Genomic DNA, 57671 nt, shown 5'->3' on the forward strand with positions numbered 1-57671 from the left:
TGTTAAAAGAAATCAATCAAAATCTGTAATATGCTAACCAAAGACGATAAAATAAATAATTCTAGCTCAGTTCCACCTTTAGGGGCGGAGGGGGCTCGAAATAATTTATATCCCATTTTTTTAAAAGCTAAAAACTTAAATGTTCTTATTGTTGGCGGTGGTTTTGTGGCTGAAGAAAAGTTGACCTTTCTTTTAAAATCTAGTCCAGATGCTTGTGTAACAATAGTGTCTCCAATGTTTAGAGAAGGAACTAAAGAACTTGCAAAAAAAGGATGTGTTTCTTTAGTAGAAGATAAATACAAAAAACGTTATTTAAAAGGAAAGCATATTGTGATAGCAACGACAAACGTTCCTGAAGTTAACGTGAAAGTTCATAAGCATTGCAGAAAAAGAAGCATTCTAGTAAATGTTGCTGATAACCCTCCATATTGCGATTTTTATATGGGTGGCATCGTAACAAAAGGAAATGTAAAAGTTGCAATTTCAACAAACGGTAAATCGCCAACAACAGCTAAACGTTTACGTCAGTTTTTTGAGGATGTGATTCCTGAAAATGTAGATGATTTAGTTAAGAATTTAAACGAATACAGAAAAACAATAAAAGGTGATTTCGAAGAAAAAGTGGAAACACTAAATGAATTCACAAAAGGATTAGTTGAAAAAAGAAAATTATAAAAAAGACCTGTCAGGTTTTTAAAACCTGACAGGTCTAAATTAAAAGTAAAATGATAAAAACAGATATACTCATTATTGGCGCAGGACCAACAGGTTTATTTACTGTATTTGAGGCAGGCTTATTAAAACTAAAATGTCATTTAATTGATGCATTACCGCAACCAGGTGGGCAATGTTCGGAGATTTATCCTAAAAAACCGATTTATGATATTCCTGGTTTTCCAGAAATTTTAGCTGGTGATTTAACAAAAAATTTATTAGAGCAAGGAAAACAATTTGAACCTGGATTTACTTTAGGAGAGCGTGCTGAAACCATAGAAAAACAAGACGATGGATCTTTTATAGTTACAACAAATAAAGGCACACAACATCATGCACAAATAGTAGCCATTGCAGGTGGTTTAGGGTCTTTCGAACCTAGAAAACCAGCTATTGAAGGTGTTACAGGTTATGAAGATAATGGTGTGGAATATATTATTAAAGACCCTGAGTTTTATAGAAATAAACGTGTTGTTATTTCTGGTGGTGGAGATTCGGCTCTTGACTGGAGTATCTTCTTAACTGATGTAGCTTCAGAAGTAACCTTGATTCATAGAAGAAACGAATTTAGAGGTGCTTTAGATTCTGTTGCAAAAGTAGGCGAGTTAACTAAAGCGGGTAAGATTAATTTAATTACACCGGCAGAGGTTAATGAATTACATGGAGATGGAAAGATTGAAGCGATTACTTATGTTAGAGATGGAGAATCAACTAAACTAGAAACAGATCATTTTATACCATTATTTGGTTTGTCTCCAAAATTAGGTCCAATTGGAAACTGGGGATTAGACATTGAAAAAAATGCTATAAAAGTGGATAATTCATTAAATTACCAAACAAATATTCCTGGAATATTTGCTATTGGAGATGTAAACACCTATCCAGAGAAATTAAAATTAATTCTTTGTGGTTTCCATGAGGCAACATTAATGACTCAAGCGGCTTATAGAATTATCAATCCAGGTAAAAGACTAGTATTGAAATACACAACGGTTAGTGGTATTGATGGTTTTGATGGGACTCGTAAAGAAGCACCAAAAGCAGTGGTTCAAGCGATTAACTAAGGTCTAAAAAACATGAACAAAAAAAGGATTAATTAGGTTCCGGTTAGTTTGATTTTTCCTAAGATATTAATTAAACTTGTTCCTCCCTTTGTTTTAAAGGGAGGACAATTTCGATTAAATCGAAATTAGGAGGGTTAAGGTAAAAACCTGATAGGTCTTAATAAAATGCAAATAGTCGTGTAAGCTTAAGATTGATAAACTACTTTGGCGGATAGGTGCATTAGGGATTGAAACGACATCCTTTTGTTGTGCGAATATAAAACTTGATGAGATACTGAAACAAGTTCAGCACAAGAAAAGATATAGTGGAAAGCCCGACCCGATAGGGGAATGCCAAAAAATAAAAAGTATTAAAAAAATATAATCCAGCAAGGTTTCAATCCCGATAGCTATCGGAGCCTGCAGGTATTTTTATTTAAAAGAAAGGATGATAAGTTATAACGTTTGCTTAAAAGATACCGCAAAAACATTCACTAAAAGATTGTTTTATTCCTTGTTTGATTGTGACCAAGAAGAAGTTCATAGTGATTATTTAGAAAAAACATTTCTTAAAATAGTTTCTAAATTAGAGATTGAAAATGGAGAAGACATTTGGGCAACTTTTAAAACTGAACTTCCAGAGATTAGAAGGAGACTTGATCTTGATGCCAGTGCATTTGAAAAGAATGATCCTGCTTCGCATTCTTTAGCAGAAATTTATATGGCGTATCCTGGTTTTTATGCGATTTCAATCTACAGATTAAGTCACGCGCTTTATAACCTTGGTGTGTACATTTTACCAAGAATGATGAGTGAGTATATTCACGGTATTACAGGTATAGATATTCATCCAGGAGCAACTATTGGCGAGTCGTTTTATATTGACCATGGAACTGGAATTGTAATTGGCGAAACGGCTATTATTGGAAAAGACGTTAAGATTTATCAAGGTGTAACTTTGGGCGGTATTTCGGTATCTAAAAGGATGGCATCCACAAAACGGCATCCTACTATTGAGGATAATGTGTGCATTTATGCTAATGCCACTATTTTAGGTGGCGATATAGTCATTGGAGCAAATAGTATAATTGGAGCCAACGTTTGGATTACAGAATCAGTTCCAGAAGACTCATTAGTAACCTATCAAACAGAAATTAAAATAAGACCAAGAAAAAATGGCATTCGAAAATAGTATTATTGGTCAAATAGGCAATACGCCATTAGTTGAAGCAACACATCTTATTTCGAAAAAAGGTGTAAGGTTGTTTTTAAAATTAGAAGGTAATAACCCTGGCGGAAGTGTTAAAGATAGGCCAGCTTTTAACATGATAAATGAAGCCTTAAAACGAGGCGATATTAAAAAAGGAGGAACCTTAGTTGAAGCCACAAGTGGAAATACAGGAATTGCTTTGGCTTTTATTTCAAAGCTATTAGGATTGAATATGGTTCTAATTATGCCTGAGAATTCTACTGAAGAACGTGTAAAAACTATGCGTGCTTATGGTGCAGAGGTGATTTTGACATCTGCTGATATTGGTATTGAAGGTTCAAGAGATTTGGCTTTTAAACTTAGAGATGAAAAAGGGTATACGTTATTGAATCAGTTTGAAAATGATGATAATTGGAAGGCACATTACAAAACTACTGGTCCAGAAATTTGGAATGCTACTGAAGGTAAAGTAACCCATTTTGTATCAGCTATGGGAACTACAGGAACCATTACAGGAGTGTCCACCTTTTTAAAAGAAAAGAATAAGAATATCGCAATTGTTGGCGCCCAACCTGCCGATGGTGCAAGAATTCCAGGAATTAGAAAATGGTCGCCTGATTACGAGCCAAAGTTTTTCAATCCTAAAAGAGTAGATATCGTGTTAGATGTTACCGCAGAAGAAGCAAAAGAGACAACTAAAAGATTAGCTAAGGAAGAAGGTGTTTTTGCAGGAATGAGTAGTGGCGGATCTGTCCATTGTGCGTTAAAAATAGCTGAGTCAATTGATGAAGGTTTAATTGTAGCTGTGGTTTGCGATAGAGGAGATAGGTATTTGTCGTCTCCACTTTTTGAATAATATTTGTTGAAGACCTGTCAGGTTTTTAAAAACCTGACAGGTCTATAGATAATAATCCTGCAAGGGTTCAAAAACCTTTTAGGTATTTAGTGTTTGGAGGGAAACACAGCAAAATTAAATTTGTTTCTTTTTGCGCCCTTTCAGTTTATTTTTAATCGCTTGATACTAAGGCATCAACTCATAAAAACTAAACAAAAATGACATCAAAAATAATTCAAATTATAAAAATCGTCTGTTTCCGTCCAGACACTATTTAATAAAAAATGAATTATACCTACAAGGCAAAAAAGACCTTGAAGGATAAGGAAAACAAAAATATAGTTAGTACTTTTGTTCGCGAGTTCATTAACGTACTAGTGTTATCAAGAAAGGTAGAGGGATTAGACCCGTTGAAGCCTTGGCAACCCTTTAGCTTTTAAAGAAGGTGCTAAATTCTACTAATAATTTTAATGATTATTGGAAAGATAACGAAAAGTGTTTTTTACTTTTCTTGATGACATTTAAATTAATAGACCTATCAGGTTTTTAAAACCTGATAGGTCTGGAAATATAAAAAATATGTCAAACATACATAAAGCTTTAAAGGAGCGAATTTTAGTCCTAGATGGTGCCATGGGCACCATGTTGCAAGCTTACAAATTTACAGAAGACCATTTTAGAGGCGAGCGATTTAAAGATTACCCAACACCACTTCAGGGTAATAACGATTTGTTGTCTATTACTCAGCCAGAAGCCATTAAAACCATTCACGGAAAATATTTTGAAGTAGGTGCAGATATTGTTGAAACCAACACATTTTCTGGAACTACTATCGCCATGGCAGATTACCAAATGGAAGACTTGGTGTATGAACTGAATTATCAGTCGGCTAAAATAGCAAAAGAAGTTGCAGATGCATATACAGCGAAAGAACCTCATAAACCACGTTTTGTAGCAGGGTCGATTGGTCCTACAAATAGAACAGCGAGTATGTCGCCAGACGTAAATGATCCTGGTTTTAGAGCGGTAACTTTTGATGAATTAAGAATAGCATACAAACAACAAGTAGAAGCTTTAGTTGATGGCGGTGTAGATTTATTATTAGTTGAAACGGTTTTTGATACGTTGAATGCTAAGGCTGCATTATTTGCGATTGAAGAAGTAAAAGATGAACGAAACATCGATATCCCAATTATGTTAAGCGGAACGATTACAGATGCTTCTGGAAGAACTTTATCAGGTCAAACAGCTGAGGCGTTTTTAATATCAGTATCTCATATTCCGTTATTGTCGGTTGGATTTAATTGTGCTTTAGGAGCCAATTTGTTACAGCCACATTTAGAGGCTATTGCTAATAAAACCGATTTTGCTATTTCAGCGCATCCAAATGCAGGCTTACCCAATGCTTTTGGTGAGTATGATGAAACTCCAGAGGAAATGGGTGAGCAAATTGAAGAATATTTAAAAAAGGATTTAATAAATATTATTGGTGGTTGTTGTGGTACATCGCCAGAGCATATTCGTGTAATCGCTGATATTGCAGCTAAATACAAACCACGTCGTCATGCTGAACTTGTTTCAGCATCACACTAGGATATAAAATAGACCTGTCAGGTTTTAAAAACCTGACAGGTCTGATAAAAACAAGTATGATTTTAGAAGTAGCAAAATTAAATATAAAGAAAGGGCTTTCTGCTGAATTTGAAACCAATTTCAAAAAAGCAGAAAAGATTATTTCATCAATGAAAGGTTACATCTCACATCAATTAAAAAAGTGTATCGAGCAAAACGATAAATATATTTTATTAGTGAAATGGGAAACGATTGAAGATCATGAAATTGGATTTCGTAAATCTGAAGAATATCAAGAATGGAAAGCATTATTGCATCATTTTTATAAACCGTTTCCAGAAGTAGAACATTACAAATAAAATAGACCTGACAGGTTTTAAAAACCTGACAGGTCTATGTAAATAACAAGAATAGGATTTTAGAGAGCATATTCCCCCTTCGGGGCCCTAGGATGCTAACCATTTCCAATAGTAGAACATTATAAGTAATGAAAAATAATAAAGAAGACATTCCGAATAAAAAAGCCTCTACCCTTTGGGGAGAGGTTGGAGTGGGGAGAAAATACATGAAATTGTCTGGTTTAGAACCTTTGGTTTTAAACGAAAACAGCAATTTTATAAATGTAGGAGAACGTACTAATGTTGCAGGTTCTCGTAAATTTCTTCGGTTAATAAAAGAAGAGAAGTTCGATGAAGCTTTAGATATTGCGCGTCATCAAGTAGATGGTGGTGCTCAAATTATTGATATTAACTTTGATGATGGTTTGATTGATGGTAAAGAAGCGATGATTCGTTTTTTAAATTTAATAGCTGCTGAACCAGATATTTGTCGCGTGCCAATAATGATTGACAGTTCAAAATGGGAAATTATTGAGGCTGGACTTCAAGTGGTGCAAGGAAAGTGTGTCGTAAATTCTATTTCACTAAAAGAAGGCGAAGAAAAATTTATTTGGGAGGCAAAACAAATAAAAAGATACGGCGCTGCAGTAATTGTAATGGCTTTTGATGAAGATGGACAAGCCGATAATTATAAAAGACGTATTGAAATTGCTAAACGCTCCTATGATGTTTTGCTAAATAAAGTTGGTTTTCCCTCTGAAGATATTATTTTCGATTTAAACATCTTTCCCGTGGCAACAGGAATGGAAGAGCATCGAAAAAATGCGATTGATTTTATTGAAGCGACGCGTTGGGTTCGCCAAAATCTAGAAAATGTTAGTGTAAGTGGTGGTGTGAGTAATGTGTCGTTTTCTTTTAGAGGAAATGACGGCGTTCGTGAGGCGATGCATTCTGTATTTTTATATCATGCTATTCAAGCTGGTATGAATATGGGCATTGTAAACCCAGCATTGTTAGAGATTTATGATGATATTCCTAAGGATTTATTAGAACATGTTGAAGATGTTATTTTAGATAGAAGAGAGGATGCAACGGAGCGTCTATTAGATTTTGCAGAAACTGTAAAGGGCTCGAAAGTCGAAAAAGGATTGGATTTATCATGGAGAGAAAATCCCGTTCAAGAACGTATTACACATGCTTTAGTAAAAGGTATTGATGCCTTTATTATTGAAGATATTGAACAAGCAAGACAAGAAGCAGATAAGCCCATTGAAGTGATTGAAGGTCATTTGATGATTGGAATGAATGTGGTTGGTGATTTATTTGGCGCTGGAAAAATGTTTTTGCCGCAAGTAGTAAAATCTGCTCGTGTCATGAAAAAAGCAGTAGGCTATCTAAATCCGTTTATTGAAGCGGAGAAAGGAGATAAACAAGAGGCTGTTGGTAAAATATTAATGGCGACGGTAAAGGGTGATGTGCATGATATTGGTAAAAATATTGTGAGTGTAGTTTTGGCATGTAACAATTATGAAATAGTTGATTTAGGGGTTATGGTACCACCTGAAAAAATTATTGAAACCGCCATTAAAGAACGTGTTGATGCTATTGGATTATCTGGATTAATTACACCATCACTTGATGAAATGGTGTATTTAGCTAAAGAAATGCAACGTCAGAATTTTGAATTACCATTGCTTATTGGAGGTGCAACAACATCAAAAGCGCACACTGCTGTTAAGATTGATACACAGTATAAAAATGCGGTGGTTCATGTAAATGATGCCTCAAGAGCGGTAACGGTTGTTGGTGATTTATTGAATAAGAAAACATCACATGATTACGTTGCTAAAATGAAAGCTGATTATGATGAATTCCGAATCAAGTTTTTAAAACGAGGCAAAGAGAAATCATATATTTCTATTAGTGAAGCCAGAAACAGAAAGTATAAAATTGATTGGGAAACTTCAGAAATTGTAAAACCTGCAGCATTAGGAGTTCAGATTTTAAAACAATTAAGTTTAAAAGAATTAGTGCCATTTATAGATTGGAGTCCGTTTTTTAGAAGCTGGGATTTACATGGTAAATTTCCAGATATTTTGACTGATATGGTTGTTGGAGAGCAAGCGACAACTATGTATGAAGAAGCTCAAGAAATGATTAATGAGATTATAGCAAAACAACTCTTAAAACCTAAAGCGGTTTTTGGTTTGTTTGAAGCGAACTCAATTCATGAAGATGATATTTCTGTTCGGAAAAAGGGTAAGGAAATTGCTGTTTTTAGAACGTTGCGTCAGCAATTAAAAAAGCGCGAAGGTATTCCTAATCATGCTTTAGCAGATTTTATTGCACCAAAAGAATCTGGTAAAACAGATTATATGGGAGCGTTTTGTGTTGGTATTTTTGGAGCGCAAGAATTAGCTGATAATTATAGAGATAAAGAGGATGATTATAATGCTATAATGGCGCAAGCTATTGCGGATCGTTTTGCAGAAGCTTTCGCTGAATATTTACACAAACAAGTGAGAACTAAACATTGGGGTTATGCTGCAAATGAAGATTTATCTAACAATGATTTAATTAAAGAAAGTTATAAAGGCATTAGGCCAGCGCCAGGTTATCCTGCTTGTCCAGACCATTTAGAAAAGGAAACGATTTGGGCCTTGTTAGAGGTTGAAAAATTAATAGGTGTAAAATTAACCGAAAGTTTAGCGATGTGGCCAGCAGCGGCAGTATCGGGTTATTATTTTGGAAACCCAGAAGCTAAATATTTTGGTTTAGGTAAAATTACAGATGACCAAGTAACGGATTATGCTACTAGAAAAGGAATTACGAAAGAGAAGGCTAGAAAGTGGTTGCATCAAACTTTAGCAGAAGAGTAATCCCCTCCTAGCCTCCCCGAAGGGGAGGAATGGATTGCGGATAGAAAAACCTGAAAGGTCTAGAAGAAAGATTTGAGTAAGAGTTCCCCTCCTTCGGAGGGGCTAGGGGAGGAATTTAGGGGTGGGTTTTCCGCGTTAGCGATTGCAGTGGAAAGCCCACAGCGAGGCACGAGCGAGGACTTGTAACGTAAAGCGCGACCGTGAGTGCTCCTGCAAGGTTTTGAAAACCTTGTAGGTATTAAGCGAGGGGTAACGCCCAAAAAAGAAAAATAGCTTAAAGAAATCATTCGTGAATTCGTTGCTAAGAAAACTAAAATATTAACTAATTAAAGTCCCCTTGTGGGATTTAGGGGAATGAAAGTAACAGACCATATAAAACAGGCAAACGGAAACACCTTGTTTTCCTTTGAAATTATACCGCCACAAAAGGGTAGAAATATTCAGGAATTGTATAATAATATTGACCCTTTGATGGAGTTTAAACCACCATTTATTGATGTAACTACCTCTCGTGAAGAATATATTTATATTGATAAAGGCGAAGGGCTTTTGGATAGAAAAGTGACGCGGATGCGCCCAGGAACGGTTGGTATTTGTGCTGCAATTAAGCATAAATATAATGTGGATACTGTGCCACATGTGTTATGTGGTGGGTTTACAAGAGAAGAAACAGAATACTTGTTGGTTGATTGTCATTACCTTGGTATTGAGAATGTTATGGCGTTGCGTGGTGATGCTATGAGCCATGAGAAATACTTTGAAGCATCAAAAGGCGGACATAAATTTGCTACAGACTTGGTTTCGCAAATTCAGAATTTAAATGCTGGTAAATATTTGCATGAGGTTATTGAAACGGAACATAAATCTGATTTCTGTATTGGTGTTGCTGGTTATCCTGAAAAACACATGGAAGCACCTTCTTTACAAACCGATTTGAGACGACTTAAAGAGAAGGTTGATGCTGGTGCGGATTATGTAGTAACACAAATGTTTTTTGATAATCAGAAATATTTTAAGTTTGTTGAGGCTGCTAAAGCTGTGGGCATTAATGTGCCTATTATTCCTGGAATTAAACCCATAGCTGTAAAGCGTCATTTACAATTATTACCTCAGGTTTTTAAAATTGATTTACCAGAAGAATTAATTGTTGAAGTTGAAAAATGCAAAGATAATAAGGCGGTAAGGCAAGTTGGTGTTGAATGGGCTATAAAACAATCTGAAGAACTTAGAGCAGCAGGTGTTCCCGTATTACACTATTACTCAATGGGCAAAAGTGACAATATAAAAGCTATTGCATCAGCATTGTTTTAATTATTAAGTTAGGTTTAAATTTAAGTTTCAATGTCAGGTTGAGCGCAGTCGAAACCTTTGAAATTCATTAGTTAATATGACCTTTCGACTGCGCTCAAGGTGACAAATGGAAAATTATTAGCTTTATTTGTAAAATGTAAACCTTCTTAAGTCGAACTCATTATAATTACGTTATTTTTACGGCATAGTACCTATTTATGCGTCAAATATTTTTATGTGTTTTTTGTTTAGCTTTTAGCTTTTCTTTTTCTCAAGACAAGACGCATACATCGTATGTTGATGTTAACTACTTTCGAGGAAATATTGCGCTTCACAATAACGAAATTCTTCATTTGATCAAAGGTCATCCAGAAGGTGTTATTTTAGGTTGGAGTAAAAAAACCTATGGTTTTGAAGACTGGGAACAGCGTTTTAACTACCCAGATTATGGATTTTCTTTGGCATATCAAAACCTTAAGAATGATGTTTTAGGAAATACTATTTCACTTTATGCGCACTACAATTTTTACTTTTTAAAGCGAAACATAATGTTTCGAATTGGTCAAGGGTTGGCTTATAATACCAATCCGTACGATAGAGAAACCAACTTTAAAAACGTAGCATTTGGGTCTAAATTTGGGAGTAGTACTTATGTGATGTTGAATTATAAAAAGGAACGTATTTTTGATAGGTTTGGTTTGCAAAGTGGATTTTCGTTGATTCATTATTCTAATGCAAATGTGAAATCGCCAAATAATGGAACTAATTCTATCACGTTTAATGTAGGCGTAACTTACAGTTTAGATGATGAAGGTTTAGAATATCAACACACTATTGATAAAAAACAAGACCAAGCTTTTTCTGAACCCATTAAGTACAATTTTGCTTTTAGAACAGGTATAAATGAAAGTGATATTGTTGGCAGTGGGCAGTTTGCGATGTATGTAGTTTCTGCTTATGCGGATAAACGGATTAATAAAAAAAGTGCGTTTCAATTAGGAGCAGATGTCTTCTTCTCAAACTTCTTGAAAGAGCTTATTTATTACAGAAGTGTTGCGTTTCCAAACCAAGGTGTTTCTGGAAATGAAGATTATAAACGTATTGGTGTTTTTGCTGGTCATGAATTATTTGTTAATAAAACGTCGTTATTAACACAACTTGGGTATTATGTATATTACCCTTTTGATTTTGAAGGCAGAACTTACGTTAGGATAGGTTTGAAACGCTATTTTTTCAAAAAATGGTTTGGAGCTATAACGCTCAAAGCGCACGGTGCTAAAGCAGAAGGTGTTGAATTTGGAGTGGGTGTAAGATTATAATTTGATATAATTATGGAACAAAGATTAACATTAGTAACTCTAGGAGTTAAAAATTTAAAAATGTCTTCTGAGTTTTATGAAGATAAATTTGGTTGGAAAAAGCTTAAGTCAAGTAATGAGTATATTACCTTTTTTCAATTAAACGGAATATTGTTGTCGCTTTATCCAAAGGAGAAATTAGCTAAAGATGCAGGGGTTAGTTGCGAAGGAAATGGTTTTAAAGCATTCACAATAGCATTTAACACAAGAACTAAAGAAGAAGTTGACGAGTTGATTGAAAAGTTAGAAGCTAAAGATGTTAAGATTGTTAAACGACCTGAAGATGTTTCTTGGGGTGGATATAGTAGTTATGTAGCAGATCCTGACGAAAATTTATGGGAAATAGCATTCAACCCATACCTGCCTTTAGATGAAAATGGAAATACAATAGGAAATAAGTAAATTAAATGAGAATAGTAAAATACATTATAGTTCTTTTTTTAATTATCGCTTGCGATAGTGAAGATGCTGGTGATTGTTTTCAAAAGGCTGGACCTATTATGCAACAGGAGGTAACCCTTCCTAGTTTTGATAAAATTTTAGTGAATCGAGATATTGAGTTAATTATTAAAGAAGGAGGTCCCCAAAGTGTGATTATTAAAACAGGCAAGAATTTGATTAATGATGTTATTGCTGATGTTGTTGATGGCAGATTGACTTTAACTGATAATAATACTTGTAATTATGTTAGAGATTATGGTATTACTAAAATATATATAACATCGCCTAATATTACTGAAATAAGAAGTTCAACACAATATGACATAAGTTCTGATGGTGTTTTAAGCTATCCTAGTTTAACAGTTTTATCTGAAGATTTTGGTATTCCTGGAGCTTTTAACGTGGGTGATTTTAAATTGCAAATTGACAATGCTAGTTTTAGATTGGTATTTAATAATCTATCTGTCTGTTACATTTCTGGGCAAACAGACAATTTGAATATAGTATTTGCAGCAGGCACCTCCCGATTTGAAGGACGAAATTTAGTTGCTCAAAGGGTAACTGTATCCAACAGAGGCTCAAACGACATGATTGTAAATCCGCAACAAGAAATTAAGGGTATAATTTCTGGAATAGGAAATGTTATTTCAGTAAATGTACCACCAATTATTGATGTTGAAGAAGTTTATAGAGGGCGATTAATTTTCGAATAAATCTACCGACTGTTTTGCAATTTCTAACTCCTCATTTGTTGGGATTACTATTACTTTTACTTTTGATGTATCAGTGCTAACAACGGTTAATTTATCTGGTCTTACTTGATTTTTGTTGATATCAAGAGTAATGCCTAAGTAGTTCATGTCTTCACACACACGTTGTCTCATTTCGGGCGAATTCTCACCAATACCAGCAGTAAAAACAATAGCATCTAATCCGTTCATTATTGCAGCATAACTGCCAATGTACTTTTTTATGCGATATGCATTCATTTGTAAAGCAAGCTGACAATCTTTATTTCCTTTTTCGGCTTCAGCTTGAATATCTCTTAAATCACTAAACCCAGTTAAGCCCAACATACCACTTTTCTTTTGAAGAATATTGTTGATTTCATTTAAACTATAATTAAACTTTTTAGCTAAATAAAATATAATTGATTGGTCAATATCTCCAGAACGTGTACCCATGATGAGTCCGTTTACTGGAGAAAAACCTAGCGTATGGTCAATGCTTTTTCCATTTTTAATAGCAGTCATACTACAACCGTTGCCTAAGTGAATGGTGATGATTTTTGAATTTTTTATACCTAAATAGTCAATAGCTTTTTCTGAAACATATTTATGACTGGTTCCATGAAAACCATACAAACGAATATTGTGTTTTTCTAAAAATTCATTTGGAATGGCATACTTATAAGCATGCTCAGGGATAGATTGATGAAAAGCTGTATCAAAAACGGCTACTTGCTTAGCTTTTGGAAATATGGTTTCAGCAACTTCAATCCCTTCTAAATTAGCAGGATTATGTAAAGGTGCTAACGAAGACAGTGCTTTAATTTTTTCTTTAACAGCCTCGGTTATTTCAGTGGTATTACTAAAATGCTTTCCACCATGAACCACACGATGTCCCACAATATCAATCGCGTCTGCGGATTTAATAATACCTGTATCTTTATCCAATAATTGTTTAGATAATAATTCTAAACCAACTTTATGGTTAGGAATAGCTTCAACAACTTCAATAGTATCTTTATCAGTTTTGAATATAAATTTGGCGTCATCGAACCCGATACGCTCAATTAAACCAGAACAAAGAATCTTTTTTTCTGGCATTGAAAACAATTGAAATTTTAAGGAAGAACTTCCTGAATTTAAAACAAGTACTTGCATATATTAGAGGTCTTGAGCTTGAATTGCCGTTATAATTACAGTGCTATAAATATCATCAGCAGTACATCCTCTACTTAAATCGTTTACTGGTTTGTTTAAACCTTGAAGCATTGGGCCAATAGCTAAAGCTCCAGTTTCACGCTGTACTGCTTTATAGGTATTATTTCCTGTGTTTAAATCAGGAAAAATTAATACACTCGCTTGTCCTGCAACTTCAGAATCTGGTAATTTACTTTTGCCAATGCGCATATCAACCGCAGCATCATATTGAATTGGCCCTTCAATTTTTAAATCGGGGTTTATTGCTTTTGCAATTTCAGTTGCTTTTCTAACACGCTCAACATCTTCACCTTTACCAGAGGCTCCGGAAGAATAAGATAACATAGCTACTTTAGGTTCAACACCAAAATCTTGGGCAGTTTTTGCTGATGAAATAGCAATTTCAGCTAATTGTTCTGCATTAGGGTTTGGATTAATAGCGCAATCTCCAAAAATGGAAACGCGATCTTCTAAACACATAAAGAATACTGACGATACAATGTTAACGCCAGGTTTGGTCTTTATAAATTGTAGAGCAGGACGCAAAGTGTGCGCTGTAGTATGTACAGCACCTGAAACCATACCATCTGCATGCCCTTTGTGAATCATCATGGTGCCAAAATACGATACGTCTGTCATCGTGTCTTTAGCCATATCTAAGTTTACACCTTTATGCTTTCTTAATTCATAAAATGTATTTACGTAATCCTCAAAGTGAGGCGATTCAATTGGGTTAACGATATTAACGTCATTAATATCTAAAGAAATGTCATAGCGTTCTATGCGCTCTTTAATTTTTTCTTTTTCACCAATTAAAGTTAAATCAACTACATGTGCATCAATTAATCTTGCGGCAGCTTTTAAAACTCTTTCATCATCACCTTCAGGCAGCACAATATGTTTTTTATCCTTTAAGGCACGTTGTAACAAATTGTATTGAAACATTCTTGGAGTAAATATATCTGACTTAAACGTGATTAAATCGTTGGCTAGTTTATCTGTATCAACATGCTTTTCAAAGGTTGCAATTGAGGTCTCGATTTTTTCGATATTTTCAGCATAGATTCTAGACTTAATTTTACCTATTTCATTGGCGACTGAGAAGGTCCCTCCTTTAACGCTAATAATTGGAACTATACTTGATAGTCCTTCTATAAGCTTTAAAATGGATTCCTCAGGCATTAATCCTCCAGTTAAAACTATTCCAGAAATTTTTGGATAGTTTTTGGATATATTGGCTTGAAGTGAGCCTAAAATAATGTCGGCCCTGTCTCCTGCTGATATTACCAAACAATCGTCTTTTAATTGGTTAAGATAATTACGGAGTTGCATGGTAGCCACATTAAAATTATCAACTTGGTTATTTAGCATGTCATGGCCAAAAAGAATATTTCCCTTCAATTTTTTTAAAATTTCCTTAACGGTAGGGCTTGCTAAACTATTAATTTTCGGAATTACAGTAATATCTGTACCACTATTTATACGTGCTGTTAATAGCGATTTTAAAGTTGATACTTCAGCAGGATTGATTTTGTTGGTCATTATAGACAGCACATCTACTTCTTCTTTAAAAGTATCGTGCGCCAACTGAACATTATCAACTACTTCAGATAGTGATTTTCCATCACCTTGAGAAACAATTATGGATGGCAACCCTAAATTTTTAGAAATTAACAGATTAATATCCAATTCTAAGCTGGAATTTTCATGTGAAAAATCGGTTCCTTCTACTAAAATAAAATCAAATTTTTCTTCTAATTTTTTATATTTCTTGATGATATGGTCTATAACATCACCAGATTTTCCTTTGTTATATAAATCTAGAACCTGGCTTCTTGTAAAAGCATAGGTTTTTTTATAATTAATGTCAATTTCAAAATAAGATACCACGGTGTTAATATGGTTATCCATTTCACCAACTTTGATGTCTTCAATAATAGGTCTAAAGTATCCTACTTTGGCAGTTTTACCTAATAGCATGCGCATTAGCCCAAGTACAACAACAGATTTACCACTATTAGGTTCTATTGTCGCTACATAAATTCCTTTACTCATTTTAGTGTTTTTGTAGAGTTACAAAGATAGCTATTGCTCATTTTTATTACAAGTTTACTATGCTTATTTACTTTTTAACAATGCAAAATTAATGTCTTATAGGTTTGAGTATGATGATATTTGTCATAATTCAATATAAAATTGAAAAACTTAGAAAATGATAATGATATGGTTCTTGTTATTTAGTGTCTGGACGGAAACAGACGATTTTTATAATTTGAATTATTTTTGATGTCATTTTTGTTTAGTTTTTATGAGTTGATACCTTAGTATCAAGCGATTAAAAATAAACTGATAGGGCGCAAAAAGAAACAAATTTAATTTTGCTGTGTTTCCGTCCAGACACTATTTAGAAGTCAATTCTCTGAACAAAGTTTCTAAGCTTGCATTCTTCTGATTAAGTTGAAGAATCTTCAATTGATTATCATGTGCAAAATCAAAAACATAAGAGCGCATATCATCAGAAGTTTTAAAAGTGATTTCATAAACAAAATCATAACTATTCACTACTTTTTTTACCTTGGGAAGTTTGAGTAAAAAAGCATCTTCTACACGGTAATCGAACTCAACAATCACCACTTGTTCTTTTTCGTCTCTAAGGTCTTTTAATTTTTTGTCTGCAACTATTTTACCATTACTTATAATGATGACACGGTCGCACATGGCTTCAACTTCTTGCATAATATGAGTTGATAGAAATACCGTTTTTGTTTTCCCAACAGATTTAATTAAGTTGCGAATATCAATAAGTTGATTTGGGTCTAAACCCGTGGTAGGTTCATCTAAAATTAAAACCTCAGGATCGTGTAACAAAGCATTTGCTAAACCCACACGCTGGCGATATCCTTTTGAGAGTTGACCAATTTTTTTATGAGATTCAGGCCTTAGTCCAGTCAATTCAATAACTTCATTTATGCGTTGTTTACTTACTCCGTAAATGTTTGCGTTAAATGCTAAATACTCTTTAACGTATTGCTCTAAATATAAAGGATTGTGTTCTGGAAGGTAGCCTACACTTTGTTGCACTTCTTTTGAATTGGTGTCCACATGATAACCATTTACTTTAGCTTGCCCTTCATTAGCCTTTAAGTAAGTGGTTAATATTTTCATCATGGTTGATTTTCCTGCGCCATTTGGACCTAAGAAACCAACAATTTCTGACGTATCAATTTTAAAAGACACATTGTTTAACGCTTTTTGATTGCCGTAAATTTTTGATACTCCTTCAACTTCAATAGACATATGTAAAATAGTTTGCTCAAAAATAATGATTATCCAATGTAATATGTGATTTACTATAAAATCTTTAAAACTTTTCAGAAAAATAAAAAAAAGGTTTTATAGTATTTTGATTTCTTAAATAATTAATTACTTTAGCCACTCAATTATTACGATGACAGTACATTATACATATTTTAACAATTGGTTTTATTTCTTTTTTAGCAAAAGGAGCGAGGCGTTGTGTGTATAATTTAAAACATAAATTAACATTATAAGTCTCGATGAAAATCGAGACTTTTTTTTGTTTAGCCGTTAATACATTGAATAGGAACAAAAATATTTTTAAATTTTAAACTAAATTTTGATAAAAACAGTAGCCATACAAGGAGCAAAAGGGTCATTCCACCACATAGTATCTCAAGAGTTTTTTAGTAAACCAGTTGATGTTATTGAGTGTATGACGTTTGATAAGGTTGTGGATTCCTTAATTACTAAGGCATGCGACGCTGCAATTATGGCTTTAGAAAATTCTATTGCAGGTTCTATAATTCCAAATTATGCGTTGATTGATAAGTATGGTTTGCATATAGTTGGCGAGCATTATTTAGATATTCAGCATAATTTAATGGCTTTGTCAAATCAAAGTATTGCTGATATTAAGGAAGTGTATTCGCATCCAATGGCGTTATTACAATGTAAAGAGTTTTTTAAATTACATCCGCATATCAAATTAGTTGAAGATAAAGATACTGCTGAAGTAGCCCAACGTATTCAAGAAAAAAAACTAACTGGTATTGGTGCTGTTGCGAGTGTTACGGCTGCTGAAATTTTTGAGTTAGATATTTTGGCACATAGTATACAAACGATTAAGCATAACGAAACTCGTTTTGTAATTGTTAAACGGACCAATTCTGAAGTGCCAGAAAACGAAATTAATAAAGCATCAATTAAGTTTGAAGCCAACCATAAACGCGGAAGTCTAGCCACTATTTTAAATGTGATGAGCGATTGTAAACTGAATTTAACAAAAATCCAATCCTTACCAATTGTTGAAACACCTTGGAAGTATGCCTTTTTTGTTGATGTTACTTTTGAAAATTACTTAGATTTCAACAAAGCAAAGTCTATTATAGATATTATGGGTGAAGAATTTAAAGTGTTAGGAGAATATAAAAATGCGAAGCTATGATTGAGGCAGCTAAGAGATTGCAAACTGTTGAGGAATATTACTTTTCAAAGAAATTAAGAGAAGTAAATTTGCTTTTGGCAAGTGGCAAGCCTATTATTAATTTGGGTATTGGTAGCCCAGATTTGCAACCACCAAAAAAGGTATTGTCTGCTATTACTGCAAGTTTTGAAAATCCTATTGCTCATAAATACCAAAGCTATCAAGGACTTCCAGAACTTAGAGATGCGATATCAAAGTTTTACAAAGAACATTTTTCGGTAAACTTAAGTTCAGGTACAGAAATTTTACCATTAATGGGAAGTAAGGAAGGGATTATGCATATTTCCATGGCCTATTTAAATGAAGGCGATGAAGCACTTATTCCAAATCCAGGATACCCAACGTATCAATCCGTAACAAAATTGGTTGGTGGAAAAGGGGTGCTTTATGAACTTGATGCCGCGAACAATTGGATGCCAGATTTTAAAGCCTTAGACCGCTTAGATTTAAGTAAGGTGAAGTTGATGTGGGTTAACTATCCGCACATGCCAACAGGTGCAAAAGCAAGTAAAATTGTTTTTGAAGAATTAGTAGCCTTTGGAAAGCGTCACAATATTTTAATTGTAAATGACAACCCATATAGTTTTATATTAAACGATTCGCCTAAAAGTATTTTAAGTGTTGCGGGCGCAAAAGATGTGTGTTTAGAGTTGAATTCTTTAAGCAAAACCTTTAATATGGCAGGCTGGCGTGTAGGTATGGTAATGGGCGCTAGCGAGCATCTTAATAATATTTTGAAAGTAAAAAGCAATATGGATTCTGGTATGTTTTACGGCATTCAAAAAGGAGCTATTGAAGCTATGAAATGTTCAAATATGTGGTTTGCTACATTGAATAATGTGTATCAAGAACGTAGAAAATTAGTTTGGCAATTAGCCGATGCGCTAAATTGTACTTATGATAAGGATGCATCCGGGCTTTTTGTTTGGGCAAAATTACCAGCATATTTAAAGTCTGAAGAATTTATCGATTTGGTGTTAAAGGAGAATCATATTTTTATAACACCAGGAACCATTTTTGGAACTCAAGGAGAAGGTTATATCAGGTTTTCCTTGTGTGCATCAACTGAAGTTTTAGAAGAAGCGATTGCGCGGGTGAAATAAAGTTGGCAGTCGCAGTCGCAGTTTACAGTTGTTGTGAATAAAAAAGTAAAATGAGTAATACTATAGTAGTTAAGTAATTTAATCGTAAAAGTCCCCTCTCTTTTGGAGAGGGTTAGGGAGAGGAATGAAAAATATATACGCCATAGGAGTCGGTTTAATAGGAGGTAGTCTTACTATTGATATCAAAAAGAATAATCCAGATGTGATTATTCATGGTATTAGCAGAAAAGATTCTACCCTTGATAAGGCTTTGGAGTTAAAGATCATTGATAAAAAGGCGACTTTAGATGATATTGGAAATGCTGATTTGGTAATTGTTTCAATTCCTGTTGATGCTACAGTAAAATTATTGCCAATAATTTTAGATAAAATATCTGATACAGGTTTAGTTGTTGATGCAGGTTCTACCAAAGAAGATATTTGTAAGGCAGTTGAAAATCATCCGAAGCGAAGAAATTTTTTAGCGATGCATCCTATTGCAGGTACAGAACATTCGGGACCAACAGCGGCTATTGATGGCTTGTTTCGAGGAAAAACAAATATTGTTTGTGAAGTTGAAAAAACAACGTTTAAGCTTCAAGAAAAAGCATTAAAGTTGTTTACGGATATTGGAATGCGCATTCGTTATATGAATCCTGTTGATCATGATAAGCACATCGCTTACATGTCACACTTATCACATATTAGTGCTTTTATGTTAGGAAAAACAGTTATTGAGAAAGAAAGAAACGAGCGTGATATTTTTGATATGGCTGGCAGTGGATTTGCTTCTACGGTGCGTTTAGCGAAAAGTTCGCCTGAAATGTGGACGCCTATTTTTAAGCAAAACAAGACTAATGTTATTGAAACGTTAGAAGAGTATATAAGCAATCTCAACCATTTTAAAGAGTTGATGAAAGACGATAATTTTGAAGCGATTTATGATGAGATGAAAAACACCAATCATATTAAAGATATATTGAACGGTATAGGAAGCCCCACCTAACCTCCCCAAAGAGGAGGAACGCTCACTCTTATTAAAAGTTTGAGTAAGTGTTCCCCTCCCTTGGAGGGGCTAGGGGAGGCTTTTTAAGATAATAAAACAGTAAAAAATAAATAGTAAAAGGAATGGCTTAAGCGGCTAAATATTAAGGAAAAATGGAAAACAAGAAAGAAATGAGAACCTGGTTAGATGATTTAAAATTAGATCACCCTCTTGTAATTGCAGGTCCATGTAGTGCAGAAACTGAAGAGCAAGTATTAAAAATTGCTCACGAATTGAAAGATACCGATGTAAGCTATTTTAGAGCGGGTATTTGGAAACCAAGAACGCGTCCGGGTATGTTTGAGGGTGTAGGCGCATTAGGTTTAAAATGGTTGCAAAAAGTGAAGGCTGAAACAGGTATGAAAACCTGTACTGAAGTTGCAAATGCAGCACATGTAAAATTAGCTTTAGAGCATGATGTAGATTTACTTTGGATTGGAGCACGTTCTACCGTTAGTCCTTTTATTATGCAAGATATAGCAGATGCATTACAAGGTACTGATAAGCCTGTGCTAATAAAAAACCCTGTAAATCCAGATTTAGCATTATGGCTAGGAGGGATTGAAAGAATTTACAAGGCTGGTGTTAAAAATATTGGAGCTATACACAGAGGGTTTTCAACTTACGAAAAAACAAAATACAGAAATACTCCAGAGTGGCAATTGGCTATAGAGTTTCAAAATAAATTTCCAGATATTCCTTTAATTAACGATCCGTCGCATATTACAGGAAAAAGAGATATGATTTTTGATGTATCTCAAATTGCTTTAGATTTAAATTTTGATGGTTTAATGATTGAAACACATTATGATCCTGAAAATGCTTGGAGTGATGCCGCGCAACAGGTAACGCCATCAACTTTAGTACAAATTATGAGGGATTTAAAAATAAGAAAAGAATCTAACGCTGAAGCGGAATATACCAGTGCGTTAGACAATTTAAGAGCGCAAATTGATGTGGTTGATAATCAAATTATCGACTTATTAGGAAAACGTATGAAAACTTCTGATGGCATAGGGGCACTTAAAAAGCAAAAAAACGTGGCAGTTTTACAATCTAAACGTTGGAATGAGATTTTAGGTAAAATGGTTTTAGAAGGCGAGCAGCACGGATTAAGTGAAGAGTTTATTTTAAAGATGTTTAAGGCGGTTCATCAAGAATCAATTAATCATCAAGAGAAAGTTATTAATGGGTAATCTATTCAATATATTAAATAAAAAATGCCTCGCTTTAGTGAGGCATTTTCTTATTAAATATACTTTTTTATTTGGTATAAGGTATGCGTCTAGAAACTTTTCTCATTAAAACATTAATTAAATCTTGCGCATCAGAACCTAGAGATCCTTTAATTTTTTTCAAATAATTAACCACTAATTCATCATCAGTTGTACTCATAAAGTCCATGTTCATAGTAGCTGTATTTGTTGCGAACATTCCTCCTGTTAATACAGCAAGTCCTATAGCAGCACCATTTGACATGGGTTTAGATGTCTCGTAACTGCCAGTTATGATAGTTTCAACTCCTAGAATTTCGCCTAACTCACTAGGTAAATATTCATCATAGGAATGAATGTCTATCCCATTTTTTTTCAATAGAGCATTTGTTCTTGATGGATTTTGTACATCCACTAGTAGAGACCCTCTTTTCTTTCTAGTTAAAAACCATGTATGCATACCTTTTTGAATGTCTAATGATTCATTTTTACCCATATCAATTATTTGTTCTGGAGTAAAATCTTTAAGTTCTTTTGGTCTTAATTTCACTTGAACCTTCATAGGTAATATTGCAATTGTTTTAGTTTTAGCAACATAGTCGTCAGCATCAGGATGTACATATAATTTTGTTTGTGCAGTTAAGCTAAAAATAATTGAAAAGATGAAGACTAATGTTAATAATTTTTTCATGTTGTTGAGGTTTTAAAATTTGACAACGAATATATGTCTATTCGTACGTTTAAAATAATTATTTTAAGCTATTTTTGAAGAAATCTTATGACTGGACACGTTTATAAATCTACAGGAAGTTGGTACACGGTAAAAACCGATTTAGGTTATACTTATGAATGCCGTATCAAAGGGAAATTCCGTATGCAAGGTATAAAAAGTACCAATCCAATATCTGTTGGCGATGTTGTAGATTTTGAATTAGAAACGGATAACGATGCCGAAACTGGAGTTATTCATAAGATACATGATAGAAAAAACTACATTGTTAGAAAGTCTGTAAACTTATCTAAGCAAACTCATATTATTGCGGCTAATTTAGATCAGGTTTTTTTGATGATTACTATTAATAATCCACCAACGTTAACCAGTTTTATTGACCGATTTTTAGTAACCGCGGAAGCCTATTCTATAAAAACCGTTTTGTTATTTAATAAGATTGATACTTATGATGAAGATACTTTAAATGAAGTTAGGTTTTTAGCGCATATATATAGGAAAATAGGATATGAATGTATTGGTGTTTCAGCAACAACGGGTAAAAACGTAGATAAAGTTAAGGCTTTGATGCTTCATAAAACAAGTATGTTTTCTGGTCATTCAGGGGTTGGTAAATCTACACTTGTAAATACTATTGAGCCTTCTTTAAACATTAAAACCAAAGAAATTTCCACGCAACATAGTCAAGGTCAACATACCACTACTTTTGCAGAAATGTTCGATTTAAGTTTCGATGCAAAAATTATAGATACACCAGGAATAAAAGGGTTTGGTATTGTTGATATGGAAAGAGAAGAAATAGGTGATTATTTTCCTGAAATTTTCAAGCTAAAACAAGATTGTAAATTTAATAATTGTTTGCACGTGAAAGAGCCTAAATGTGCTGTAAAAGATGCATTAGAAAATGATGAGATTGCATATTCGCGTTACAGAAGTTATTTGCAAATGTTAGAAGGCGAAGATGAGCATTACCGAACAGATATTTGGGAGTAAAAAGCCCCATTGTCCTATGGGCATTTCCCCGAAGGGGAAAAACGCATCCTGCAAGGTTTCAAAAACTCAGTAGGTTTAAAAATAAGAATATAATTATATACCGAATCAAAAAGTCCCCTTTGGGGATTTAGGGGCTTATGAAAGTAGTTATTCAAAGAGTGTTTAAAGCAAGTGTAACCATTGCAGATAAAAAAGTAGCTTCTATTAAAAGTGGGCTTTTAATTTTTCTAGGTATTATAGATGATGATACTCAAAAGGATATTAATTGGCTTTCAAACAAAATAGTGAATTTAAGAATATTTGGAGATGAAAACGGAGTCATGAATCATTCATTAAAAGATGTAAATGGTGATGCTATTGTGGTAAGCCAATTTACACTTCACGCTTCAACAAAAAAAGGAAATCGTCCAAGTTATATTAAAGCGGCAAAGCCTGATGTGTCTATTCCGCTTTACGAAAATTTTGTAAATCAAATGGAAAAAGACTTAGACAAAAAAGTACAAACAGGGCAGTTTGGTGCAGACATGAAAGTAGATTTACTAAATGATGGACCAGTAACAATAATTATAGATACTAAAAGCAAAATATAGTGGCATCCATATTTGGTCATGGTGTTGTGGGGTTTACCATAACAAAACTCATTGATAATAAACAGACGAAATGGTTATTATTAGCAGCTATATTTTCTGCAATTTTACCCGATTTTGATGTTATTGCTTTTAAATTAGGAATAGCTTATCAACATCCTTTAGGACATCGCGGATTTACACATTCCATTCTTTTTGCTCTTCTTTGGGCATTAGTTTTAATGTTTACTATGGGTAAAAAGAATAAATTAATCTGGTTTTCGGTTATTTTTCTATCAACCCTATCACACGGAATTTTTGATGCTATGACCTCTGGAGGTCTAGGTGTCGGGTTTTTTATACCATTCAATAATGATAGATTTTTCTTTTCCTTTAGAGAAATATTGGTGTCACCATTAGGAATAAAAAAGTTTTTTTCCGCTTGGGGAATGCAAGTTATTTTAAGTGAAATAAAGTATATTGTTTTTCCATCCTTACTTATTTTATTAATTTTAGGTACTTTAAAAAAATTTAAATGAACATTCAAAACGCACAAAAAGAAGTAGATAATTGGATAAAAGAACACGGTGTACGTTACTTTAACGAACTCACCAATATGGCACAACTTACAGAAGAAGTAGGTGAAGTAGCTAGAATTATTTCCAGACGTTACGGCGAGCAAAGTGAAAAAGAAAGCGATAAAGATAAAGACCTAGGTGAAGAATTAGCCGATGTGCTGTTTGTACTATTATGTTTAGCAAACCAAACAGATGTAGACCTACAAAAAGCTTTTGATAAAAGAATGGATAAGAAAGCAAAACGCGACCACGATAGGCATCATAATAACGAAAAATTAAAGTAAATTTGCTAGCTTTAAGAAGCAAGACATTTTTACAATGAGTAGTATTACACTTCATAAATCAGAAATAGTAAATCGTAAATCTGAAATTACAATAACAGGTTCAAAAAGTGAATCTAATCGCTTATTATTATTACAAGCATTATATCCAGAATTTAAACTAGAAAATGTTTCAAATTCTGATGATAGTAATTTAATGACTAATGCATTAAGTTCACAATCAGAGGCTGTAAATATCCATCACGCAGGAACTGCTATGCGTTTCTTAACCGCCTATTTTTCAATTCAAGAAGGTAGAGAAACAATGCTTACAGGATCCAAAAGAATGAAAGAACGCCCCATTAAAATTTTGGTTGAAGCGTTACAAGAATTAGGAGCAGAAATAAGCTATGAAGAAAATGAAGGCTTTCCTCCAATAAAAATAAAGGGAAAAAAGCTTACCAAAAACAAAGTGTCTTTAAAAGCTAATGTAAGTAGTCAGTATATTTCTGCATTATTACTTATAGCTTCAAAACTCGAAAACGGATTAGAATTAACTCTTGAAGGCGAAATCACATCCATTCCATATATAAACATGTCATTAAGTTTATTGGATGAGATTGGTGTAGAATCATCGTTTATAGACCACGTTATTGCAGTAAAACCAAATACAACACCTTTAAAACCAAAAACTTTAACAGTAGAGTCTGATTGGTCTTCAGCTTCCTATTATTTTAGTATTGTAGCTTTAAGTGAAGTTGGGACAGTAATTACTTTGTCATCTTACAAGGAACATTCACTTCAAGGCGATTCTGCTTTAGTGGATATTTACAAACATTTTGGCGTTTCTACTAGTTTTAGTGAAAACAAATTGACCCTAAAAAAGGAAAAATCAAGTTTAGAACCTCTAAATCTAGATTTAAAAAACGCTCCAGACATTGCACAAACCATTGCAGTAACTTGTTTTGCTTTAGGAATGCCATGCGATTTAACAGGCTTACACACACTTAAAATTAAAGAAACCGACAGACTTGTAGCTTTAAAAACAGAAATTGAAAAGTTAGGAGGCGAGGTCGAAATCACAGATAAATCTTTGCATTTAAAACCAAATGAACTTTTTTCAGGAGGAATGAGTTCCCCTCCTTCGGAGGGGCTAGGGGAGGCCATCTCAACGTATAACGACCATAGAATGGCAATGGCATTTGCGCCTTTAGCGTTAAAAACTTCAATTGTTATTGAAGATGCTATGGTGGTTTCAAAGTCTTATCCAACCTTTTGGAACGATTTAGAGTCCATTGGTTTTGAAATAACTGAATAATAATCACGTATTTACTTGACAACCCCTATGCGCAGATTGTATATTTGCAACTTTTCTAATTAAAATCAACGAATGACACGTATGAAATTATCACACTTCGGTTTCGAATTACCGGAAGAATTATTAGCAGAATATCCTGCAGAACATAGAGATGAATCACGTTTAATGGTTTTGAACAGAAAAGAGCAAACCATTGAACATAAAATGTTTAAGGATATCATCGATTATTTTAACGAGGATGACGTTTTAGTTTTAAATAACACTAAAGTATTTCCTGCAAGACTCTATGGTAACAAAGAAAAAACTGGCGCTAGAATAGAGGTGTTTTTATTAAGAGAACTAAACGAAGAACAACGTCTTTGGGATGTCTTGGTAGATCCTGCTCGTAAAATAAGAATTGGAAACAAACTTTATTTTGGTGATGATGATACCTTAGTAGCAGAAGTTATAGATAATACAACTTCTAGAGGGCGTACACTACGTTTTTTGTATGATGGATCATACAGAGAATTTCGTATAAAATTGAGCGAATTAGGACAAACACCATTACCTAAATACATAAAAAGAGATGTAGAGCCATCAGATGAAGCGCGCTACCAAACTATTTTTGCTAAAAATGAAGGCGCTGTTGCGGCACCAACTGCTGGACTGCACTTTTCAAAACACCTATTAAAGCGTTTAGAAATTAAAGGTGTTAATTTCGCTGAGGTAACATTACACGTTGGTTTAGGAACATTTAACCCGGTTGAGGTTGAAGATTTATCTAAACATAAAATGGATAGCGAAGAACTCACAATTGAAGCAAAAGCAGTTGAAATTGTTAACACAGCCCTTAAAGAAAAGCGACGTATTTGTGCTGTAGGAACCACTGCGGTTCGTGCCATAGAAAGTGCGGTGTCCACAGGCGGGCAGCTAAATGAATATGATGGATGGACTAATAAATTCATTTTTCCTCCTTACGAATTTACTATTCCAAACGCTATGATAACTAATTTTCACACACCAAAATCAACGTTATTGATGATGGTTGCAGCATTTGCAGGTCACGATTTTATTAAGCGTGCTTATGATGAAGCTATCAAAGAAGGTTACAAATTCTATAGCTATGGTGATGCTATGTTAATCATATAATCACAAAATATTCCAAATAATAATGAGTCCCGTTTTAACGGGACTTTTTTATAAATTTTTAGTGCATTACCTAAAGGTCGGGCTTTCACTACTCGCTTCCTCCTACGTCGGCGAGCTCAAACATACCGTTCAATCCCTAATGCGAGTTACGTGTGCCAATCATAATTATCAATTCATAATTCATAATTAGAAAATCCTTTCCTTATTTTTGCAAAATACCAGTTGTTGTTTGGAAGTATTATATTAAGAAAATGGTGATTTTTTTCTTTATATGAATCATAGAAATCAAGCATAGCTGAAACTACGGTTTCTTTTTATGATGAAATAGAAAGGGAAAAAGGGCATTTTATTGTGATACATCTAAATAATAAATGGGATTAATAATGGAAATCAAGAAAAAAGACATACGCGCATTAACCAAAGAACAGCTGAGAGATTTCTTTGTAAAAGAAGGCGATAAAGCATTTCGAGGTAATCAAGTGTATGAGTGGTTGTGGCAAAAATCAGCACACACTTTTTCGGACATGACGAGTATCTCAAAAGAAACCCGCCAAATGCTGGAAGATAACTTTGTTATCAATCATATCAAGGTTGATCAAATGCAGCGTAGTTCAGATGGTACCATAAAAAATGCCGTACGCTTACATGACGATTTAATTGTTGAATCCGTTTTAATACCAACCAAAACCAGAACCACAGCTTGTGTATCTAGTCAAGTAGGGTGTAGTTTAGATTGTAAGTTTTGTGCAACATCACGATTAAAGCGCATGCGTAATCTAAACCCTGACGAAATATACGACCAAGTTGTAGCTATCGATAATGAAAGCCGTTTATACCATAATAGACCATTAAGCAATATCGTGTTCATGGGCATGGGCGAACCACTCATGAACTATAATAACGTTATTAAAGCCATCGATAAAATAACATCACCAGAAGGATTAGGAATGTCTCCTAAACGTATTGTAGTTTCAACATCAGGCGTGCCTAAGATCATTAAAAAAATGGCAGACGACGATGTTAAGTTTAAACTCGCCGTGTCATTACATTCTGCTATTGATGAGATACGAACTTCTATTATGCCGTTCAACGCTACCTTTCCACTTAATGATTTAAGAGAAGCGTTGGAATATTGGTATGCAAAAACCAAAAACAGAATTACCTATGAGTATGTCGTTTGGGATGGTATAAATGATAAACTAAAAGATGTAGAGGCGTTGGTTGAATTCTGCAAATTCGCACCTAGTAAAGTAAATATTATTGAGTATAACCCTATTGATGATGGCGAGTTCCAACAAGCCCATTCTAGTGCTATAGATATGTATGTAAAAGTCCTTGAAGAAAATAATATAACGGTTACCGTAAGACTAAGCAGAGGTAAAGATATTGATGCGGCATGCGGACAATTAGCTAATAAAAGTTAATTTTATTGTCATTCCCGCGAACCTGCCTGCCGTCAGGCAGGGGCAGGAATCCATTATTAAATATTACTGCTTTCCGGTTAAAATATTTTTTATTAGCCTAAGGCACTGATTTTGTTGGGTTTATAGAGGTTTAAAATTAGGATTTCTAGTTTTTAGAAATCATGATGTAAAAAAAAGGATAATAAGTTTTATACTGTTTTTCAATTAGTTAGAATCAAGTCTTTGTTCTTGATTCTAGCAGCGTAGCGGTCTTTTATCTTTAATCGGACAATATGATTAAATAGAGATAAGTTTTAATACATTGTACTTGAAATAGTATATTTGAACTTCCTTAAACCAATCAATTGAAAGTAGTAGAACAAATAAAGAAACCTATAGGCTATGAAATGGACCTTTTCGAGCAAAAGTTCCTGCTTTCTATGTCTAGTAAAGTCGCTTTATTAAACAGAATTACGCATTACATTGTTAACCGAAAAGGGAAACAAATGCGACCTATGTTTGTTTTTCTAGTCGCTAAAATGGTTTCTAATGGCGAGGTGAGCGAACGTACTTATAGAGGGGCATCAGTAATAGAATTGATTCATACGGCAACATTAGTGCATGACGATGTCGTTGATGACAGTAATCGCAGAAGAGGATTTTTCTCAGTAAATGCCCTATGGAAAAATAAAATAGCGGTTTTAATTGGCGATTTTCTGCTCTCAAAAGGCTTGCTGCTATCTATTGATAATAACGATTTTGATTTACTTAAAATCATTTCAATAGCCGTACGCGAAATGAGCGAAGGCGAATTACTTCAAATTGAAAAAGCACGCAAATTAGATATTACTGAAGCTATTTACTATGAAATTATCCGTCAAAAAACAGCAACCTTAATAGCAGCTTGTTGTAGTTTGGGTGCCGCTTCAGTAAAACCAGAATCACTGCATGTAGAGTCTATGCGTAAGTTTGGAGAGTTAATTGGTATGGCATTTCAAATAAAAGATGATTTGTTTGATTACGGCAATACACAAATTGGTAAGCCAACGGGTATAGATATTAAAGAGCAGAAAATGACCTTACCTTTAATTCACGTTTTAAATCAAGCGTCGAAAAAAGATAAGAAGTGGCTTATTAATTCTGTTAAAAATCATAACAAAGACACTAAACGTGTTAAAGAAGTTATTGCTTTTGTTAAAGATAATGGCGGTTTAGATTATGCCGTAAATAAAATGAAAGCCTTTCAAGAAGAAGCCCTACAGTTGCTCAAAACATATCCTGATTCTGATTATAAAAATTCACTTGAACTTATGGTGAATTACGTGATTGATAGAAAAAAATAATACGCTCAGGCAACCCTTTGCATGAAATTTGCGTCTTTATAAATAGAAGGCTAAGTGAAACATTCATATATAAATTTTCAATGTAGAGAGAATAATTAAATGAATGTTAAATCTGACCGATGAAAAACAATAGAAATCACCAGATAAATCCATTTTTGAAAGTTATTCAGTTGCATAAAAACGAATCCGTTTTGATAAAAAAAGCGATTAAAAATAATCGTGAAGCTCAACACGTTTTATTTGAAATGCATGCTCCAAAAATGTTGAGTATTTGCAGGTATTATATTAAAGATATTCATAAGGCGGAAGAAGCCATGCTTAATGGGTTTTTTAAAGTCTTCACAAACTTAAAAAGCTTTAAAAATGAAGGAAGTTTTGAAGGTTGGATAAGGCGAATAATGGTTAGAGAATCTATTTCTTTTTTAAGACAGGAAAAACATATTGAGTTCCCGGTTGAGGTGATAGAATATAAAAATGACTATTCTAATAATATAAAAACAGATATTGAAGTTGCCGAAATTCAACAATTAATAGATGCATTGCCAGAAGGTTATAGAATGGTATTTGTAATGTATGCCATTGAAGGTTATAAGCACCATGAAATTGCAGAGTTGCTTAAAATTACTGAAGGCACATCAAAGTCTCAGCTATTTAAAGCACGTAAAATGCTTCAGGAAAAGATTAAAAAATTAAATAAATTAAGTTATGGCACCAATTAATTTTGAAAACAATATAAAGAATAAGCTTGATGAAAGGAGGTTAAAGCCATCAACTGATGCTTGGGATAAATTGTCTGAGCGTTTAGATAATCAAGATAAAAAGAATAATAAAAAGCCATATTGGTGGCTTGGTTTAGCAGCTAGTATAGTTGGTGTTTTATTTATTGTGTCACAATTTTTAAATAATGAAACTCAAGTAAAAGATGCTCCAAAAATAGTAGATACACAAGAAATTATTCAGGAAAAAGAAACAAATATAATAGCTACTGAAAATGAAATATTTGTAGATGTTAAGGACGCTAATGTAAAAGTTGGAAAAGAAACGACTAAAAAAATTGAAACCCTTAAACTAGTTAGCCCCAAAGAAAAGAAAGCATTTGTTGCATCAGTGAATGAACGTAAAATTATTTCAAAAGAAAAAACTAACGCAATAGCAGCTACTGCTGAATTACCTAAAAAGCCTGTAACTTTTGAAGAGCAAAAAATACAAGATGTTGTTGCTCAAGTTCAGTACCTGAAAAATGAAAACAAAGTAATTACCGATGCAGATATTGAAGCATTGCTAGAAGAAGCTCAGAAAGAAATTATGCTGAATAGATTATATAATGGAACTACTGGTGTGGTTGACGCTATTGCCTTACTTCAAGACGTTGAAGCAGAGTTAGATCAATCGTTCAGAAGTAAGGTTTTTGAAGCCTTAAAATCAAGTTATAAATCGGTAAAAACTGCAGTTGCCCAACGTAATGATTAAATCCTCGTGAAGATGAGGATCTCATTAAGAGCATTCAATTGATTATTAACACGTACTGAATAAAATCATCAAATCATTCATTAATGCCCATTATGGGTCAAAAAACGAACAGTTATGCAAACTATTACAAAGTATTTAGCGCTAGTGGTGCTGTGTTTAATTGTGCAGTTAATCAATGCGCAAGACACGATTCAAAATGAGAATAACAAACATAAAATCGAAGAATTAAAGACAATTAAAGAGCGTATAAAGGAAGAAGAAAAGTCTTTTTTAAAAACAGAAGTAGAGGCCATTAATCTCCGTTTGGAAAATGGAGATATTACTAATGTAGAAGCAGAGAAACTTAAGAAAGAAGCGGCTCAAAAAAGAGCCTTAAACATTGAAAATAGAATCACTATTGTTAATAATAAAATTGAACTTTTAGAACGAAACGAAGATGGTTATACTATTGCTAATGAAGAAGAAACAGATAAAGTTGGTTTTAGTATTGGAGAAGAAGGTAGTTTTGCAGGCTTTAACATTAATGGTAAAAAAAACAAACCTAAAAAATACGATGTACGTACCACTACCGATTTGGTTTTAGCCTTTGGTTTAAATAATGCTATTGTAGAAGGAGATAATTTAGATAATTCGCCATATAAGTTTGGAGGTTCTCGTTTTTTTGAAATAGGTTGGGCGTGGAAAACAAGAGTGTTTAAAAACTCAAATTTTTTAAGATTAAAATATGGGTATTCGGTTCAAATTAATGGCTTAAAGCCTAAAGATAATATGTACTTTGTTAAACAAGGCGACCAAACCGTGTTAGAAGAATTTCCTGAAAACCTAAAAAAATCTAAATTGTCTATAACAAATTTGGTGTTTCCTTTACATTTTGAACTTGGGCCATCAAAAAGAATAGATAAGGACTCCTATTTTAGATACTCAACCGATAATAAATTCAAAATTGGATTAGGGGGTTATGCTGGTTTTAATATTGGCACACGTCAAAAATTGAAATATGAATTGGATGGTGAGCGTATTAAAGACAAACAAAAACGTGGATTTAACACCACAAATTTGGTTTACGGTTTAAGCGGGTATATTGCTATTGATGATATTGCATTATATGTTAAATACGATTTATCACCCATTTTTAAAGACCAGGTAATAGACCAAAATAATATTTCTGTAGGCGTTAGATTTGATGTGGATTAAAGAAAGTTTAAAACTAATTAGTGTCTAGACGGAAACAGACGATTTTTATAATTTGAATTATTTTTGATGTCATTTTTGTTTAGTTTTTATGAGTTGACACCTTAGTATCAAGCGATTAAAAATAAACTGATAGGGCGCAAAAAGAAACAAATTTAATTTTGCTGTGTTTCCGTCCAGACACTAATTAAACAAAAAACTATACTTAATGTACTAAAAAAACCGAAAAATCATTTTCGGCTTTTTAATGTTTTAATATTTTTTTGATGTTTTGGTTCATTCTATAATTTCGTAGTCAATATTTAGTTTTCGTAACACTCTTAAAGCAGAACCAGAGTTTTTATCTTCCACTTCAATATCTACAGCGTCTCCTTCTAAGAGCATATCTGTAAGTTCATTAGACAATGATGCATCAATGTTAGATGAAATCTCTGCAATACAATTGGCGATTGCTCTTCTATCTGGCCTCTGAGCATCACAAGACAATAAATTTAATTTCATAATAATAATAATAATAATTTATTAATGTAATATACTACAATTGAGATTAGATAATCAAAAGATTTCATTTAATAAACTACAAGAGTTTTATATATTGAAGAATGTATTATTTTATCTTACTTTTACATTCCACAAAATCATTCTGTTTTGATATCACCATCATCCATCGATCAAGTATTTGAAACCGCCCGAGTAGAGGAGGTAATTGGTGATTTTGTTCAGCTTAAAAAAGCAGGTAGTAACTTTAAAGGCTTAAGCCCGTTTAGTGATGAGCGCTCACCAAGTTTTATGGTATCGCCAGTAAAACAAATCTGGAAAGATTTCTCTACAGGGAAAGGTGGCACTGCGGTGTCTTTTTTAATGGAGCATGAACATTTTACGTATCCTGAAGCTATAAGATATCTGGCTAAAAAGTACAATATTGAAATAGAGGAAACCGAACAATCTTCTGAACAAAAGGAAAAAGCAAACGAACGTGAGAGTTTATATTTGGTTAGCGAATTTGCTAGCACTTATTTTCAAAAGGTATTGCATAAAACCGACCAAGGAAAATCAATAGGATTAAGCTATTTTAAAGAACGTGGTTTTACTGAAGAAACTATTAAAAAGTTCGATTTAGGATATTCCTTAAACCAATGGCAAGCGTTTACAGATGAGGCTTTAAAACAAGGCTATAATATTGATTTTTTGCAAAAAACCGGGCTTACCATTGTAAAGGAAGATAAACGCTTTGACAGGTTTAAGGGGCGCGTTATGTTCCCTATAAAAAGTATGAGTGGGCGCGTTTTGGGTTATGGCGGACGTATTCTTATAGCCGATAAAAAAGCTGCTAAATATGTAAACTCACCAGAGAGTAATATTTACCATAAAAGTAAAGTATTGTATGGCATTTATAATGCAAAACAAAGTATAGCTAAAGAAGATAATTGTTATTTGGTTGAAGGTTATACGGATGTCATTCAGTTTCATCAAACAGGAATACATAATGTCGTGTCTTCTTCAGGAACGGCTTTAACTTCTGAACAGATAAGACTTATAAACCGACTTACAAAAAACATCACCGTACTTTTTGATGGAGATGCTGCTGGTATGCGCGCATCGCTTCGTGGTATAGATTTAATTTTGGAACAAGGCATGAATGTTAAAGTCTGCACTTTTCCAGAAGGTGAAGATCCTGATAGTTTTGCCAAACAAAATACTTTAGAGGAGTTAGCTATATATTTAAACGACAATGCCAAAGACTTTATTCAGTTTAAGGCTTCTATATTGTTTGAAGACTCTAAAAATGACCCGATAAAGAAAGCCGAAACAGTTAGAGATATTGTTAACAGTATTTCAAAAATTCCTGACCGTATTAAAAAAGAAATTTATATTCAGGAATGTGCCAGAATCATGGATATAAGTGAGGAAGTACTGTTTAGTACTTTGGCTCAAATAATTAAAAAAGAATCTCAAGAAGAAAACAAACAATATCAAAAAAAACAAAAGGCTTTTGAAGTTATTAAGCATCAACAACCTGTTGAAAAAGTTGATAGACAGGATGTTTTAGAGCGTCAAATCATTGAGATACTTTTACTTTATGGTAATATAGAAGAGGATTTTGAAGATTTAGTTTTAAAAGAGAATGATAAAGGAGAACTAGCTTTGGAACCCGTAATTCAGCAAGCTAAGGTGTTTGAAAAAGTATTCTTAGATTTGCAGGATGATGAAATGGAGTTTTCTAATGAGCGATTTAAAGTATTGTATTATACGATTATAGATAAATTAAATCAAAACCCTAACTTTAAACTTAAAAGTCTGGTTAATACGGTTGATGTTGAATTGGCTTCTAGCATGACTTCTTTCTTAATGAACGATGAGCAGCATAATTTAGATGACTGGGAAAGGAAAAATATTTTTACAAAAGGTAAGTTAGAAGGGTTAACTCAATTGGTGTCACAAACAATTTTAAGCCTGCGCTGTTTTTTAATTGATCAGAAAGTTAATGTTTTTATGCATGAAACACAGTCGGATAAGAGTAAACAAAATAAAGAGGTGCTTATTGAAGTTAAAGAATATTTAAATTTAAAAACTCTTTTAGCCAGAAAATTGGATAGAGTTTTATAACTATTGTTAGTTCTTGGGTAACTAATAAATATTTTTCCTAAAAAAAAGCAAAGACTATAGATCAACTTGTAAGCGAAACCATTTTAAGTTTATGTTGCTTTTTAATAGACCAAAAGGTAAAAGAATTTCAGCAAGAAACGCTACAAAATAAAATAGACCCGAATAGAAATATACTTGAAGAAGTAAAAGACTATTCGGGTCTAAAAATGTTGTTAACTAGAAAACTAAACAGAGTATTGTAATTACTATACTTGTTGGCTTAGTTTAGCTTGATTAACTAAATCAACTAAATTAGTAACCTTAAGCTTTCGCATGAGTCTAGCTTTATAAGTACTAACTGTTTTTTCATTAATATCTAATTCCTTAGAAATTTCTTTGTTTTTCCTACCAATAGTAAGAAGCTTTAATACTTCGGCTTCTCTAGTAGAAAGTTTCTTGTAAAAAGTACCGCCTTTATTTACTCTAGTGCCAAAGGCAAGTTGCTGAGTTAAGTCATTGCTTAAATGAATACCACCATCATGTACTTTTAAAATGGCTTCATTAATAGTAATCACATTAACAGATTTGTTTATGTAACCAGCAGCGCCAGCTTTAATGGCGTTAATGGCATAAACTTCTTCAGGTTGTGCGCTTAAAATAATGGTTTTAATGTCTGGAAAATCATTTTTCAAATAACGTAAAACAGTTAACCCATTTAATTTTGGGAAATCGGCTTCAGTTAAAATAATGTCTACAGGATTTTTCTTTACAAAATCCAAGATGGCTTCGCCATCATCTACACTTCCAACAACTTTTATGTTGGACGATGCTGAAAAAAGAACTTCAAGTCCTTTTCTCGTAATTGGGTGGTTGTCTGCTATTAATAATTTTATCATAATAAAAAGCTTTTTTTTAAATAACTAATTGAGAGATAGTTAAGGTGAGAGGTAAGCTTGACGTAAATGTAAGACTTTTTTAAATAATCTGCAATAGTTATACTAAATTAGTGGGGATTTCGCAAATTGGAATGGGAATCATCTTATGCTTGTTAGAATTGTTATAGCGTTTGTATATTTTAAACACCTCTTGTTCTCTTCCTGAAAAGGCATCTGCAGTTTTTCCTTCGTCATCCATTTTCATAGCCCATTCAAGTTCTGGGTATGAAGCCCCAATTTGGTCTTCATCACTTCTTGTATCTCCAAATAAACCATCACTTGGTGCTGCTTTCATTATAGATTTAGGCACTTTTAAAAATTCACCTATTTTATAAACCTCCGATTTTAACAAGTCTGCAATCGGGCTTAAATCAACACCGCCATCACCATATTTGGTATAAAAACCAACACCAAAATCCTCAACTTTATTTCCTGTTCCTGCAACTAATAATCCATAAAGGCCAGCATAGTAGTAAAGGGTAGTCATTCTTAATCTGGCACGAGTGTTGGCTAAAGCCATATCTACTGTAGCTTGGTCACCATCCATAAAAATTTCGGTTTTAAACTCCTCAAAAACGGGTGTTAAGTCGGTACGAGTATCATCAACATTATCAAAACGGTCTTTAAGTTGTGCAATATGCTCTTGAGCTCTGGTAACATGGCTTTCGGCTTGATGGATAGGCATTTCTACACATAAAACGCTAAGGCCAGTTTTGGCACATAATGTAGAAGTTACTGCAGAGTCAATTCCTCCAGAAACCCCAACTACAAAACCATTTACACCAGCATTTGTAGCATAATCTTTAAGCCAATTTACGATATGATTTACAACTTTTTCTGTTTTCATTTTAAATGAATTTATATTTAATACTATTTGTTCTTTTACAATAATTTTAAAGAACAAATAGTATAAGAATAGTACCTTTGCAAACAAAAATAAACCTTACGTTCAATTTATAAAAATTTATGTCGTTTAAGTTTTCTATGAAACCCATATTATTGTTTTTATTAGTTGTGATGATTGCTGTATCTTGTAAAAAAGATAAGGCTTTAGAACATGAAATAGCTAAGCTTAAAAGCGATGTGCAAATAGAACGTTTTGACAGGTTATTTGCTCAAGTTACCGCAAACAAACTGCCTGATATAAAAAGGGCGTATCCATTTATGTTTTCTGAAAAATATCCAGATTCATTTTGGTTAGCGAAGACAAAAGACACCTTACAAATTCAATTATTTAATGAAGTTGATAAAGTGTTTGCAAATATTGAAGACACTGAAATTGAAATAGAATCGTTATTCAACCATATAAAATATTATTTCCCAGAGTTTAGTCCGCCAAGAATAATTACCACCACAAATGATGTAGATCATAGAAATAGAATAATCGTTACAGATACTATTACAGTAATAGCTTTAGATTCTTATTTAGGGAGCACACACGAATTTTACGGAGGTATTGCAAACTTTTTAAAAGCGAACTTAAACAAAGCACAAATTGTAGTGGACCTCGCCAACGAATACGCAAAAAAATACACCTATCATCCAGAGCGTAAAACCTTGCTAGATGAAATGATTTATTTTGGGAAGCTATTATATTTTAAGGATGTTATGGTGCCTTTTAAAACGGAAGCAGAACGCATAGGTTATACTGAAGCCCAACTAAATTGGGCCATTACCAACGAAAGCTATATATGGCGTTTTTTAGTAAGCCGCGAATTGTTGTTTAGTACAGATTCAAAATTACCACGCAGATTTATAAACCCTGCTCCTTTTTCTAAGTTTTATTTAGAAGGTGTTGATGCAGATTCTCCCGGGCGATTGGGGCAATATATAGGTTGGCAAATAGTACGAGCTTATATGGAGCAGAATGACGCATCTTTAAAAGACATGCTAATAAAAAACACTGAAGATATTTTCAATAATTCAAAGTTTAAACCACGTAAATAATGGCAGCAGATACGATTACTTCTAAAATAGAGCTTAATATAGAATTGGATGACAACCGAGTGCCAGAAAAAATACATTGGACAGCTCAGGATGGTGGTATAACTAATGAAGAAGCCAAGGCGATGATGCTTGCAGTTTGGGATGCTAAAACACAAGAAACATTGCGTATAGACTTATGGACAAAAGATATGCCAGTGGATGAAATGAAAGTGTTTTTTCATCAAACCTTAGTAGCTATGAGTGATACCTTTTATAGAGCCACTCAAGACGATAAAATGAGTGCTACAATGAAAGATTTTTGTGATTATTTTGCTGAGAAACTTGAGTTGAAAAAGTAATGCATGAATCTCTTAAATGGGTATTAAAAATTCATTGATAATCCAACACCGTTTGCATTTGCAATAATCATAAATTCAGGTTTTAATTTTTGGTTTGCAGTTGAATTTAAAGACGCATTATAAAGTTCTACAGCTTGGTTAATCTTTTTATTAGCACGTGATGAAATTGGAATTCCAATAATTAATAGTCCAGCACCAATACCTGCTAAAGTCCAATTGGCGTCACCGCCACCTATTGAAGTGCTTATTGGCCATCCAATTAAACCTCCGCCAGCAAAACCTAAAATAGCTCCAAAACTACGGTTTGCTCTTCCTTTTTTAATTAACTCGAAAGCCTTAGTATTAGATTCTATAACAGATGCTAAATCACCAATAGACATAAGGGCATCATTTTGGGTGTATTTGTAACCTCCAAATACTTTTTCAATGTCAATTTTTTGTGCGTTACAAAATGTTAGAGTTGTTATAACAAGAGCGAGTGTTAACGTTATTCTTTTCATTTTTATTTAGAATTTGAGTTAGATTGTCTAATGTATTAAAAATTTGATTTTCTTTTTAGTTAATTGCATATTTCAAATACTCTCCTGTCTTACCTTCTAGCTTAAGATTACGTTGTATTATTCTAAAGAATCTTATCATTGCTTGTTGGTTTATTATAAGCACAACGTGTTCACTTAAGGTTAGTTACTTTGGCTAGAAACTAAATTAGTAAAAGAAAACCAACCAGAGGAAAATCTTTAGTATTTTCAAGGGAATCATTGGGCAAGCAGAACTTTTTAATCGTTATTAGGAAACCTTAAAATTCAAGGTCTTCATAAACAACTAAATCTGAAATTGTTTTTACATTTCCTGCGTATTCTTTTCCGCGTAATTTGCTCACTGTATGTGCTTTCAATTTGTCTTCTGGATAACTTTGTATCAAATCTTGGATTTGCTGTTTGTCTAAATCATCATCAATAGACATCAGCCATTGATCTTCTAGTTCTTCTGGTAAAATTAATGGCATTCTTGGGTCTTTAATTTTTGGGTTATTATGGATTTTGGTCATCATAGAATTCGCTTCTACTGTGACAATTGTAAAAGTATTCATTCTGCCATTCGTCTCTGGGTTAATCCACTCGCTCCACAATCCAGCTAAAGCGATAGGGTTTTCATCTTTGCGCTGAATGAAAAATGGATATATTTTTTTATTGAAATGATGATGCTCATAAAATCCATCGATATAGATTATACATCTGTGAGTTTTGGCAGCTTGTCTAAAAGAAGGTTTTTCAAAAATTGTTTCTCCTCGCGCATTAAGCGTACTATTCCAAAACTTTTTCTGTTGTTCTTCGTCTTTTACCCAAGGAGGCACAAGCCCCCAAGTTGCTACATAAGGGAATTCAGGTGATTCACCAGTGTATATGAGTAATTCAGGATGACTAAATCCAGAAGCATGATGTATTGGCAAATCTGTAAAAGGAATAAGTTTTTCCAAAATCTCCTCAACTGCAGCTAAGTCGCCTCTTCTTTTGGCTCTCTTAAGTTGAGCTTCATAACTTGCTTTAATATCGTAGCACATGTTTAAATAATGTTACCTGACTTATTTGTTTAATATTAATTGCTTTGTTTGTTATATTTTTTTCTGAATCGCAAATCATCTAGTTGTCAGACCAAACAGCAAGTTCGTTTCCTGCTGGGTCAATGAAATGAAATCTCCGGCCTCCCGGAAAAGAAAAAATATCTTTTGAAATTTTACCGCCTGATTCGTTGATTTTATTTTTTATCAAGTCAAGATTTTTATGATACAAAACAACTAATGCACCGTTTACAATTTCATTTTCCGTTTTTTCAAATCCGCCTTGAAGTCCACTTTCTGAAAAAGCGATATATGTTGCCCCATAATCAGTAAAAACCCAATCAAAAGATGTGGTGTAAAATTTTTTTATTTTTTCAAGATTTTTAGCTTTGAATTCAACGTAATTGATGTGATTGTCTATTATATCCATTTCTATTAATTTAATTTTTTCAAATTGACGATAACTAAAAGGTGTATATCAATAAATACATTGAATAACTAGGGAGGGTTGCCCGTTAGCATTATGGTTTAATATCTCGCATATCTTTCTTCAAATGATCCAGATATAAAATACCATTTAGGTGGTCTATTTCGTGTTGAAAAACAACGGATGTAAAACTATTTACAATTTCAGATTTATGTTCGGCATTCATAGTGTCATATTCAATGGTGATAGCAAAAGATCGACTACTAAGTGTTTCTGTTCTATCTGGAATAGACAAACAGCCTTCTTTCATTGTTTGTTTGTTTTCAGAATAAGACACAATTTTCGGGTTTAAGTACACTTCAAAAGGAAAGTTTTCTTTATCAAAGCGTTGCACCCAAATAATATTTTTTAAAACACCAACTTGAGGTGCCGCAATACCAACACCCATAGACATACTATCTCTTACTGTAGCATAAAGGCGTTTTATAAAATTTTGTAAAATGGGATCTTTTGGGTTTGGTTTTATGTAGCTGCTTTTTGCTCTTAACAGTAAAGAATCTTTTTTGTTATTAATTTTATAGACCCGCATAGGTTTTAAACTATCAGCATTCATAATTAATGTTACTTCTTCCGCAGAAAAAGATTTTTTTATAACATTTTTAGTGCTAGAACACCCAACAATTAAGCTCAGAATAAAAATAAAGAAGACGTGATTTTTCATCAGAGTGAAATAATTAAAAGCCGATTATCGGCTACCATTCGTTTATTCGGTTGGAATCTAATTTAATAAAAATAAAAATTAGAATAGTAAATGCCCAAAGGCCAGAGCCACCATAACTAAACATAGGTAGCGGAATACCAATAGTTGGAATTAATCCCATAACCATACCTATATTAATGAAAAAATGGATGAAAATAATAGAGGCAACGCCATAACCATAAACTCTACTAAATTGTGATTTTTGTAGTTCAGCTAAATGCAGGATACGTATTAATAGCAACACGAAAATAATCACAACAAAGGCGCTGCCTAAAAACCCCCATTCTTCGCCAACGGTACTAAAAATATAATCAGTGTGTTGTTCTGGGACAAATTTCCCTGTTGTTCTGGTGCCTTCCATAAAACCTTTACCCGTAAAACCGCCAGAGCTAATGGCTTTTTCAGATTCATTTAAGTTATAAGCAAAAGTGCGTTTCATTTGCTCAAGTTTTTGTGGGTCTTTTTCTAAACGCAACCAAAGGCTAATTCTATCTTGCTGATGCGATTTTAATATACTCTGATAAAAGAATTTTACTCCAAACGAAAGCGCAATAGCTATTAGAAGAAAAAAGAAGGATTGAAATATTTTTAGTTTTTTTTTGCTTAAAAAATGAAAACCAATTAGAAACAATAAAGCAAGAATAGACGTTTTGGTGGCTCCAAATTTTAATGAGAGTACAGATAATATAATAAAAGAAACACCAATCGTTAAATAATATTTTGGTAATCCTTCACGATACAAAACGAAGAAGAAAGCACCGTAAACAATAGTGCTGCCCGTATCATTTTGAAGCAAAACCAAAATGGCTGGAATGATGATGATAGCGAAGGTTCGTATTTGGTCTTTAAACGAATTGATGTTTGTGTTTAAATCACTAATATATTTAGCAACTGCTAGTGCTGTAGCTATTTTGGCAAATTCACTGGGTTGTAAAGTCATCCCTCCAATATCATACCATGAAGTAGCACCGTTTACGGTTTTCCCGAAAAGGAAAAGGCCAACCAATGACAACATGGAAACTATGTAAATAACACCTGAAAATCGTTCGTAAAATTTAGCATCTATGCTTAGTAAGAGGATAATTAAAATGAACGTTAAAAAAATAAATGTAAGTTGTTTACCGAAAGGTTGCGAGAGATCAAAATAATTTATGGTGGCTCCTGCATGTGATGCCGATAATATATTTAACCAGCCAAACCCAACTAATAGAAAGAAAAGAATAATAGTAATCCAATCGAATTTAAAATGTCTGTTAGTATTCCTAACCATCATTTATTAGGTTTATTAATTGTGTTTAAGAGTTTTTTAAGTCTACGGTATTCCTTTTCTTCAACTATTTGTAACGACGTCTGGCCATTTATTTTAAAAGGTTCACCAGAATAGGGTTTAGCATATTCTTCTTCTAAACTATGTTTTAAAAGCCATTCTTCTAAATCTGTTCGTGTGATAGAGCCTTTAATATACTTTTCAATCATTAAACTGGCCACTTTACCTGCAAAACGACTTCCCCAATATCCGTTTTCAACAAAAACAGCTATAGCTATTTTAGGATTGTCTTTTGGGGCGAATGCTACAAAAATGGAATGGTCAGTCAATTGGGTTTTTTCACCATCAATCTTTATGAAATTTTCCGCAGTTCCTGTTTTACCGCATATCTCAATATCTTTTACCCGTAATGATGCCGCAGTACCTTTGTTGAAAACATCAAACATACCCTGTACTATAGGTTCAAAATGCTGTTTATCAATAGTTGTATGTTTGGGGGTTGTATAATTTTCGTCAATGGTTTTACCCTCAATAGCTTTTATAATGTGAGGTGTGTAAAAATAGCCTCTATTCCCTATGGCTGCCACCATATTTGCTAATTGAATTGGCGTGGCTTCCACTTCACCCTGCCCAATAGCGTTGGAGATGTTATAGGTTGAAGCCCATCTATTTTTGCCATACCATTTGTCGTAAAAATCACCATCTGGAATACGACCTTTGTTGCCAATTTTTAAATCGTAACCTAAATAATTACCTAAACCAAAACTTTTTACATGATTGCTCCAAACATCCATTCCGTCATGGGCATTCTCATATTTTTCAATTATACGTCTGTAAACATTAGCAAAATAAGCATTACATGATTGTGCAATACCATCTGTCATACTTAGGGGTGTCCTATGGTGATGACAACCTGTAAGCTTTCTGCTACCTAAATAATACCCCATTCTGCACCCAAACTTTTCATCGGTTGTTACAACATTTTCTTGTAATCCAATTAGGGCATTTAATACTTTAAAAGGTGAGCCAGGGGGATATTGAGCTTTTAAACTTCTGTCAAATAAGGGCTTTGCAATGGTGTCATAATAAAGTTTTGTGAAATTTTTAGAGCGTTCTCTTCCTACTAATAAATTTGGGTTATAAGATGGCGCAGATACCATAGCTAGAATTTCGCCAGAACTAGGCTCAATAGCAATAATTCCCCCGCGTTTGTTCTGCATGAGTAATTCACCATAAGCTTGAAGTTCTGCATCAATAGTTATGGTAATATCTTTTCCTTGTTCAGGAATAGTATCAAATTTTCCATCCTTATATGGGCCAATATTTCTATTAAATCTGTCTTTTTGAATAAACTTAATGCCTTTAATGCCTCGGAGTGTGTTTTCGTAAGAAACCTCAACGCCTTGTTTGCCTTTTAAATCTCCCATTTTATAGTAGGGGTCTCTTTTTATGTCGTCATTATTAACCTCGCCAATATCTCCTAATACATTAGCGCCAATAGTGGTTTCGTAATCTCTCAAAGAACGTTTTTGAATATAAAACCCATCAAATTTTCGCATTTTCTCTTGCAAAACGGCATAATCTTCTTTGGATAGATGCGATACAAATACCGAGGGTAATCTTGGAGAATAGCGTTTTGCTTTGTTGTATTTTTTTATGAATTGTTCTTTGTCAATTTTTAATAAAGAACAAAACTCTAAGGTATCTAGAGGTTCAACTTCACGTGGAATAACCATCACATCATAAGATGGTTGATTAGCTACAAGTAAATTACCATTTCTGTCGTAAACAAAACCACGTTTGGGATAGTCGTAAACTTTTCTAATAGCATTATCTTCAAACAAACTATAATTATTCGCATCGTATATCTGCAAGTAGAAGAGTCTTGAAAGAAACAAAATGCCTACTGCAATTATAGAAATGAAAAGTAAAAATTGTCTCATTTGGATTTTCTAGTAAAAATTATAGTTACTGCAATACTTATTATAATAGTGAATATACTTGAGAATAACGTTTTTTGGAAGATGAAAATTATTTTAGAAATGCTAAATATTTCTAAAGAAAATAAAACAAAGTGATGTAATACTGTAAGTAGTGTAAAATAAGTGAGTTTTGAGCCAAAATCTACAGTATTGAATTTTATAGATTGATGCTCATATATCATTCCAAAAGAAGATTTTAAAATTACAGGTCTTATGTAGGCTATAAATACAGAAGCTCCCGCATGAATGCCTCCAGTGTCTGAAAACATGTCTATGGTTATGCCCAAAAGAAAACTTAGCATGATAAGCACAACACGATTGTTTTTTACAGGAAATAAGGCAATAAAAAGAATGTATATGTAAGGATTTATATAGCCTAAAAAGTTAATATGGTTCAATATTAGTACCTGTACGAATACTAAAGCAATAAATCGGATGGTATGTATTGAAAAGATACTATTCATTTAATTATTGCTTAGTAAATTTTTAATTTCTTCTTTATTTACATTTTCAATAATGTAAACATGTTCAACACTTGTCATGTCATTAAACAGCTTTAAATTAATTTCATAATAATTCTCAGCTTGGTCGAGTTTAAATTCTGTAACAACACCAATTGGTATGCCTTTTGGAAAAATAGAAGATTGCCCTGATGTAATAATAGTGTCTCCAATTTTAACAGGAGCAATTTTAGGGATGTCTGTAAGTTGTGTGAATTCAGAAGAATCTCCATCCCAAATTAATGATCCTAGATGATTTGTATTTTTTAATAGTGCACTTATACTACTTGTGGTATTTAAAATGGATATGACTGTGGAATAATTATTACTTGTTTTATCAATAATGCCAATAATACCCTTTGATGAAATAACACCAAAATCTTGTTTTATGCTGTCGGTTTTACCTTTATTAAGCGTTAAAACATTATTGCTTAATGAGTAGCTGTTTTTTATAATGTTTGAAGTATAAAAGCGATATGATTTTCCAAACATGAGACTGTCAACAAAAATAGAATCTGCATTAATTCCATTATTGAGTAAAAGTGATCGTAATTGTTTATTTTCTTCTGAAAGCAGCTGGTTTTGAGACTTTAAATTGAAATAACTACTAACGTTATTTATAGAATTGTAAACGCCACCAGTTAAAAAATTAGCCGAATTAATAAACTTACTTTTATGGTAAGAGTGCGATTGGATGGTGAATAAAAGAGAAAAACCAAACAGCAACAAGAACAACAAAAAGTTTTTGTTTCTTATTATAAAATTAATAATCTGTTGCATGGGTTATACCAATTGAATTTTAAAATGATGTATAAATAAATTGAATTATTCTTTGATTAGTCAAGGCTGAAAATTTAAGCATAGTATTTGCTACGGTTACATTTTTAAACGAAGAATAAGCAAAAAAGAAACAATTTATATGCATTATTTTGATGTTTAATTGGTATTCTCTCTATTTTATCAATACACTTTTGTATTTAGGTAAATTTTTAAGTGTAATACCTGTGCCTCTCACTACCGCTCGTAATGGGTCTTCGGCAATATAAACGGGTAAATCTGTTTTTTGAGATAAACGTTTGTCTAAACCACGTAACATAGAACCACCACCTGCTAAATAAATACCTGTGTTGTATATATCAGCTGCTAATTCTGGAGGTGTTTGAGATAAGGTTTCCATAACGGCATCTTCAATACGAAGGATGGACTTATCTAACGCTTTTGCAATTTCTCTGTATGAAATTTGAACCTGCTTAGGTTTTCCTGTGAGTAAATCACGCCCTTGAACACTCATGTCTTCAGGAGGTAATTCTAAATCTTCAGTAGCAGCACCAATTTGTATTTTTATTTTTTCAGCAGTACGTTCTCCAACATAAAGATTGTGTTGCGTACGCATGTAATACACAATATCGTTAGTAAAAACATCACCTGCAATTTTAACCGATTTGTCGCAAACAATGCCGCCTAAAGCAATCACAGCAATTTCGGTAGTACCTCCACCAATATCTACTACCATGTTTCCTTTTGGTTGCATAATATCAACACCAATACCAATAGCCGCAGCCATAGGTTCATGTATTAAATACACCTCTTTACCATTTACACGTTCTGCACTTTCTTTTACAGCTCGCATTTCAACTTCTGTAATCCCTGAAGGAATACAAATAACCATACGTAATGCTGGTGTAAAGAATTTCTTTTTTAAAGCAGGTATATTTTTAATAAACATACTTATCATTTGCTCTGAGGCATCAAAATCTGCAATAACACCATCTTTGAGAGGACGAATGGTTTTAATATTCTCATGGGTTTTTCCTTGCATTAAACTAGCCTCTTGACCAACGGCAATAATTTTACCAGAAATCCTGTCGCGAGCTACTATAGAAGGTGCATCAACAACAACTTTATCGTTGTGAATAATAAGCGTATTTGCAGTACCTAAATCTATTGCAATTTCTTCTGTTAAGAAATCAAAAAATCCCATGTGTTATTAAAATTTTTAAGTGGTTTAAAATGAATCCCGTAAATGTAATAAAAGTTACTAAATATATGACTTTTAAGAGGTTCAAATTCTTGTTAAAATATAGTATATGATCCTTATACGTTATTCATCGAATTTTAGACTATTAAAAAGAGATGAATTTTTGGGCGTTACCACAAGGGTCGGGCTTTACGCTTCAAGTCCTCGCACCTCCTACGTCGGGCTGTGGGCTTTCCACTGCAATCCCTAACGCACTTATTTGCTATCTTACATTTTTTAAATTGAAAGTTATTTTGTTTTTGGAAAGGATCGTTTAACGTCTCGGCTATAGTTAGTAAGGGAATTAAAAGTACTGAACTTTCGATTAAGCACTTAGCCAAAGCTTTTTATTTTGTTTTATCTTTTCGTTTTAAAGCCAAATCAAAAAGATTTGGCGGACTTCATAAATATATGCAAACTTTGGTTTAAGCACCAAAACCCGTATTAATCATAGCCATTGTTGGGCTTTCCTGCCTACTTTTTCTTAAACGCAAAACATTTGAACTCATCTTCGTCCTTTTGGTCATGCCGTGTCATATTACATAGTATTTCCTCTTTCGGATTATCATTATTTAAACAAATCAGACACAGAGAAGGTTTTTTAATCAATTCGGAGTTTATCTCATATCCGTCATCATCAAAGAATCCTTTTATTTGTGTTTTATTCATTTCCGATATATTCTTGAGTCCCGGCGTGCTCTCTCTCTTTTTTAGAGCTAAATCAATTTCAAAATCCTCATTCGGATGACTTTCTCCTGTTATGCAGGTAAAACAACTATTTCCTAAAGAGGCAGAACCCACAACCCAAATATCATTCCCACAGGAACACCTTACTCCATTTTGATAAGCCTCTATTGCCGAATCTAATCTTTTTCGCAAATCCATCTCATTTTCAAAGGGATTATTTATGAGATGTTTTTCCACATACTTATTTATTGAAATCGATATAAACCCCATTTTACTTATCTGTTTAGTGCAAATTTAGAACGTGCTTTCCCATCATTCTTTATTTTTCTAATCTTACAATAGTTTATTAATTCATCAATATCCACTACAAAATCATTCACTATAAATCCCTTTGCAATTAATCCTTTTTTTGTCTTTTGGTATGCTTTATGCCACTCTTTCCAAGTATCATGCATACTATCCCTGTCATCTATCGATTCTAAAAAACGATTCCAATCTTCTTCCTTGTAAAATGTTAAGTTTACTCCTTCCATATTTTTACGTTTTTTTACATTCTGACTAAGGCCAAATTTCACTAGTGATTATCAGTTAGTTACAATTCTGAGTTCTTCGGAATTTAAACCAAATTTAGCAATATTTTTTTTAATTCTATTTACCATTCTTAGTTTTCGTTTCTGATCTAAGAATAAGTATTGAGTTGATGGAGAATAGGATACTTTTTTAGTAATCATAGTCCAAATAATAACAGCGAGTTTTCTAGCCATAGCACTTACAGCTGATTGCCTTCCTTTTCTATAAGCTACACTTTTAAAAAAGTCTGACAGATGTGTGTCTTTTAAATTTCCAATAGCATTTTCTGCCTGCCTTAGTGCAATTTTCAATCTGTTACTTCCTTTGGGTATTCTGTTGCTTAATATTTTCCCACCTTATATTTTATTGTTGGGAGCGAGCCTTAACCAAGAAGCAAATTGTTTGGATGTTTTAAACCTGAGTTCGATATAAAAATCTCCATTTTAAGGGTGAAAATCAACAAAATAATTGGGTTGTCACCTTGAGCGCAGTCGAAAGGTCATTAAAATCGACAAATTCTTTGGGTTTCGACTGCGCTCAACCTGACATTAAAACATAAGTAATAGATTTTCATTAGATTATGTTTGTTCTTACGTCGAGCTCAGGTTTTAAACTTTTTAAATCCATTAGGACCAATTTCACTCATAATGCTCAAAATAGTTGCATGGCTCATTCCTTCAATGGCAAATAAATCGACACCATTAAAATATTTAAAAGCTATTTGATTTAGCTTTTTTTTTAGTGTTTTTTCTCAGTTCTTCTTTGATGAGCCTGTCAATTTGTTTGTCGCAAGCAATTATTTTCTTTTGATAAAATTTATAAGTCTCAAATTCTTGTTTTAAACCAAATAAGAAATCTTCTCTATTATTACCATGTAAGGCTTTTGCAATCTTTTACATCTGTCTTTTTTTTCTTTTTTTCATCTTATAAAGTTTAAGAGATTAATAAAAATAACCCTAAGAAAATGTAACTTTTGAACTTAAACAATATTCTGAACGGGATCAATCAAAAAGTGTCACCACTGAAATTACCAACAAGCCTCTGAATTACGAATTCAGGGGCTTTTTACATTTTAACCAGAATGAAGCACGGGCTATAACGCACCATTTATGCAATCGGCCTTACAAAGAGTCGGTTCAAAGTTCGTGACTTTTCGTTAGCTGTAGAAATTAATCTCGGTTTTCCGTGATGTGGGGAATGAAGCACAATGTGCCTCACGGAGATGAAATCGTTTTAATGTTTAAAATGGCGTGTACCAGTCATGACCATAGCAACTCCATTTTCATTGCAATAATCAATACTTAATTGATCTTTTATAGAGCCACCAGGTTGAATTACCGCATTAATCCCTGCATTGTTAGCAATTTCTACACAATCTGGAAACGGAAAAAATGCATCACTTGCCATAACGGCGCCGTTTAAATCAAATTTAAAAGAACCTGCTTTATGTATAGCTTGTTCCAAAGCATCAACACGACTGGTTTGTCCCGTTCCGCTAGCACATAATTGCTTGTTTTTTGCTAGTACAATTGTATTCGATTTTGTGTGCTTACAAATTTTAGAAGCAAAAATTAAATCGTCAATTTGAGATGGAGAAGGCACTGTGTTTGTCACATGCTTTAAATCCTCTACTTTATCTGTAATATTATTTCTGTCTTGAACTAAAACACCGTTTAAACAACTTCTTACGCTTGTTTTTGGCATATCAACTTCATGAATAACTAGTAAAATTCTATTCTTTTTACCTTTAAGTATTTCTAACGCTTCTGCAGAAAAAGAAGGGGCGATAACTACTTCACAGAATAATTTATGAATCTCGTCTGCAGTAGCTTTATCAATTTTTTCATTACTTATTAAAACACCACCAAAAGCCGAAACAGGATCGCCAGCTAAAGCATCCACATAGGCTTTATGCAAAGTGTCACGTTGTGCTAAACCACAAGCGTTATTGTGTTTTAATATAGCAAATGTTGGTGCGTCATTTTTAAATTCTAGCATTAAGTTTACAGCAGCATCAACATCTAAAAGGTTATTGTAGCTTAATTCTTTACCGTGAAGTTTTGTGAATAATTCATCAAAATCCCCAAAGAAGAATCCTTTTTGGTGTGGGTTTTCGCCGTAGCGTAAAACTTTGCCATTAGTTTCGCTAATTTTTAAAACGGCTTCATCATGATTTTTGTTGAAATAGTTAAAAATAGCAGTGTCATAATGTGAAGACACATTAAATGCTTTGCCTGCAAAACGTTTTCTGTCTTCTTCTGAAATGGTGCCACTGTTTGCTGAAATTAATTCTAAAAACTCAGCATAGTCATCAACTGAAGATACACAAATTACATCAGCATAATTTTTAGCGGCAGCGCGAATTAATGAAATACCACCAATATCAATTTTTTCAATAATATCTTGATTACTAGCTCCAGAAGCTACTGTTTTTTCAAACGGATATAAATCAACAATAACCACATCAATTTGTGGGATTCCATATTCAGCTAATTCAGCTACATCGCCATCATGATTTTGTCTGTTTAAAATACCACCAAAAACTTTTGGGTGTAATGTTTTTACACGCCCACCTAGAATTGAAGGATAAGAGGTTACATCTTCAACAGGAACAACGTTAATACCTAAATCGTTAATAAATTTTTCAGTGCCTCCAGTAGAATAAATAGTGACACCTTGTTTGTTTAATTCTTTTACAATAGGCTCTAAACCGTTTTTACTAAATACAGAGATTAATGCAGATTTAATGGTTTTTTCGTTGCTCATTTTGTTGTGCTCTTTAAAGAAATGTAAATAGGTTTTGCTTAGGCGTTTAAATAATTGCAAAAATAGTTATTTCCTTTAAAAAATAAGCTTCGGAATTCTCAAAAAAGGATATGTTTTTTTAACTAAAGTAATGAGTTGTTAACAAAATGATGTTTCCAGACCTGTCAGGTTTTTAAAACCTGACAGGTCTTTATTTTACTCTAAAGTCTAAAGTATTTTAGAAATTTGAGCACAAACAAACTCTAAAAAACGTTCATCAGCTTCAGTGAACGGGTCAGGCATGTTCGAGTCAATATCAATCTGACCAATATTTTCGCCATTAACAAAAAGTGGAACTACAATTTCAGCTTTTACAGTAATACTACAAGCAATATAATTATCTTGGGCAGACACATCTGGCACTACAAAGTTTTCATTACTTACCGCCACTTGTCCGCAAATACCTTTTCCAAAAGGAATTACCGTATGGTCGGTAGGTTCGCCAACATACGGGCCTAAAAGCAATTCTTCTTTATCACCATTTTTAAAATAAAAACCAACCCAATTATAGTATTCAATATGTGTTTCAAGTAATTTACAAATACTTAATAGACGTTCGTTAGCAGTTTTATTGGTGTTAAAAACAATCGTTTCTACTTGTGGTTTCAATGTTTCAAAAGGCATAAATAAAAAAGTTTTGGTAAAAGTATCTAAAAAGGTGTAATTTCGATACCCAGTTTTATATATTTTTTATTGAAATCACTTTTTATAAAATACAAGTCGGTCATAAAATTCATCCTTACGTTTTTGTTGGTGTATGTAGTGTTATCTGTGGTTTACAAATTGTATTTACAATATTCTAATGGCTCAAAGTTTTACCCAGATTATATAACTAATTTGGTTTCTATGCAAAGTGAAACCTTACTGAATTCGTTAGGTTATCAAACACAAGTGTTGCCACATCCAGATGAACCATCCATGAAATTGATTCTAAATGGTGAATATCTAGGACGAGTCATTGAAGGCTGTAACTCTGTTAGTGTAATTATTTTATTTCTGTCGTTTATAGTTGCCTTTTCAGGAAAATTAAAAACTACTTTTTTCTATATCCTTTCAGGAAGTGTTTTGATTTACACTGTAAACCTGTTGCGAATTGTTGTTTTAACCGTGGGATTGTATCATTACCCAGAATATGCTGATATTTTGCATAACGTTATTTTCCCGGGTATTATATACGGAATGGTATTTTTACTGTGGATTTTTTGGGTAAATAGGTTTTCAAAATTGAACAAGAATAATGCATAAGGCTACAAAATACATATTGCTCTCCATATTAGTGTTAATGCTGATTTTGATTCGTTTTTATGAAGACGTTTTGTTTTATGACCCATATTTAGAGTTCTTTCAAAATGATTATTTATATATGGATAGCCCAAGACGTGAAGTGGCAAAATTACTTGGTTTTACAACGTTACGCTATGTTTTAAATACGCTTATTTCCTTAGCTATTTTATTTATGATTTTTAAAGATAAAAGCATTATTAAATTTTCGGTATTAATTTATGTCATTGCTTTTGTTGTTCTAATGGTTTTCTATTCATATTTTGTAGTTAACCCTAATCAAGAAGACTATTATATGTTTTTTAATATCCGCCGTTTTTTAATTCAGCCTATATTTTTAATTCTTCTATTACCAGCATTTTACTATCATAAGCTTAAAAATTGAATGTTTCATAATGTTTTTTCTAAGCATTGAAGTTGGAACAGTAACCGATTTTGATGGGCACAAACATTAAAAAACAAGGTGTTAAGGTGAAGTTGAAAAGCTTGGGTTTTTTGTTTATACTTTATTTTGTTTATGAAATCGTAAATTCGTTTAGCATCAATAATTAAATATTAAAACATTGTCATATTCGTTTAAGTCGCCAACTATTAGGTAGGAGTGTATAAGGAAACAGAAAATAAAAACAACTTTATATGAAAAGTATTTTAACCAACTACCGAATCTGACTTAAGGACTGGAAATCGAAAGAAATCATAATTCGAAATGACATAGCTATTCACCGACATTCAGGCGTATTAGTTTTATTGCCAAAAAAAACTGATACTATAGAGATTGATATAAGTCTCAAATATTTGGACATTTTAAGGAAAAATGACAATGGGGAGTGGGAGGTTTACATACATTCGAATATGCCTGACAAATAAAAAAAGCGAAGTTTAAAAGCTTTGGTTTTTTATGTTTACTCTTTATTTGCACGAAAAATTTTTAGTATATGACAAAAATTAATCTTGGGAAATAAACTACTTGCAATTTTCAGGATAACAAAGACCTCACAGGTTTTTAAAACCTGTGAGGTCTACGTAGTAAAAAGCAGTAATATGTTGTATATGTGCGGTTTATAGTGCTATTCTAAATTTTTGTCATGTACTTAAAAGTATAACTAAAAACAACTTTTCGCCCTAGACTTTCCGTGGTGGTTGCTTCAAAGTATAATAGCGCTTTTGACAAAATGAATTTTAATAAGTTTAAAAATCAAAATAAAAAAAACGCTTCCAATAATTTGAAAGCGTTTTTAATATACTTTGAGTATAAAGAGGCTACATCATTCCTGGCATACCACCACCCATTGGAGGATGACCGTGTCCAGCATCAGCTTCTTTAATATCGATTAAAGCACACTCTGTAGTTAGAATCATTCCTGCAACAGATGCTGCATTCTCTAAAGCAATACGAGTTACTTTCTTAGGATCAATTATACCAGCTTTCAGCATATCTACATATTGTTCAGATTTAGCATCATATCCAAAATCCTTTTTACCTTCTAAAACTTTATTGATAACTACTGAACCTTCTCCACCAGCATTCTCAACAATAGTACGCAACGGAGATTCAATAGCTTTGTTTACAATTTGTACACCTGTGGTTTCGTCTAAATTTTCTGTAGTAATTTTTGCTAAAACGGCTTTAGCTCTTACAAGTGCTACGCCACCACCAGCAACAATACCTTCTTCAACTGCAGCTCTTGTAGCATGTAAAGCATCATCAACACGGTCTTTTTTCTCTTTCATCTCTACTTCACTAGCAGCACCAACGTAAAGAACAGCAACACCTCCAGCTAATTTAGCTAAACGCTCTTGGAGTTTTTCTTTATCGTAATCTGAAGTTGTTGTTTCAATTTGCGCTTTTATCTGATTAACTCTAGCTTTAATGTCTTTAGCGTCTCCAGCACCGTTTACAATTGTTGTATTGTCTTTATCAACAGTTACCGTTTCAGCAGTACCTAACATGCTTAAATCTGCATTTTCTAAAGTAAAACCTCTTTCTTCAGAAATAACAGTTCCACCAGTCAAGATAGCAATATCTTCAAGCATGGCTTTACGTCTATCGCCAAATCCTGGTGCTTTAACGGCAGCAATTTTTAATCCGCCACGTAATTTATTAACTACTAAAGTAGCTAATGCTTGACCATCAACATCTTCAGCGATGATTAGTAATGGACGGCTAGATTGTGCTACTGGCTCTAATATTGGAAGAATTTCTTGTAAGTTAGAAATCTTTTTATCGAATAATAAAATGTAAGGATTTTCTAAATCAGCAATCATTTTATCTGCATCAGTTACAAAGTAAGGCGATAAATACCCTCTGTCGAACTGCATTCCTTCAACCACGTCAACATAAGTTTCCATGCCTTTAGCTTCTTCAACAGTAATAACACCTTCTTTTCCAACTTTACCAAAAGCGGTAGCAATTAAGTCGCCAATAGTATCATCATTATTTGCAGAAATTGCAGCAACTTGTTTTATCATTTCAGAAGAATTACCAACTTTTTGAGCTTGCTTTTCAAGGTCTTTCACAATGGCTTCGACTGCTTTATCAATACCACGTTTTAAATCCATTGGATTTGCACCAGAAGCTACATTTTTTAAACCTTCTTTAACGATTGCTTGAGCTAAAACGGTTGCAGTAGTTGTACCATCACCAGCTAAATCATTAGTTTTAGAAGCTACTTCTTTTACCATTTGCGCTCCCATATTCTCGTGTTCGTCAGCTAATTCAATTTCTTTGGCAACAGTCACACCATCTTTAGTTACTTGTGGTGCGCCAAAGCTTTTACTGATAATTACGTTACGTCCTTTAGGACCCAATGTTACTTTTACTGCGTTTGCTAATGCATCTACACCACGTTTTAAACCGTCGCGCGCATCAATATCAAATTTTATGTCTTTTGCCATAATATGTTTTGTTTTTCATTCCCTTGAAGAAGGGAATTTTTTATTTATATTTTAGTTTTACTTGATGAGATTTCCGCCTTCGCGGAAATAAAAAAAGTAATTATTAAATAATTGCCAGTATATCACTTTCACGCATAATTAAATAATCGTTGCCTTCAAGTTTTAACTCTGTTCCAGCGTATTTACCATATAAGACAGTGTTGCCAACTTTAACCGTGATAGGGTCATCTTTTGTGCCTGGACCAGCAGCTACAACAGTTCCTTTTTGTGGCTTTTCTTTAGCATTGTCTGGAATAATAATCCCTGATGCTGTTTTTGTTTCAGCTGCAGCAGGTTCTATAAGAACTCTATCTGCTAATGGTTTAATGTTTAATGCCATTGTTTGTATGTTTTGATTTTAAAATTTAAATTAACATTTAAGCATTGTGCTAAAAATGTGCCAATACTTATTAACTGACAAACTTACAGACCTGGCTACCGGACAGGCAGGAACAAAAAATGCCAACTTTTAAAGTTGGCATTTTTTGTTTGTTTTATGTCAATTATTCACCCGCTGTAGCATCAGGTGTAGCTGGTGTTGTTTCATTGTTGTCTGCAGGAGGAAGTACAGGTAAAGGCTGTGTAGTTTGAGCATCAGGATCTAATGCTTTAGATTCTGCGCTAGCAGGACCTCTATCAATCGCAATATTAGATGCTAAAATTAATGCTAATAATATTGTTGCAAGTGTCCATGTGCTTTTATCTAAAAAGTCTGTTGTCTTTTTTACACCACCTAATTGTTGTGTTCCACCACCACCAAAAGATGATGATAATCCACCACCTTTAGGGTTTTGTACCATAATTACTACTACTAATAAAAATGCTACAACTACTATAAGGATTAAAAATATTGTAAACGTACTCATTATTCTTTATTATTTTGTTCTTGTAATTGCTCTACAGCTTTAATTTGGTTTGCAAAGAAACTACTTTTTTCTGGATATTTCAAACTTAAAACTTTATAAGATTGAATAGCGCTTTTGTAGTTTTTCTGTTCTACGTAAATACGTGCTAAAGTCTCTGTCATTAAAGCTTCAGGTTGTATCATTTGTGCCTTAGCTAAATTTACTTTTGGCGTATGGGTTTTGCTAGGTTTGATTTTAGGATTCTCAGAAATAAATTTATCAATAAGTTTAAATTTTTTCTCTTTATCTATAGTTTCTGGCGATTTAATTTCAACTGGAGTTTCTTCTTTCTTGGTAATTCTTTCAATAGGGTTAAAACGCGTTAATTTCAACCATTGGTTAAAAGAATGTTTTTCTTTTTTATCAAATTGAAGAGGTTTGCCCAATTTCAATATATCCTCAGCTGTAATGTCTTGAGTTTTGTTTTTTTGTGTTACTTTCTCGATAGCTTCAGATTCATCTAATACAAAACTTGAAATCTTTTTAGGACGCGCTTTTTTAGGTTGAAACAAAGCTGGGTCCAAAACGCCATCTGTGTCTTTTATTTGTTGCTTTAAAGCATCATCAATGGTAACACTTTTCTTTACTGAAACATCTTCAATGTTAACATTGATGCCTTTTAAATTTTCAGTATTTTTTTTGATGAACTGTGAAATTTCATTTTGAATAAAAGCTTCAGAAGTAATAAAATCAAATAAAATACTTCTATCTGTTGTATAAGCGGCAGTAGTTTTAAGTTCTTGATTGTAGGTAATGCTACTTTGGTCTTTTAGCCCTTTTAAATATATGGCGCGTGCTGGCTGAAAATATGGAAATTCATCAATAATAGATTTTACGCCCTCTGTTTGCTCATGTGATATGGCTTGAGGGTTTTGTAATATGGATGTAAAATCTGTTTGATTCATTGGATAAGCCAAATTTAATGATTTTTCTCGCGCAAACCTACCAGCTGGCAGGGGTGCTAAGAAGCAAAGTTAAAAAAAGCACAAAATAATTTGATTTTAAACGAAAATAACTGTGACTGAGACAGAAAATCGTAACTTAAAACTACCATTTTGCTAACGTAGCATTAAAAATATCTTGTGTTAAGCGCTCAAAAATCTCTTCATGAGCTGCTGTTTTTTGCGACCCTACAAGTTGTTCGCTTCCTGGGTAGTCATAAAAAAAAGAAAAGGTTTGTTCTAAATCATCTTCCTCTTTTTTTCTGTTAAAAAAACGAAGCCGAACACTAATGGTCAATCTATTTTGTGCTGCTGTATTTTCAGATGTTGCTGTAGTTGGAGAAATCCTATAATCGGTTATTTCACCTTCATAAATTAAATCACCTTTTGAAGGCACCAAAGTCAAATTGGTTTGATTTTGAATTAAGTCCTCAAGGGCTATTTTGAAATCTCGTTCTAAACCGGGTTCTATTAATAAAGACGTATTTTCAAAACGATTTACTTGATAGGTTTCAGTGCCTGCGGGTACTGAAGCTCCTGTGAAAGAATAGGCTCCACAAGCAACAAGAGTTGTTGTTAAAAATAATATGAGAATGTATTTTGAATATTTCATTTGTTAAAGTAGATTCCTGTCTTTGCTGGAATGACAAAATTTTAATTTAAACGATTTATTTTTTGTTATGTTGTGTTTTACTGAGAACTGATGACTGAAAACTTTTTTAAAGATCGTATTGTTTAATCTTCCTGTATAATGTGCGTTCGCTAATCCCTAATTCTGAAGCTGCTAATTTACGTTTT

General features: G+C 33.2%; 59 protein-coding genes and 1 riboswitch (2 of these 60 cut by a window edge). Of the genes, 32 read left to right on the forward strand and 27 right to left on the reverse strand.

Annotated features, from left to right (window positions below; translation table 11 throughout):
• From cobA to AAC024_RS00545, 12 genes are all read left to right on the forward strand, one after another.
• Positions 1-29 carry the 3' portion of a uroporphyrinogen-III C-methyltransferase gene (cobA, locus tag AAC024_RS00490; RefSeq protein ID WP_339893141.1) on the forward strand. It extends 781 nt beyond the left edge of the window, so only the last 29 of its 810 coding nucleotides appear in the window; its start codon lies beyond the left edge, outside the window; its stop codon occupies positions 27-29.
• 1 nt (position 30) lies between these two features.
• Entirely contained in the window at positions 31-675 is a 645-nt protein-coding gene (locus AAC024_RS00495) for a bifunctional precorrin-2 dehydrogenase/sirohydrochlorin ferrochelatase (protein ID WP_339893143.1), read from the forward strand.
• Positions 676-725: 50 nt separating this feature from the next.
• Entirely contained in the window at positions 726-1778 is a 1053-nt protein-coding gene (locus AAC024_RS00500; RefSeq protein ID WP_339893145.1) for an NAD(P)/FAD-dependent oxidoreductase, read from the forward strand.
• Positions 1779-2205: 427 nt separating this feature from the next.
• A complete protein-coding gene (gene epsC, locus AAC024_RS00505; protein WP_339893146.1) occupies positions 2206-2949 on the forward strand; it encodes a serine O-acetyltransferase EpsC in 744 nt (247 codons plus the stop codon).
• A complete protein-coding gene (cysM, locus tag AAC024_RS00510; protein WP_339893147.1) occupies positions 2933-3823 on the forward strand; it encodes a cysteine synthase CysM in 891 nt (296 codons plus the stop codon). Before epsC ends, cysM begins: the two co-directional genes overlap by 17 nt.
• A gap of 356 nt (positions 3824-4179) precedes the next feature.
• Positions 4180-4294: riboswitch (SAM riboswitch) on the forward strand.
• Between the two features lie 87 nt (positions 4295-4381).
• Positions 4382-5395 (forward strand): homocysteine S-methyltransferase family protein, encoded by a 1014-nt coding sequence (locus AAC024_RS00515; RefSeq protein WP_339893148.1) that lies wholly within the window; start codon positions 4382-4384, stop codon positions 5393-5395.
• Positions 5396-5451: 56 nt separating this feature from the next.
• Positions 5452-5733, forward strand: coding sequence for an antibiotic biosynthesis monooxygenase (locus AAC024_RS00520; protein ID WP_339893150.1), 282 nt, complete (start codon positions 5452-5454; stop codon positions 5731-5733).
• Positions 5734-5861: 128 nt separating this feature from the next.
• Positions 5862-8591: a methionine synthase gene (gene metH, locus AAC024_RS00525; protein WP_339893151.1), complete on the forward strand. Its 2730-nt coding sequence runs from the start codon at positions 5862-5864 to the stop codon at positions 8589-8591.
• A gap of 354 nt (positions 8592-8945) precedes the next feature.
• Positions 8946-9902, forward strand: a complete 957-nt coding sequence (gene metF / locus AAC024_RS00530) for a methylenetetrahydrofolate reductase [NAD(P)H] (protein WP_339893152.1) — start codon at positions 8946-8948, stop codon at positions 9900-9902.
• A 197-nt stretch (positions 9903-10099) separates the two neighbouring features.
• Positions 10100-11200, forward strand: coding sequence for an acyloxyacyl hydrolase (locus AAC024_RS00535; protein ID WP_339893154.1), 1101 nt, complete (start codon positions 10100-10102; stop codon positions 11198-11200).
• A gap of 12 nt (positions 11201-11212) precedes the next feature.
• Entirely contained in the window at positions 11213-11641 is a 429-nt protein-coding gene (locus AAC024_RS00540; protein WP_339893155.1) for a VOC family protein, read from the forward strand.
• A 5-nt stretch (positions 11642-11646) separates the two neighbouring features.
• Positions 11647-12393 (forward strand): head GIN domain-containing protein, encoded by a 747-nt coding sequence (locus tag AAC024_RS00545; RefSeq protein WP_339893156.1) that lies wholly within the window; start codon positions 11647-11649, stop codon positions 12391-12393.
• Here AAC024_RS00545 and AAC024_RS00550 read toward each other — a convergent pair.
• The 3 genes from AAC024_RS00550 to gldA form a co-directional block, all read right to left on the reverse strand.
• A complete protein-coding gene (locus AAC024_RS00550) occupies positions 12379-13566 on the reverse strand; it encodes an acetate kinase (RefSeq protein ID WP_339893157.1) in 1188 nt (395 codons plus the stop codon). The two genes, AAC024_RS00545 and AAC024_RS00550, sit on opposite strands and share 15 nt — an antisense overlap.
• A gap of 3 nt (positions 13567-13569) precedes the next feature.
• The gene (gene pta, locus AAC024_RS00555) at positions 13570-15660 is read right to left on the reverse strand and encodes a phosphate acetyltransferase (protein WP_339893158.1); all 2091 of its coding nucleotides are present in this window, start codon (positions 15658-15660) and stop codon (positions 13570-13572) included.
• A gap of 345 nt (positions 15661-16005) precedes the next feature.
• Positions 16006-16902: a gliding motility-associated ABC transporter ATP-binding subunit GldA gene (gene gldA, locus AAC024_RS00560; RefSeq protein ID WP_339893159.1), complete on the reverse strand. Its 897-nt coding sequence runs from the start codon at positions 16900-16902 to the stop codon at positions 16006-16008.
• A gap of 340 nt (positions 16903-17242) precedes the next feature.
• On the opposite strand from gldA, the gene AAC024_RS00565 reads away from it, so the two are divergent.
• The 4 genes from AAC024_RS00565 (at position 17243) to AAC024_RS00580 (ending at position 21432) form a co-directional block, all read left to right on the forward strand.
• Positions 17243-18070: a prephenate dehydratase gene (locus AAC024_RS00565; protein ID WP_339893161.1), complete on the forward strand. Its 828-nt coding sequence runs from the start codon at positions 17243-17245 to the stop codon at positions 18068-18070.
• Complete coding sequence (locus tag AAC024_RS00570; protein ID WP_339893162.1) at positions 18067-19212, forward strand: aminotransferase class I/II-fold pyridoxal phosphate-dependent enzyme; 1146 nt, start codon at positions 18067-18069, stop codon at positions 19210-19212. Before AAC024_RS00565 ends, AAC024_RS00570 begins: the two co-directional genes overlap by 4 nt.
• A gap of 124 nt (positions 19213-19336) precedes the next feature.
• Positions 19337-20197 (forward strand): prephenate dehydrogenase, encoded by an 861-nt coding sequence (locus tag AAC024_RS00575; RefSeq protein WP_339893164.1) that lies wholly within the window; start codon positions 19337-19339, stop codon positions 20195-20197.
• A gap of 152 nt (positions 20198-20349) precedes the next feature.
• A complete protein-coding gene (locus AAC024_RS00580) occupies positions 20350-21432 on the forward strand; it encodes a bifunctional 3-deoxy-7-phosphoheptulonate synthase/chorismate mutase type II (RefSeq protein WP_339893165.1) in 1083 nt (360 codons plus the stop codon).
• A gap of 67 nt (positions 21433-21499) precedes the next feature.
• On the opposite strand, the gene AAC024_RS00585 is transcribed toward AAC024_RS00580, so the two are convergent.
• Entirely contained in the window at positions 21500-22141 is a 642-nt protein-coding gene (locus tag AAC024_RS00585; RefSeq protein WP_339893167.1) for a hypothetical protein, read from the reverse strand.
• A gap of 87 nt (positions 22142-22228) precedes the next feature.
• Between AAC024_RS00585 and rsgA the strand changes: the two genes are divergently transcribed.
• The 11 genes from rsgA to AAC024_RS00640 all read left to right on the forward strand — a co-directional run bounded on the left by rsgA (position 22229) and on the right by AAC024_RS00640 (position 32436).
• Positions 22229-23173, forward strand: a complete 945-nt coding sequence (gene rsgA, locus AAC024_RS00590; RefSeq protein ID WP_339893168.1) for a ribosome small subunit-dependent GTPase A — start codon at positions 22229-22231, stop codon at positions 23171-23173.
• 137 nt (positions 23174-23310) lie between these two features.
• Positions 23311-23763: a D-aminoacyl-tRNA deacylase gene (dtd, locus tag AAC024_RS00595; protein ID WP_339893170.1), complete on the forward strand. Its 453-nt coding sequence runs from the start codon at positions 23311-23313 to the stop codon at positions 23761-23763.
• Positions 23763-24278 carry a metal-dependent hydrolase gene (locus AAC024_RS00600; protein ID WP_339893171.1) on the forward strand — a complete coding sequence of 172 codons (516 nt, stop codon included), beginning with the start codon at positions 23763-23765 and terminating at the stop codon, positions 24276-24278. Before dtd ends, AAC024_RS00600 begins: the two co-directional genes overlap by 1 nt.
• Positions 24275-24601 carry a nucleotide pyrophosphohydrolase gene (locus tag AAC024_RS00605; protein ID WP_339893172.1) on the forward strand — a complete coding sequence of 109 codons (327 nt, stop codon included), beginning with the start codon at positions 24275-24277 and terminating at the stop codon, positions 24599-24601. The genes AAC024_RS00600 and AAC024_RS00605 overlap by 4 nt, the downstream gene beginning before the upstream one ends.
• A 34-nt stretch (positions 24602-24635) precedes the next feature.
• Positions 24636-25895 (forward strand): 3-phosphoshikimate 1-carboxyvinyltransferase, encoded by a 1260-nt coding sequence (locus AAC024_RS00610; protein ID WP_339893173.1) that lies wholly within the window; start codon positions 24636-24638, stop codon positions 25893-25895.
• A gap of 81 nt (positions 25896-25976) precedes the next feature.
• Entirely contained in the window at positions 25977-27026 is a 1050-nt protein-coding gene (queA, locus tag AAC024_RS00615; protein WP_339893250.1) for a tRNA preQ1(34) S-adenosylmethionine ribosyltransferase-isomerase QueA, read from the forward strand.
• Between the two features lie 383 nt (positions 27027-27409).
• Positions 27410-28450 carry a 23S rRNA (adenine(2503)-C(2))-methyltransferase RlmN gene (gene rlmN, locus AAC024_RS00620; RefSeq protein WP_339893174.1) on the forward strand — a complete coding sequence of 347 codons (1041 nt, stop codon included), beginning with the start codon at positions 27410-27412 and terminating at the stop codon, positions 28448-28450.
• Between the two features lie 344 nt (positions 28451-28794).
• A complete protein-coding gene (locus tag AAC024_RS00625) occupies positions 28795-29772 on the forward strand; it encodes a polyprenyl synthetase family protein (RefSeq protein ID WP_339893175.1) in 978 nt (325 codons plus the stop codon).
• Positions 29773-29891: 119 nt separating this feature from the next.
• Positions 29892-30491 carry an RNA polymerase sigma factor gene (locus AAC024_RS00630; protein ID WP_339893176.1) on the forward strand — a complete coding sequence of 200 codons (600 nt, stop codon included), beginning with the start codon at positions 29892-29894 and terminating at the stop codon, positions 30489-30491.
• A complete protein-coding gene (locus AAC024_RS00635) occupies positions 30478-31242 on the forward strand; it encodes a hypothetical protein (RefSeq protein ID WP_339893177.1) in 765 nt (254 codons plus the stop codon). The genes AAC024_RS00630 and AAC024_RS00635 overlap by 14 nt, the downstream gene beginning before the upstream one ends.
• A 114-nt stretch (positions 31243-31356) precedes the next feature.
• Positions 31357-32436 carry a hypothetical protein gene (locus AAC024_RS00640; protein ID WP_339893178.1) on the forward strand — a complete coding sequence of 360 codons (1080 nt, stop codon included), beginning with the start codon at positions 31357-31359 and terminating at the stop codon, positions 32434-32436.
• A 273-nt stretch (positions 32437-32709) separates the two neighbouring features.
• Here AAC024_RS00640 and AAC024_RS00645 read toward each other — a convergent pair whose 3' ends face one another.
• The gene (locus tag AAC024_RS00645; protein ID WP_339893179.1) at positions 32710-32934 is read right to left on the reverse strand and encodes a hypothetical protein; all 225 of its coding nucleotides are present in this window, start codon (positions 32932-32934) and stop codon (positions 32710-32712) included.
• Between the two features lie 147 nt (positions 32935-33081).
• Here AAC024_RS00645 and dnaG point away from each other — a divergent pair, with 147 nt between their 5' ends.
• Positions 33082-35040 (forward strand): DNA primase, encoded by a 1959-nt coding sequence (gene dnaG, locus AAC024_RS00650; RefSeq protein ID WP_339893180.1) that lies wholly within the window; start codon positions 33082-33084, stop codon positions 35038-35040.
• Between the two features lie 245 nt (positions 35041-35285).
• Here the strand turns inward: dnaG and AAC024_RS00655 are convergent, their stop codons facing one another.
• Entirely contained in the window at positions 35286-35915 is a 630-nt protein-coding gene (locus AAC024_RS00655) for a response regulator transcription factor (RefSeq protein WP_339893181.1), read from the reverse strand.
• 97 nt (positions 35916-36012) lie between these two features.
• Complete coding sequence (nadE, locus tag AAC024_RS00660; protein WP_339893183.1) at positions 36013-36801, reverse strand: NAD(+) synthase; 789 nt, start codon at positions 36799-36801, stop codon at positions 36013-36015.
• Positions 36802-36938: 137 nt separating this feature from the next.
• On the opposite strand from nadE, the gene gldB reads away from it, so the two are divergent.
• A complete protein-coding gene (gldB, locus tag AAC024_RS00665; protein ID WP_339893185.1) occupies positions 36939-37901 on the forward strand; it encodes a gliding motility lipoprotein GldB in 963 nt (320 codons plus the stop codon).
• Entirely contained in the window at positions 37901-38239 is a 339-nt protein-coding gene (gene gldC / locus AAC024_RS00670; RefSeq protein WP_339893186.1) for a gliding motility protein GldC, read from the forward strand. The genes gldB and gldC overlap by 1 nt, the downstream gene beginning before the upstream one ends.
• Positions 38240-38262: 23 nt before the next feature.
• Here gldC and AAC024_RS00675 read toward each other — a convergent pair whose 3' ends face one another.
• The 14 genes from AAC024_RS00675 to AAC024_RS00740 all read right to left on the reverse strand — a co-directional run bounded on the left by AAC024_RS00675 (position 38263) and on the right by AAC024_RS00740 (position 51436).
• The gene (locus tag AAC024_RS00675) at positions 38263-38739 is read right to left on the reverse strand and encodes a hypothetical protein (RefSeq protein ID WP_339893187.1); all 477 of its coding nucleotides are present in this window, start codon (positions 38737-38739) and stop codon (positions 38263-38265) included.
• Positions 38740-39035: 296 nt separating this feature from the next.
• The gene (locus AAC024_RS00680; protein ID WP_339893189.1) at positions 39036-39800 is read right to left on the reverse strand and encodes an SOS response-associated peptidase; all 765 of its coding nucleotides are present in this window, start codon (positions 39798-39800) and stop codon (positions 39036-39038) included.
• 79 nt (positions 39801-39879) lie between these two features.
• On the reverse strand, positions 39880-40227 hold the full coding sequence (locus AAC024_RS00685; RefSeq protein ID WP_339893190.1) for a VOC family protein: 348 nt from the start codon (positions 40225-40227) through the stop codon (positions 39880-39882).
• Positions 40228-40318: 91 nt separating this feature from the next.
• A complete protein-coding gene (gene def, locus AAC024_RS00690; protein WP_339893191.1) occupies positions 40319-40945 on the reverse strand; it encodes a peptide deformylase in 627 nt (208 codons plus the stop codon).
• 31 nt (positions 40946-40976) lie between these two features.
• Positions 40977-42254, reverse strand: coding sequence for a rod shape-determining protein RodA (gene rodA / locus AAC024_RS00695; protein ID WP_339893251.1), 1278 nt, complete (start codon positions 42252-42254; stop codon positions 40977-40979).
• Positions 42254-44194 carry a penicillin-binding protein 2 gene (gene mrdA, locus AAC024_RS00700; protein ID WP_339893192.1) on the reverse strand — a complete coding sequence of 647 codons (1941 nt, stop codon included), beginning with the start codon at positions 44192-44194 and terminating at the stop codon, positions 42254-42256. The genes rodA and mrdA overlap by 1 nt, the downstream gene beginning before the upstream one ends.
• Entirely contained in the window at positions 44191-44697 is a 507-nt protein-coding gene (locus AAC024_RS00705) for a rod shape-determining protein MreD (RefSeq protein WP_339893193.1), read from the reverse strand. The genes mrdA and AAC024_RS00705 overlap by 4 nt, the downstream gene beginning before the upstream one ends.
• Positions 44698-45513, reverse strand: a complete 816-nt coding sequence (mreC, locus tag AAC024_RS00710; protein ID WP_339893194.1) for a rod shape-determining protein MreC — start codon at positions 45511-45513, stop codon at positions 44698-44700.
• Positions 45514-45685: 172 nt separating this feature from the next.
• Positions 45686-46714, reverse strand: coding sequence for a rod shape-determining protein (locus tag AAC024_RS00715; RefSeq protein WP_339893196.1), 1029 nt, complete (start codon positions 46712-46714; stop codon positions 45686-45688).
• 510 nt (positions 46715-47224) lie between these two features.
• A complete protein-coding gene (locus AAC024_RS00720; protein ID WP_339893197.1) occupies positions 47225-47674 on the reverse strand; it encodes a hypothetical protein in 450 nt (149 codons plus the stop codon).
• Positions 47675-47712: 38 nt separating this feature from the next.
• Entirely contained in the window at positions 47713-47970 is a 258-nt protein-coding gene (locus AAC024_RS00725) for a hypothetical protein (protein WP_339893198.1), read from the reverse strand.
• Positions 47971-48021: 51 nt separating this feature from the next.
• A complete protein-coding gene (locus AAC024_RS00730; RefSeq protein WP_339893199.1) occupies positions 48022-48318 on the reverse strand; it encodes a hypothetical protein in 297 nt (98 codons plus the stop codon).
• 922 nt (positions 48319-49240) lie between these two features.
• Positions 49241-50773 (reverse strand): bifunctional phosphoribosylaminoimidazolecarboxamide formyltransferase/IMP cyclohydrolase, encoded by a 1533-nt coding sequence (gene purH / locus AAC024_RS00735; protein WP_339893201.1) that lies wholly within the window; start codon positions 50771-50773, stop codon positions 49241-49243.
• 207 nt (positions 50774-50980) lie between these two features.
• On the reverse strand, positions 50981-51436 hold the full coding sequence (locus tag AAC024_RS00740) for a GAF domain-containing protein (protein WP_339893202.1): 456 nt from the start codon (positions 51434-51436) through the stop codon (positions 50981-50983).
• Positions 51437-51505: 69 nt separating this feature from the next.
• Here AAC024_RS00740 and xrtF point away from each other — a divergent pair, with 69 nt between their 5' ends.
• Complete coding sequence (gene xrtF / locus AAC024_RS00745) at positions 51506-52057, forward strand: exosortase family protein XrtF (protein ID WP_339893203.1); 552 nt, start codon at positions 51506-51508, stop codon at positions 52055-52057.
• Positions 52050-52478, forward strand: a complete 429-nt coding sequence (locus AAC024_RS00750; RefSeq protein WP_339893204.1) for an exosortase F system-associated protein — start codon at positions 52050-52052, stop codon at positions 52476-52478. Before xrtF ends, AAC024_RS00750 begins: the two co-directional genes overlap by 8 nt.
• Before the next feature lie 875 nt (positions 52479-53353).
• Here AAC024_RS00750 and groL read toward each other — a convergent pair.
• The 6 genes from groL to AAC024_RS00780 form a co-directional block, all read right to left on the reverse strand.
• Positions 53354-54988 (reverse strand): chaperonin GroEL, encoded by a 1635-nt coding sequence (gene groL / locus AAC024_RS00755; RefSeq protein WP_339893205.1) that lies wholly within the window; start codon positions 54986-54988, stop codon positions 53354-53356.
• Positions 54989-55091: 103 nt separating this feature from the next.
• A complete protein-coding gene (locus AAC024_RS00760) occupies positions 55092-55367 on the reverse strand; it encodes a co-chaperone GroES (protein ID WP_339893206.1) in 276 nt (91 codons plus the stop codon).
• A 163-nt stretch (positions 55368-55530) separates the two neighbouring features.
• Positions 55531-55893: a preprotein translocase subunit SecG gene (gene secG / locus AAC024_RS00765; protein ID WP_339893207.1), complete on the reverse strand. Its 363-nt coding sequence runs from the start codon at positions 55891-55893 to the stop codon at positions 55531-55533.
• Positions 55893-56837 carry a hypothetical protein gene (locus AAC024_RS00770; RefSeq protein ID WP_339893209.1) on the reverse strand — a complete coding sequence of 315 codons (945 nt, stop codon included), beginning with the start codon at positions 56835-56837 and terminating at the stop codon, positions 55893-55895. The genes secG and AAC024_RS00770 overlap by 1 nt, the downstream gene beginning before the upstream one ends.
• Positions 56838-56979: 142 nt before the next feature.
• Entirely contained in the window at positions 56980-57486 is a 507-nt protein-coding gene (locus AAC024_RS00775; RefSeq protein WP_339893211.1) for an LptE family protein, read from the reverse strand.
• A gap of 106 nt (positions 57487-57592) precedes the next feature.
• A protein-coding gene (locus tag AAC024_RS00780) for a sigma-54 dependent transcriptional regulator (protein WP_339893212.1) crosses the window boundary here: on the reverse strand, positions 57593-57671 show its end. It continues 1175 nt past the right edge of the window; only the last 79 of its 1254 coding nucleotides appear in the window; its start codon lies off the right edge, out of view; the stop codon is at positions 57593-57595.

The sequence above is a fragment of the uncultured Algibacter sp. genome (assembly GCF_963976535.1).
Lineage (GTDB): Bacteria > Bacteroidota > Bacteroidia > Flavobacteriales > Flavobacteriaceae > Algibacter_B.

Bases quoted from the DNA above. Each gene is read 5' to 3' on its own strand.
- cysM (WP_339893147.1), top strand. From the start codon at position 2,933: ATGGCATTCGAAAATAGTATTATTGGTCAAATAGGCAATACGCCATTA.
- AAC024_RS00770 (WP_339893209.1), bottom strand. From the start codon at position 56,837: ATGAATCAAACAGATTTTACATCCATATTACAAAACCCTCAAGCCATA.
- nadE (WP_339893183.1), bottom strand. From the start codon at position 36,801: ATGAAAACAGAAAAAGTTGTAAATCATATCGTAAATTGGCTTAAAGAT.
- gldC (WP_339893186.1), top strand. From the start codon at position 37,901: ATGGCAGCAGATACGATTACTTCTAAAATAGAGCTTAATATAGAATTG.
- AAC024_RS00750 (WP_339893204.1), top strand. From the start codon at position 52,050: ATGCATAAGGCTACAAAATACATATTGCTCTCCATATTAGTGTTAATG.
- AAC024_RS00655 (WP_339893181.1), bottom strand. From the start codon at position 35,915: ATGATAAAATTATTAATAGCAGACAACCACCCAATTACGAGAAAAGGA.
- epsC (WP_339893146.1), top strand. From the start codon at position 2,206: ATGATAAGTTATAACGTTTGCTTAAAAGATACCGCAAAAACATTCACT.
- AAC024_RS00725 (WP_339893198.1), bottom strand. From the start codon at position 47,970: ATGGAAGGAGTAAACTTAACATTTTACAAGGAAGAAGATTGGAATCGT.
- AAC024_RS00635 (WP_339893177.1), top strand. From the start codon at position 30,478: ATGGCACCAATTAATTTTGAAAACAATATAAAGAATAAGCTTGATGAA.
- metH (WP_339893151.1), top strand. From the start codon at position 5,862: ATGAAAAATAATAAAGAAGACATTCCGAATAAAAAAGCCTCTACCCTT.
- groL (WP_339893205.1), bottom strand. From the start codon at position 54,988: ATGGCAAAAGACATAAAATTTGATATTGATGCGCGCGACGGTTTAAAA.
- AAC024_RS00760 (WP_339893206.1), bottom strand. From the start codon at position 55,367: ATGGCATTAAACATTAAACCATTAGCAGATAGAGTTCTTATAGAACCT.
- AAC024_RS00515 (WP_339893148.1), top strand. From the start codon at position 4,382: ATGTCAAACATACATAAAGCTTTAAAGGAGCGAATTTTAGTCCTAGAT.
- AAC024_RS00685 (WP_339893190.1), bottom strand. From the start codon at position 40,227: ATGGATATAATAGACAATCACATCAATTACGTTGAATTCAAAGCTAAA.
- AAC024_RS00520 (WP_339893150.1), top strand. From the start codon at position 5,452: ATGATTTTAGAAGTAGCAAAATTAAATATAAAGAAAGGGCTTTCTGCT.
- AAC024_RS00575 (WP_339893164.1), top strand. From the start codon at position 19,337: ATGAAAAATATATACGCCATAGGAGTCGGTTTAATAGGAGGTAGTCTT.
- AAC024_RS00535 (WP_339893154.1), top strand. From the start codon at position 10,100: ATGCGTCAAATATTTTTATGTGTTTTTTGTTTAGCTTTTAGCTTTTCT.
- AAC024_RS00640 (WP_339893178.1), top strand. From the start codon at position 31,357: ATGCAAACTATTACAAAGTATTTAGCGCTAGTGGTGCTGTGTTTAATT.
- queA (WP_339893250.1), top strand. From the start codon at position 25,977: ATGAAATTATCACACTTCGGTTTCGAATTACCGGAAGAATTATTAGCA.
- AAC024_RS00580 (WP_339893165.1), top strand. From the start codon at position 20,350: ATGGAAAACAAGAAAGAAATGAGAACCTGGTTAGATGATTTAAAATTA.
- rlmN (WP_339893174.1), top strand. From the start codon at position 27,410: ATGGAAATCAAGAAAAAAGACATACGCGCATTAACCAAAGAACAGCTG.
- AAC024_RS00570 (WP_339893162.1), top strand. From the start codon at position 18,067: ATGATTGAGGCAGCTAAGAGATTGCAAACTGTTGAGGAATATTACTTT.
- def (WP_339893191.1), bottom strand. From the start codon at position 40,945: ATGAAAAATCACGTCTTCTTTATTTTTATTCTGAGCTTAATTGTTGGG.
- AAC024_RS00630 (WP_339893176.1), top strand. From the start codon at position 29,892: ATGAAAAACAATAGAAATCACCAGATAAATCCATTTTTGAAAGTTATT.
- AAC024_RS00715 (WP_339893196.1), bottom strand. From the start codon at position 46,714: ATGGGATTTTTTGATTTCTTAACAGAAGAAATTGCAATAGATTTAGGT.
- secG (WP_339893207.1), bottom strand. From the start codon at position 55,893: ATGAGTACGTTTACAATATTTTTAATCCTTATAGTAGTTGTAGCATTT.
- AAC024_RS00645 (WP_339893179.1), bottom strand. From the start codon at position 32,934: ATGAAATTAAATTTATTGTCTTGTGATGCTCAGAGGCCAGATAGAAGA.
- gldB (WP_339893185.1), top strand. From the start codon at position 36,939: ATGAAACCCATATTATTGTTTTTATTAGTTGTGATGATTGCTGTATCT.
- AAC024_RS00605 (WP_339893172.1), top strand. From the start codon at position 24,275: ATGAACATTCAAAACGCACAAAAAGAAGTAGATAATTGGATAAAAGAA.
- dtd (WP_339893170.1), top strand. From the start codon at position 23,311: ATGAAAGTAGTTATTCAAAGAGTGTTTAAAGCAAGTGTAACCATTGCA.
- mrdA (WP_339893192.1), bottom strand. From the start codon at position 44,194: ATGAGACAATTTTTACTTTTCATTTCTATAATTGCAGTAGGCATTTTG.
- AAC024_RS00675 (WP_339893187.1), bottom strand. From the start codon at position 38,739: ATGAAAAGAATAACGTTAACACTCGCTCTTGTTATAACAACTCTAACA.
- AAC024_RS00545 (WP_339893156.1), top strand. From the start codon at position 11,647: ATGAGAATAGTAAAATACATTATAGTTCTTTTTTTAATTATCGCTTGC.
- AAC024_RS00495 (WP_339893143.1), top strand. From the start codon at position 31: ATGCTAACCAAAGACGATAAAATAAATAATTCTAGCTCAGTTCCACCT.
- gldA (WP_339893159.1), bottom strand. From the start codon at position 16,902: ATGTCTATTGAAGTTGAAGGAGTATCAAAAATTTACGGCAATCAAAAA.
- pta (WP_339893158.1), bottom strand. From the start codon at position 15,660: ATGAGTAAAGGAATTTATGTAGCGACAATAGAACCTAATAGTGGTAAA.
- AAC024_RS00740 (WP_339893202.1), bottom strand. From the start codon at position 51,436: ATGCCTTTTGAAACATTGAAACCACAAGTAGAAACGATTGTTTTTAAC.
- AAC024_RS00775 (WP_339893211.1), bottom strand. From the start codon at position 57,486: ATGAAATATTCAAAATACATTCTCATATTATTTTTAACAACAACTCTT.
- rsgA (WP_339893168.1), top strand. From the start codon at position 22,229: ATGACTGGACACGTTTATAAATCTACAGGAAGTTGGTACACGGTAAAA.
- AAC024_RS00705 (WP_339893193.1), bottom strand. From the start codon at position 44,697: ATGAATAGTATCTTTTCAATACATACCATCCGATTTATTGCTTTAGTA.
- metF (WP_339893152.1), top strand. From the start codon at position 8,946: ATGAAAGTAACAGACCATATAAAACAGGCAAACGGAAACACCTTGTTT.
- purH (WP_339893201.1), bottom strand. From the start codon at position 50,773: ATGAGCAACGAAAAAACCATTAAATCTGCATTAATCTCTGTATTTAGT.
- AAC024_RS00540 (WP_339893155.1), top strand. From the start codon at position 11,213: ATGGAACAAAGATTAACATTAGTAACTCTAGGAGTTAAAAATTTAAAA.
- AAC024_RS00550 (WP_339893157.1), bottom strand. From the start codon at position 13,566: ATGCAAGTACTTGTTTTAAATTCAGGAAGTTCTTCCTTAAAATTTCAA.
- AAC024_RS00585 (WP_339893167.1), bottom strand. From the start codon at position 22,141: ATGAAAAAATTATTAACATTAGTCTTCATCTTTTCAATTATTTTTAGC.
- AAC024_RS00680 (WP_339893189.1), bottom strand. From the start codon at position 39,800: ATGTGCTACGATATTAAAGCAAGTTATGAAGCTCAACTTAAGAGAGCC.
- AAC024_RS00500 (WP_339893145.1), top strand. From the start codon at position 726: ATGATAAAAACAGATATACTCATTATTGGCGCAGGACCAACAGGTTTA.
- rodA (WP_339893251.1), bottom strand. From the start codon at position 42,254: ATGGTTAGGAATACTAACAGACATTTTAAATTCGATTGGATTACTATT.
- AAC024_RS00610 (WP_339893173.1), top strand. From the start codon at position 24,636: ATGAGTAGTATTACACTTCATAAATCAGAAATAGTAAATCGTAAATCT.
- mreC (WP_339893194.1), bottom strand. From the start codon at position 45,513: ATGCAACAGATTATTAATTTTATAATAAGAAACAAAAACTTTTTGTTG.